The 57,671-nt window shown below is 65.3% G+C and carries 49 protein-coding genes (1 of these 49 running past the window's edge); 18 read left to right on the forward strand and 31 right to left on the reverse strand.

What is annotated here, in order from left to right:
* From ABWP89_RS10720 to ABWP89_RS10735, 4 genes are all read right to left on the reverse strand, one after another.
* A partial coding sequence (locus ABWP89_RS10720; protein ID WP_353229187.1) for a PCRF domain-containing protein occupies positions 1-608 on the reverse strand: 608 nt, incomplete at its 3' end.
* Positions 609-723: 115 nt separating this feature from the next.
* The gene (locus ABWP89_RS10725; RefSeq protein ID WP_353229189.1) at positions 724-1,275 is read right to left on the reverse strand and encodes a peroxiredoxin; all 552 of its coding nucleotides are present in this window, start codon (positions 1,273-1,275) and stop codon (positions 724-726) included.
* A gap of 79 nt (positions 1,276-1,354) precedes the next feature.
* Positions 1,355-3,904 carry a penicillin-binding protein 1A gene (locus ABWP89_RS10730; RefSeq protein WP_353229190.1) on the reverse strand — a complete coding sequence of 850 codons (2,550 nt, stop codon included), beginning with the start codon at positions 3,902-3,904 and terminating at the stop codon, positions 1,355-1,357.
* A gap of 48 nt (positions 3,905-3,952) precedes the next feature.
* Complete coding sequence (locus ABWP89_RS10735; RefSeq protein ID WP_353229191.1) at positions 3,953-4,909, reverse strand: N-acetylmuramoyl-L-alanine amidase family protein; 957 nt, start codon at positions 4,907-4,909, stop codon at positions 3,953-3,955.
* A 777-nt stretch (positions 4,910-5,686) separates the two neighbouring features.
* Here ABWP89_RS10735 and ABWP89_RS10740 point away from each other — a divergent pair.
* The 5 genes from ABWP89_RS10740 (at position 5,687) to zapE (ending at position 12,101) form a co-directional block, all read left to right on the forward strand.
* Positions 5,687-8,599 carry an Rne/Rng family ribonuclease gene (locus ABWP89_RS10740; RefSeq protein ID WP_353229193.1) on the forward strand — a complete coding sequence of 971 codons (2,913 nt, stop codon included), beginning with the start codon at positions 5,687-5,689 and terminating at the stop codon, positions 8,597-8,599.
* 91 nt (positions 8,600-8,690) lie between these two features.
* Complete coding sequence (locus tag ABWP89_RS10745) at positions 8,691-9,524, forward strand: nitrilase-related carbon-nitrogen hydrolase (protein ID WP_353229194.1); 834 nt, start codon at positions 8,691-8,693, stop codon at positions 9,522-9,524.
* Positions 9,525-9,683: 159 nt separating this feature from the next.
* Complete coding sequence (locus ABWP89_RS10750; RefSeq protein WP_353229196.1) at positions 9,684-10,466, forward strand: succinate dehydrogenase iron-sulfur subunit; 783 nt, start codon at positions 9,684-9,686, stop codon at positions 10,464-10,466.
* Between the two features lie 43 nt (positions 10,467-10,509).
* Positions 10,510-10,956, forward strand: coding sequence for a PaaI family thioesterase (locus ABWP89_RS10755; protein WP_353229197.1), 447 nt, complete (start codon positions 10,510-10,512; stop codon positions 10,954-10,956).
* An 11-nt stretch (positions 10,957-10,967) separates the two neighbouring features.
* A complete protein-coding gene (gene zapE / locus ABWP89_RS10760) occupies positions 10,968-12,101 on the forward strand; it encodes a cell division protein ZapE (protein WP_353229198.1) in 1,134 nt (377 codons plus the stop codon).
* Between the two features lie 392 nt (positions 12,102-12,493).
* Here the strand turns inward: zapE and ABWP89_RS10765 are convergent, their stop codons facing one another.
* The 13 genes from ABWP89_RS10765 to ABWP89_RS10825 form a co-directional block, all read right to left on the reverse strand.
* Complete coding sequence (locus tag ABWP89_RS10765; RefSeq protein ID WP_353229199.1) at positions 12,494-14,737, reverse strand: EAL domain-containing protein; 2,244 nt, start codon at positions 14,735-14,737, stop codon at positions 12,494-12,496.
* A 144-nt stretch (positions 14,738-14,881) separates the two neighbouring features.
* Positions 14,882-16,777 carry an XrtA/PEP-CTERM system amidotransferase gene (locus ABWP89_RS10770; RefSeq protein ID WP_353229200.1) on the reverse strand — a complete coding sequence of 632 codons (1,896 nt, stop codon included), beginning with the start codon at positions 16,775-16,777 and terminating at the stop codon, positions 14,882-14,884.
* Positions 16,778-16,783: 6 nt separating this feature from the next.
* Positions 16,784-18,352: an exosortase A gene (xrtA, locus tag ABWP89_RS10775; RefSeq protein ID WP_353229201.1), complete on the reverse strand. Its 1,569-nt coding sequence runs from the start codon at positions 18,350-18,352 to the stop codon at positions 16,784-16,786.
* Positions 18,342-19,568 carry a TIGR03087 family PEP-CTERM/XrtA system glycosyltransferase gene (locus tag ABWP89_RS10780; RefSeq protein ID WP_353229202.1) on the reverse strand — a complete coding sequence of 409 codons (1,227 nt, stop codon included), beginning with the start codon at positions 19,566-19,568 and terminating at the stop codon, positions 18,342-18,344. Before ABWP89_RS10780 ends, xrtA begins: the two co-directional genes overlap by 11 nt.
* Before the next feature lie 6 nt (positions 19,569-19,574).
* Positions 19,575-20,636 (reverse strand): FemAB family XrtA/PEP-CTERM system-associated protein, encoded by a 1,062-nt coding sequence (locus ABWP89_RS10785; protein WP_502915275.1) that lies wholly within the window; start codon positions 20,634-20,636, stop codon positions 19,575-19,577.
* Positions 20,636-21,532 (reverse strand): XrtA system polysaccharide deacetylase, encoded by an 897-nt coding sequence (locus ABWP89_RS10790; RefSeq protein ID WP_353229203.1) that lies wholly within the window; start codon positions 21,530-21,532, stop codon positions 20,636-20,638. The genes ABWP89_RS10785 and ABWP89_RS10790 overlap by 1 nt, the downstream gene beginning before the upstream one ends.
* Positions 21,533-21,538: 6 nt before the next feature.
* Entirely contained in the window at positions 21,539-22,735 is a 1,197-nt protein-coding gene (locus ABWP89_RS10795) for an AAA family ATPase (RefSeq protein ID WP_353229204.1), read from the reverse strand.
* Positions 22,736-22,779: 44 nt separating this feature from the next.
* Complete coding sequence (locus ABWP89_RS10800; RefSeq protein ID WP_353229205.1) at positions 22,780-24,570, reverse strand: hypothetical protein; 1,791 nt, start codon at positions 24,568-24,570, stop codon at positions 22,780-22,782.
* A 5-nt stretch (positions 24,571-24,575) separates the two neighbouring features.
* The gene (locus ABWP89_RS10805) at positions 24,576-25,616 is read right to left on the reverse strand and encodes an AAA family ATPase (protein ID WP_353229206.1); all 1,041 of its coding nucleotides are present in this window, start codon (positions 25,614-25,616) and stop codon (positions 24,576-24,578) included.
* Positions 25,617-25,636: 20 nt separating this feature from the next.
* Positions 25,637-27,154, reverse strand: coding sequence for an XrtA system polysaccharide chain length determinant (locus tag ABWP89_RS10810; protein ID WP_353229207.1), 1,518 nt, complete (start codon positions 27,152-27,154; stop codon positions 25,637-25,639).
* A 16-nt stretch (positions 27,155-27,170) separates the two neighbouring features.
* Complete coding sequence (locus ABWP89_RS10815) at positions 27,171-27,764, reverse strand: XrtA/PEP-CTERM system exopolysaccharide export protein (protein WP_502915276.1); 594 nt, start codon at positions 27,762-27,764, stop codon at positions 27,171-27,173.
* A 290-nt stretch (positions 27,765-28,054) separates the two neighbouring features.
* Positions 28,055-29,302, reverse strand: coding sequence for a pyridoxal-dependent decarboxylase, exosortase A system-associated (locus tag ABWP89_RS10820; protein ID WP_353229208.1), 1,248 nt, complete (start codon positions 29,300-29,302; stop codon positions 28,055-28,057).
* Positions 29,299-30,867, reverse strand: a complete 1,569-nt coding sequence (locus ABWP89_RS10825; protein WP_353229209.1) for an acyl-CoA ligase (AMP-forming), exosortase A system-associated — start codon at positions 30,865-30,867, stop codon at positions 29,299-29,301. The genes ABWP89_RS10820 and ABWP89_RS10825 overlap by 4 nt, the downstream gene beginning before the upstream one ends.
* A 49-nt stretch (positions 30,868-30,916) precedes the next feature.
* Between ABWP89_RS10825 and ABWP89_RS10830 the strand changes: the two genes are divergently transcribed.
* The 4 genes from ABWP89_RS10830 to ABWP89_RS10845 are packed head-to-tail and all read left to right on the forward strand — an operon-like array spanning position 30,917 to position 33,625.
* A complete protein-coding gene (locus ABWP89_RS10830) occupies positions 30,917-31,882 on the forward strand; it encodes a GNAT family N-acetyltransferase (RefSeq protein WP_353229210.1) in 966 nt (321 codons plus the stop codon).
* Positions 31,882-32,142 carry an acyl carrier protein gene (locus ABWP89_RS10835; protein ID WP_353229211.1) on the forward strand — a complete coding sequence of 87 codons (261 nt, stop codon included), beginning with the start codon at positions 31,882-31,884 and terminating at the stop codon, positions 32,140-32,142. The genes ABWP89_RS10830 and ABWP89_RS10835 overlap by 1 nt, the downstream gene beginning before the upstream one ends.
* A complete protein-coding gene (locus tag ABWP89_RS10840) occupies positions 32,139-32,822 on the forward strand; it encodes an alpha/beta hydrolase family protein (protein ID WP_353229212.1) in 684 nt (227 codons plus the stop codon). The genes ABWP89_RS10835 and ABWP89_RS10840 overlap by 4 nt, the downstream gene beginning before the upstream one ends.
* Positions 32,819-33,625: a hydrolase 1, exosortase A system-associated gene (locus tag ABWP89_RS10845; protein WP_353229213.1), complete on the forward strand. Its 807-nt coding sequence runs from the start codon at positions 32,819-32,821 to the stop codon at positions 33,623-33,625. Before ABWP89_RS10840 ends, ABWP89_RS10845 begins: the two co-directional genes overlap by 4 nt.
* A gap of 12 nt (positions 33,626-33,637) precedes the next feature.
* Here ABWP89_RS10845 and trxB read toward each other — a convergent pair whose 3' ends face one another.
* The 3 genes from trxB to ABWP89_RS10860 form a co-directional block, all read right to left on the reverse strand.
* Positions 33,638-34,588 (reverse strand): thioredoxin-disulfide reductase, encoded by a 951-nt coding sequence (gene trxB / locus ABWP89_RS10850; protein WP_353229214.1) that lies wholly within the window; start codon positions 34,586-34,588, stop codon positions 33,638-33,640.
* A 181-nt stretch (positions 34,589-34,769) separates the two neighbouring features.
* Complete coding sequence (locus ABWP89_RS10855) at positions 34,770-35,546, reverse strand: tyrosine-protein phosphatase (RefSeq protein ID WP_353229215.1); 777 nt, start codon at positions 35,544-35,546, stop codon at positions 34,770-34,772.
* Positions 35,547-35,553: 7 nt separating this feature from the next.
* Positions 35,554-36,762, reverse strand: coding sequence for a M20 metallopeptidase family protein (locus tag ABWP89_RS10860; RefSeq protein WP_353229217.1), 1,209 nt, complete (start codon positions 36,760-36,762; stop codon positions 35,554-35,556).
* A 101-nt stretch (positions 36,763-36,863) separates the two neighbouring features.
* Here ABWP89_RS10860 and ABWP89_RS10865 point away from each other — a divergent pair, with 101 nt between their 5' ends.
* From ABWP89_RS10865 to ettA, 3 genes are all read left to right on the forward strand, one after another.
* Positions 36,864-38,111 carry an acetyl-CoA C-acetyltransferase gene (locus ABWP89_RS10865; protein ID WP_353229218.1) on the forward strand — a complete coding sequence of 416 codons (1,248 nt, stop codon included), beginning with the start codon at positions 36,864-36,866 and terminating at the stop codon, positions 38,109-38,111.
* 145 nt (positions 38,112-38,256) lie between these two features.
* Positions 38,257-39,078 carry a dienelactone hydrolase family protein gene (locus tag ABWP89_RS10870; RefSeq protein ID WP_353229220.1) on the forward strand — a complete coding sequence of 274 codons (822 nt, stop codon included), beginning with the start codon at positions 38,257-38,259 and terminating at the stop codon, positions 39,076-39,078.
* 45 nt (positions 39,079-39,123) lie between these two features.
* A complete protein-coding gene (gene ettA, locus ABWP89_RS10875; protein ID WP_353229221.1) occupies positions 39,124-40,803 on the forward strand; it encodes an energy-dependent translational throttle protein EttA in 1,680 nt (559 codons plus the stop codon).
* Between the two features lie 115 nt (positions 40,804-40,918).
* Here the strand turns inward: ettA and ABWP89_RS10880 are convergent, their stop codons facing one another.
* Positions 40,919-41,539, reverse strand: coding sequence for a pyridoxamine 5'-phosphate oxidase family protein (locus ABWP89_RS10880; protein ID WP_353229223.1), 621 nt, complete (start codon positions 41,537-41,539; stop codon positions 40,919-40,921).
* 215 nt (positions 41,540-41,754) lie between these two features.
* Between ABWP89_RS10880 and ABWP89_RS10885 the strand changes: the two genes are divergently transcribed.
* The 3 genes from ABWP89_RS10885 (at position 41,755) to ABWP89_RS10895 (ending at position 45,695) form a co-directional block, all read left to right on the forward strand.
* Entirely contained in the window at positions 41,755-42,867 is a 1,113-nt protein-coding gene (locus ABWP89_RS10885; protein WP_353229225.1) for an RcnB family protein, read from the forward strand.
* Positions 42,868-42,978: 111 nt separating this feature from the next.
* Positions 42,979-43,656 (forward strand): prolyl hydroxylase family protein, encoded by a 678-nt coding sequence (locus ABWP89_RS10890; protein ID WP_353229226.1) that lies wholly within the window; start codon positions 42,979-42,981, stop codon positions 43,654-43,656.
* Positions 43,647-45,695: a DUF885 domain-containing protein gene (locus ABWP89_RS10895; RefSeq protein ID WP_353229227.1), complete on the forward strand. Its 2,049-nt coding sequence runs from the start codon at positions 43,647-43,649 to the stop codon at positions 45,693-45,695. The genes ABWP89_RS10890 and ABWP89_RS10895 overlap by 10 nt, the downstream gene beginning before the upstream one ends.
* Here ABWP89_RS10895 and ABWP89_RS10900 read toward each other — a convergent pair.
* From ABWP89_RS10900 to ABWP89_RS10910, 3 genes are all read right to left on the reverse strand, one after another.
* Positions 45,641-47,299 (reverse strand): lysine--tRNA ligase, encoded by a 1,659-nt coding sequence (locus ABWP89_RS10900; RefSeq protein ID WP_353229228.1) that lies wholly within the window; start codon positions 47,297-47,299, stop codon positions 45,641-45,643. The genes ABWP89_RS10895 and ABWP89_RS10900 overlap by 55 nt on opposite strands.
* Positions 47,300-47,339: 40 nt before the next feature.
* A complete protein-coding gene (locus tag ABWP89_RS10905; protein ID WP_502915274.1) occupies positions 47,340-47,921 on the reverse strand; it encodes a phosphoribosyltransferase in 582 nt (193 codons plus the stop codon).
* A gap of 91 nt (positions 47,922-48,012) precedes the next feature.
* Positions 48,013-48,912 (reverse strand): flagellin N-terminal helical domain-containing protein, encoded by a 900-nt coding sequence (locus ABWP89_RS10910; protein WP_353229229.1) that lies wholly within the window; start codon positions 48,910-48,912, stop codon positions 48,013-48,015.
* A 202-nt stretch (positions 48,913-49,114) separates the two neighbouring features.
* On the opposite strand from ABWP89_RS10910, the gene ABWP89_RS10915 reads away from it, so the two are divergent.
* The gene (locus ABWP89_RS10915; protein ID WP_353229230.1) at positions 49,115-51,901 is read left to right on the forward strand and encodes an ATP-dependent DNA helicase; all 2,787 of its coding nucleotides are present in this window, start codon (positions 49,115-49,117) and stop codon (positions 51,899-51,901) included.
* Entirely contained in the window at positions 51,898-52,443 is a 546-nt protein-coding gene (locus ABWP89_RS10920) for a SixA phosphatase family protein (RefSeq protein ID WP_353229231.1), read from the forward strand. Before ABWP89_RS10915 ends, ABWP89_RS10920 begins: the two co-directional genes overlap by 4 nt.
* Here the strand turns inward: ABWP89_RS10920 and ABWP89_RS10925 are convergent.
* The 5 genes from ABWP89_RS10925 to rpmF all read right to left on the reverse strand — a co-directional run bounded on the left by ABWP89_RS10925 (position 52,440) and on the right by rpmF (position 56,016).
* Complete coding sequence (locus tag ABWP89_RS10925) at positions 52,440-52,904, reverse strand: MerR family transcriptional regulator (protein WP_353229232.1); 465 nt, start codon at positions 52,902-52,904, stop codon at positions 52,440-52,442. The genes ABWP89_RS10920 and ABWP89_RS10925 overlap by 4 nt on opposite strands.
* Positions 52,905-52,986: 82 nt before the next feature.
* Positions 52,987-53,286, reverse strand: a complete 300-nt coding sequence (locus tag ABWP89_RS10930) for an integration host factor subunit alpha (protein ID WP_353229234.1) — start codon at positions 53,284-53,286, stop codon at positions 52,987-52,989.
* Between the two features lie 188 nt (positions 53,287-53,474).
* On the reverse strand, positions 53,475-54,461 hold the full coding sequence (locus ABWP89_RS10935) for a beta-ketoacyl-ACP synthase III (protein ID WP_353229235.1): 987 nt from the start codon (positions 54,459-54,461) through the stop codon (positions 53,475-53,477).
* Complete coding sequence (gene plsX / locus ABWP89_RS10940) at positions 54,458-55,621, reverse strand: phosphate acyltransferase PlsX (RefSeq protein ID WP_353229236.1); 1,164 nt, start codon at positions 55,619-55,621, stop codon at positions 54,458-54,460. Before plsX ends, ABWP89_RS10935 begins: the two co-directional genes overlap by 4 nt.
* A 215-nt stretch (positions 55,622-55,836) precedes the next feature.
* Positions 55,837-56,016, reverse strand: a complete 180-nt coding sequence (gene rpmF / locus ABWP89_RS10945) for a 50S ribosomal protein L32 (RefSeq protein ID WP_353229237.1) — start codon at positions 56,014-56,016, stop codon at positions 55,837-55,839.
* 258 nt (positions 56,017-56,274) lie between these two features.
* On the opposite strand from rpmF, the gene ABWP89_RS10950 reads away from it, so the two are divergent.
* Positions 56,275-56,670 (forward strand): MAPEG family protein, encoded by a 396-nt coding sequence (locus ABWP89_RS10950; protein WP_353229239.1) that lies wholly within the window; start codon positions 56,275-56,277, stop codon positions 56,668-56,670.
* Between the two features lie 35 nt (positions 56,671-56,705).
* On the opposite strand, the gene ABWP89_RS10955 is transcribed toward ABWP89_RS10950, so the two are convergent.
* Both ABWP89_RS10955 and ABWP89_RS10960 read right to left on the reverse strand, forming a co-directional pair.
* Positions 56,706-57,380 (reverse strand): MBL fold metallo-hydrolase, encoded by a 675-nt coding sequence (locus ABWP89_RS10955; protein ID WP_353229240.1) that lies wholly within the window; start codon positions 57,378-57,380, stop codon positions 56,706-56,708.
* 74 nt (positions 57,381-57,454) lie between these two features.
* Positions 57,455-57,671: the 3' end of a S24 family peptidase gene (locus tag ABWP89_RS10960; protein WP_353229242.1), read on the reverse strand. Its footprint extends 509 nt past the window's final position; only the last 217 of its 726 coding nucleotides appear in the window; the start codon falls outside the window, past its right edge; it ends in the stop codon at positions 57,455-57,457.

Genomic DNA, 57,671 nt, shown 5'->3' on the forward strand with positions numbered 1-57,671 from the left:
CTGATCCGCACCAGCCGGTGCACGCCGCTTTCGGTCTTGGCATAGCCATAGGCGTTTTCGCCCTTGATCAGCAGCGTACAGCTTTTGATCCCGGCGGCTTCGCCAGCGTGGTAATCGACCATTTCCACCTTGTACCCGTGGCGTTCGCCCCAGCGTGTGTACATCCGCTGCAGCATTTCCGCCCAGTCCTGGCTTTCGGTTCCGCCGGCGCCGGCGTGCACTTCGACAAAGGCGTTGTTGGCATCGGCTTCGCCCGCCAGCAGCGCCTGCACTTTGTCGGCATCAGCGCGCGCGGCCAGCCGGGCCAGCGTTTCCAGCCCCTCGGCGACAATCGCGTCGTCGCCTTCTTCTTCACCCAGTTCGATGAATTCGATCGCGTCGGCCATTTCCTGGCCGATCTGGTTGACCGTGCCGATCGAAGCCTCCAGCCGGCGGCGTTCGCGCATGACCGCCTCGGCCGCCTTGGGATCGTCCCACAGCTTCGGGTCCTCGACCCGGGCGTTAAGCTCGTCCAGCCGGCGCAGCGCGCGATCCCAGTCCAGAAATTTACGGACCAGTGCCAGTGCACGCTGAATGCGGTCGATATGGGCCTGCCCTTCGGCACGCATGATTTCATCCACTCCATCGTGCCAGCGGCGCCCATGCGCCGCCGGACCACCATAAACAATAAGCTGCGCCGCTTAACGAAGCGGCGCAGCTTGTAAAGCCGCTTGTATGTGAAGCTTAGTGTTCTTTGGCCAGCTTTTGCACCAGCGCCAGCGTCTGTTCGACGTGGCTGTGCCAGTCCATGTCGGTATGGGCATAGACGATCTTGCCATCCGGCATGATGACATAGCTGGTGCGGTCAGACAGCCCGGTGTCGGCGCCGTTGTCGATCAGCGGCACGTCATAGGCCTTGATGACCGCGGGGGAGGCCGAAGCGACGGTGAACTTGTCGCGGCAATCGAGCGTCGAAAATTTCTGCAGCGCATCAATGGTGTCGTTCGACATGCCGACCACGGTCGCCCCGGCCTTGGCAAAATCGCCGCTCGCCTCGGCAAAGGCGTGCGCCTCCAGCGTGCAACCCGACGTGAACGCCTTGGGATAGAAATACAGCACCAGCGGGCCCTTTGCCAGCAGCGCCTTTAGCGCCACCGGCAGCGGCTTTCCGGCCAGCGCGCCCTGCGTGGTGAAATCGGGGGCGGTCGTGCCCACCGTCAGCGCGGCATGCGCGGCAAGCGGGGCCAGGACGAGCGAAAGCGCGGCAGCGGCCGCAGCAAGGCGATGGGTGTTCATGCAGTGACGATACCACAGTCCAGCCGGCTCTCAAGCCCCGATCCGGGCTTGCCCGCATGGACAGGAAATCGCGACTGGATCAATAAACCCCGCCCTGTACATCCCCAGTGTCCTCACCATCACCGCCCGCGGCAGCCGCAGCGCCATAGCGCGCCGCATAGGCCTGGCGGATGGCTTCGAGCACCGCTTCGCGCGTGGAAACCTGCAAATCGCGGCTGGTGCGGCGCGGTTCGCTGTCGGGTTTGAACGCCTCCCAGATGATCGCCGCCTTGGGATCGCGATCATCGGGTGTACCTTCGAACACGTGTTTGCCCGATACGCGGTCGATTTTGGCCAGCCGCACGCCTTCGGGCACCACGAACGGCGTGGTGTGCCAGCGGTCGCGCGTGGCAAGCACGAATTGTTTGAACACCGGCGCGGCGATTCGCCCGCCCTGGGCATAGCCGCCCAGGCTGCGCGGCTGATCATAGCCCAGATAGATGCCGGCGATGATCTGGCGGCTGCCGCCGACAAACCACACGTTGGTCGGCCCGGTGGTGGTACCGGTCTTGCCGAACAGCGGCAATTTCAGATCAGCCAGGCTGGCCGCGGTGCCGCGCACCACCACCCCTTCGAGCATGTGCACGACCTGGTACGCGGTGCGCGCATCCAGCGCCTGACGCCCGGTCGGTTTGAACCGGGGCATCGGCTTGCCATCCCATTGCGCCATGTTGCAGGTATCGCACCCGCGTTTGTCGGCGCGCCAGATCACCTTGCCATTGCGGTCCTGCACAAAATCGATCAGCGTCTGGTCATGCAGCCGGCCATGATCGGCCAGCGCGCCATAGGCATTGACCATGCGCGACACCGTGGTGTCGCCCGCGCCCAGCGCCATCGACAGATAGGCAGGATAATCGCCGATCCCGGCACCCTTGATGGTGCGCACGACTTTGTCCATGCCGATGTCGTTGGCGATGCGCACGGTCATCAGGTTGCGCGACTGTTCCAGCCCCCAACGCATGGTGTGGCTGCCGCCGCCGCCTTCATCGCCGAAATTCTTGAAGCATTTCTGCCCCAGCGCCGCGCCCTGATAGACGCAGAACGTGCCATCCAGCACGATCGACGCCGGGGTCATGCCGTTGTCGAGCGCGGTGGCATAGACAAACGGCTTGATCGCCGAACCGGGCTGGCGATTGGCCTGGGTGGCGCGGTTGAACGACCCCAGGCGCGAATCAAACCCGCCCTGCATCGCCAGCACGCGGCCGCTTTCGGGGTCCTGGACCACCATCCCGCCCGATACTTCGGGCACGATGCGCAGCGCCCAATCGCCGCCATTCGGCGCCACCGCCACCACATCACCCGGCCGCACGGCATCGGCCAGCCCCGCGACTTGGCCGGTGCTGCCATCGGCAAAGCCGATCTGCCCGGCGGACCCGGCGCGATCGAGGATCACCCCCACGCGCCAGTCGAGGTATTTGATGGCAATGTTGCTGCCGATCAGTTCACCCTGCCAATGCGCGGGGTCAACCGTGGCGATCGGGCCATGCCAGCCCCGGCCCGAGGCATAGCGCAGCAGCCCGGCGCGCAGGGAATCCTGCGCTGCGGTCTGCAACTTTGCGTCGAGCGAGGTGCGCACCCACAGCCCGCCGGCATAGACACTGTTGGGGCCGGTTTCCGCGTTTTCGCCAAACTGGCCGATCAGCTGCCGGCGCACTTCTTCCAGAAAATAGCCGGCATCGCTGGTGTAATTGTCGGAATGGCGCTGCACCAGGCCCAGCGGCTGGGCCTTTGCCGCGTCGGCATCACCGCGGCTGGCGTAACCGTTCTTGACCATCTGATCGAGCACCCAGTTGCGCCGGATCATCGCCTTGCCCGCCGATTTGGTGCGCCCGTAATCCTCTGGCGCCTTGGGCAGAATGGCCAGAAACGCCGCCTCATGCAGTTTCAGATCGCCCACATCCTTGTCAAAATAGGCGCGCGATGCCGCCTGCACGCCAAAGCTTTGCCGGCCGAGCGCGATTTCGTTCAGATAGAGCTCAAGTATCTGCTGTTTGGTCAGCAGCGATTCGATGCGCAGCGCCAGGATCATTTCCTTGATCTTGCGCCCAAACGAATATTCGTTGCCGATCAACAGGTTCTTTGCCACCTGCTGGGTGATGGTCGATCCGCCGCGCGACCGTGCGCCAGTGCCCAGCTTGGTCACGTAATCAACCGCCGCGCCGGCCAGCCCGGTCACATCGACACCGTGGTGCGAAAAGAACGATTTGTCCTCTGCCGACAGAAACGCGCCGATCAGCGTTGGCGGGAAATCGACAAAGCGCAATTGCACGCGCCGTTCGCGCGCATAGGAGGAGACGATTTCACCATCATTGCCGCGCACCATGGTGGGCAAGGGCGGCTGATAGGTCAGCAATTTGTCGGCGCTGGGCAGGGTGCGCACAAACGCGACCCACACCACCGCATAGGCCAGGCCCAGCCCCAGCACGCCCAACGCCAGCCAGCGGGCCCAGCGCCGCGCGACAATCGCGCGCCAGATGCGCCGCACCCGCCCGGCCGAATCGCGGCGCAGGCGATAGGTTACGGCATCGGGATCACCGGCGGGGGGCGTGGCCTGGGGTGGCAGGTCGTCGGGCGGGGTCGCGTTGGGCATTGTCGGGCGGGCTTTAAAGCACGACGCCGGTTTTGCCAAAGCACGTTTTCAAAGCGCAGCGACCCCGGCACCGTTGGGGCTGGCGTTCTGGCTGGCCAGGAATATCTCGATCGCGCGCGCCACCGCGTGGCCAAATTCGTTGCGCCACGGGCGTGACCGCATGTCGCGCACATCCTGCGGGTTGCTGATATAGCCGGCCTCCAACAACACCGATGGCACATCGAGCGATTCGAGCACGATAAATGCCGCCTGCTGCAACGGGCGATCGCGAAACCGCAGGTGCCCTTCGCCTTCACGCCGGATCAACCCGGCAAAGGCCAGCGAACTGGCGCGCATGCGCTGTTGCGACAGATCGACCAGAAACTGCGAAACGGTATCGCCCTGCCCGTCGAGCGCCACGCCATTGACCGTATCGACGCGGTTTTCCCGCGCGGCCACGGCATCGGCCATTGCGCCCGATCCTTTGTCTGACAGCGTGTAGACCGTGGCACCGGCGGCATCGGGCACATCGGCGGCATCGGCATGGATCGACAGGAACAGATCGGCATGCAAACGGCGCGCAATCCCCGCGCGTTCCTGCAATACCAGAAACCGGTCATCGGCGCGGGTCAGCGCGACGCGCACCCGCCCCTGTTCCAGCAACGCATCGCGCAGCGCCAGCGCCATCGCCAGGGTCAGCGCCTTTTCATGATCGCCGCCCGCACCACTGGCGCCGGGATCATGGCCGCCGTGCCCGGCGTCAATCACCACCAGCGGGCGGCTGGCGTCGGCCGGGCCCTCGATCGGCGGCAGATCGATCGGCCGTTTGCCATCGGGCAGGATCAGCCGCACCACATAGGCTGGCACGCCGCCGCGGCCGGCGCCCGGACGCTGCAACCACGCGACCACCGCCGCAACGACCAGCGCGACCACCAGGACCAGCGCCACCGCCGTGACGCCGGCGCGCACACGCGGCGTGCCGGACCGGCGCGGCAAGGCCAATTTCACCACGCGATACTGCGCCACTTACCGGTATCCTGCGCCATATGCCCTGACCAATGCCGGTTGTCGGCCTTTTGCACCGTGTGCGTGCACCCTTTGCGGCAAGGCTGGCGCGGTTGCAATGTCTTGCGCACAGGCGGTGACTCCATCGCACCGGTTGGCCAACCGCGCGCGCGATTGCGTTATCGGTGGGCTGTTTGCAAAAAAGGCGGAACGGGCAAACCATCGTGACGATTGTTTTAATTGCCGGTTTGCAATTGCAATGCTAGCACGGGTGATACCGGGGAATATTTGTTACGGTCCCCGCCATGCCTTGCCGCAGGATGCGCCCGCCGACACCGTTCGTCGGGATCGCCCGTGCCAACGTCTGGCAAGTGAGGACCGTCGGCAGGACAAACCGGTTGAGAACGCGCGAAACGAGACGGCATGATCCACAGATTCATGGCGCTTTGATTGCGCCAGAGGTTGATGCCGAAATGACGAACCGATTTTCCAACCTGACGAGGAACCCCATGCGGGTCCTTCGCGGTTGCGGCTCAAACGGCCCTGTCCCGTCAGCCCTGTGTGGCTGTTCAGGGCAGAAACGCGCTGTCGCGCAAACCGTCATTCTGGCAGACGCACACAATCCGCCGCCGGCGGGTGACCATTTCGGGCCACGGCCCGGCGGTCGCACCGGCAAATCCGCATTCGTGAACCGCCCCGTCCGCACACAGTCGTGCCGGAGCGGACCTCACGCCATCGCAATGAACCGCGCCCAGTTCCCGGGATACGTCCCGCGGCCGCGCGGCTGGAGAATACTCAATGACAACGCGCATGCTTATCGATGCGCGCCACCAGGAAGAAACCCGGGTGGCGGTGCTCAAAGGCAACCGGATTGAAGAATTCGATTTCGAATCTGCCGATCACAAACAGATCAAGGGTAACATTTACCTTGCCAAGGTAACCCGGGTCGAACCTTCGCTACAGGCGGCATTCGTCGATTTTGGCGGCAATCGTCATGGATTTTTGGCGTTCAGCGAAATCCATCCCGATTACTATCAGATCCCCAAGGAAGACCGCGAAGCGCTGCTGGCCGAAGAGGCCCGTCATGCGGAAGAAGAGGCTGCGCTGCGCGCCGCCGACGATGACGAAGATTACGGTGATGACGGCGATTACGACAACGGCGGCCATTTCGACGATGGCGTGATCGAGGTCGACAGCGCCGGCAAGGACCAGGTTTCCACGATCGAAGGCGGGGTGATCGACAACGATTTCGACCACGACGCCGATGGTGGCAACGGTGATTATGCCGACCGCGATGACCGCGACGGCGATGCCGGCGACAACGGTGAAAACGATAACGGCGAAAACGGTGACGGCGAAAACGGTGGCAACCGTGGCCGTGGCCGCCGCCGCCAGAGCCGCGGGCAGGCCAAGGAGGCCGACGATCTGCGCGCGCGCCGCATGGCGCTGCGCCGCCGTTACAAGATCCAGGACGTCATCCAGCGCCGCCAGGTGCTGCTGGTGCAAGTGGTCAAGGAAGAACGCGGCAACAAGGGCGCGGCGCTGACCACCTATCTCAGCCTGGCCGGCCGCTATTGCGTGCTGATGCCCAATTCCAGCCACGGTGGCGGCATCAGCCGCAAGATCAATTCGGCCAGCGATCGCAAGCGGCTGAAATCGATCATCGCCGAACTGGCGCTGCCCAAGACCATGGGCTGCATCGTGCGCACCGCAGGGCTGCAGCGCACAAAGACCGAGATCAAGCGCGATTTCGATTATCTGGCGCGGCTGTGGGACGAAATCCGCGAAAACACGATGCGGGCGACCGCGCCGGCGCTGATCCATTCGGACAGCGATCTGGTCAAACGTGCGATCCGCGACATCTATAACCGCGACATCGAAGAAGTGCTGGTCGAGGGCGAAGGCGGCTATCGCGCGGCCAAGGATTTCATGAAGCTGCTGATGCCCAGCCACGCGAAGCGGGTGCGGCAATATGCCGATCCGGTGCCGCTGTTCCAGCGGTTTGGCGCCGAAGACCAGCTGACCGCGATGTACGACCCGGTGGTACAGCTGCGCAGCGGCGGATACCTGGTGATCAACCCGACCGAGGCGCTGGTGTCGATCGACATCAACTCCGGCCGGTCGACCAAGGAGCACGGCATCGAGGCGACCGCCGTATCCACCAATCTTGAGGCCGCGCGCGAAATCGCGCGCCAGTTGCGCCTGCGCGACATGGCCGGGCTGGTGGTCATCGACTTTATCGACATGGAATACGGATCGAACGTCCGCAAAGTCGAAAAGGCGATGAAGGACGCGCTGCAGGACGATCGCGCGCGCATCCAGGTCGGGCGCATTTCGGGCTTTGGCCTGATGGAAATGAGCCGGCAGCGGCTGCGTACCGGTGTGCTGGAGGCGACCACCCGCGGCTGTCCGCATTGCGATGGTTCGGGGCTGGTGCGCACCGCATCATCGGCCGGGCTGTCCGCCCTGCGCATGATCGAGGATGAGGCGGCCAAGGGCAAGGGCAACATCATCACGCTCTATGCCAGCCAGGAAGCGGCGATCTATGTGCTGAACGCCAAACGCGCGGATCTGGCCGAAATCGAAATGCGCTATGGCGTGTCGGTCGAGGTCATTCCCGAAGGCGAAAACGAAGGCGCGAAAATGCGCGTCGCTTCACGCGGGCCCCGTCCCGAATTCACCCCGCGCTTTGAACCGATCCCCGAACCGATTGAAGACGACCTGATCGACGAAGAGGACGAGGTCGAAACCGAGGACGAGGACGACAGCGACCGCGACCGTTCCGAATCACGCGAAGCGGGTGATGGCGGCGATGGTGCCAGCCGCCGCAAGCGCCGCCGTCGCCGCCGTGGCCGCAACCGCGATCGCAGCGAAGGCGGCGACAACGACGGCGAAACCGGTGAACGGAGCGGCGACGATCAGGGCGCCGATGACGCCGGCGACGACGACAGCGACGACGACGAAACCGGTGAAGCCGATGGTGCGGCTGATGGTACCGCGAAGGCCGGCAACGACGACGCCGGTGGCGAAGGCCGGCGCAAGCGTCGCCGTCGCAACCGCCGCCGCCGCAACCGCGATGGTTCACCGATGCAGGATGATCAGTCCGCATCGGAAACCGACGGCGATGCGGGCAGTGATGACGGTGACGAGGCGGACGTGGACGCGGGCGAACCGGCCGCAGAGGCCACGCCGGCCGCTGCGCCACCGGTTGCCGATGCTGCCCCGGCCAAGCCGCGGCGTGGCCGCCGGGCCCGGCCATCCGCCGATACCGACGCAGCAGCGCAAGCCCCTGCAGTGGTTGATGCCGGTGATAACGCTGCGGCCGTGCCTGCCGAAGCGGCTGTTGAACTGGCTGACGAAGCTGTGCCTGCCAAGCCCAAGCGCAGCCGCCGCAAAAAGGCCGATGCAGACGCGGAGACCATCGTGGCTGAACCGGCCCCGGTGATCGAACACGCCGCTGAGGATGCCGCCACGGCAGAAACCGGCGATGACACGCCGGCCAAGCCCAAGCGCAGCCGTCGCAAAAAGGCCGACGCCGAAACGACCCCGGTCGCCAGCGTGGCAAAAGCGATCGAAGCCGACGCGGTTTCGGCAGAGCCGGCCGTGCCGGCCGATGATGCCGACAGTGCGGTCGCGGCCGCCGCTGCAACCGACGATGCGCCGGCAGGCAAGCCGCGCAGCGGCTGGTGGCAACGCACGTTTGGCGCATGATCGTGGTGCGCCCTCCCGTTCACCCCGCTGGTGAACGGGAGGGCGCACCCCCGATCCTGCCCTTGCCCGAGCGGGAGCGACCCTGATGGTGATGACCACACCTGACACTTTGGCGCCGGAAGCGTCTGGACCGCGGCACCCCTTGCGGCTGGCGCTGTGGCAACAGCCTGGTCTGTGCGGACAGCCCGATGCGATGCTGGACCGTTTGGCAGCACTGCTGGCCAGTGGCACGCTGGCAGAGGTTGATCTGCTGCTGCTGCCCGAATTGTGGACCAGCGGCTATCTTGACGCCGACGCGGTGACCGCGGCCAGCGAACCCGCCGATGGCCCATGGCAACAGCGGATTGCCGCGCTGGCGCGTGACCATGGCATTGCGATCGCCCATGGCTATCCCGAACTGGCCCAGGGCAAACGGTACAACACCGCGCGGCTGATCGATGCACAGGGCGAAACGCTGTGGTCCTATCGCAAGGTCAACTTGTGGGCGGATTACGAACGCGCGTTGTTCGCCCCCGGTGACAGCCCCAGCGCGATTGCCACGCTGCACGGCTGGCGGATCGGCGCGTCGATCTGTTATGACACCGAATATCCCGAAACCGTGCGCGACCTGGCCTTGCGCGGCGCTGATCTGGTGCTGGCGCCAGCCGCGGTGGGCGCCGAATTTGCCCTGGTGGCAGAGGCAGTAATCCGCGTGCGCGCACTGGAAAACGGCCTCTGGCTGGCCTTTGCCAACCGATCCGGGTCCGAACACGGCTATCCTTTTGATGGGCAGTCGGCGATCGTCGGCCCCGATGGTGTGGTGCGCGCGCGCGCCACCACCGATGAGGCATTGTTGCTGGTCACGCTTGACCACGCCGCCACGCAGGCCGCGCGCGCGACCGGGCCCTATCTGTCCGACATGCGCTGGGCGCCACCGCGTCTGTAATCGACAAGCGGGCGCACGATCAGGCACTTGCCCCATGCGCCCGTTGCGCTAAGGACGATTCGTTCGCGCGCATCGTTGGGCAAACACTGGTGCGCGGCAAATGCCCGCACTGCGGTATTTGCCCGGGCCAGCGCGCCGCATCGCACAAAGGGTTTGGACATGGCGACATTCAGTCTTCCGAAAAATTCCGTGATCTCTGGCAAGGCGCGCCATCACGCCGCGCCGACTCATGGAAAAGTGCGGAAGTTCAAGGTGTATCGCTACGATCCCGACAGCGGCGAAAACCCCCGCTATGACAGTTTCGACATCGATCTGGACCAGTGCGGCCCGATGGTGCTGGACGCGCTGATCAAGATGAAATCCGACCAGGACCCGTCGCTGACATTCCGCCGGTCGTGCCGCGAAGGCATCTGCGGATCGTGCGCGATGAACATCAACGGCCGCAACGGCCTGGCATGCACCACCGCGATCGAGGATCTTCCGGGCGAAATCCGCATCACCCCGCTGCCGCATATGCAGGTGATCAAGGACCTGGTGCCTGACTTCACGCACTTTTATGCGCAATACGCGTCGATCCGCCCGTGGTTGCAAACCGTGTCGCCGACGCCATCGGGCAAGGAGCGGCTGCAAAGCCCCGAACAGCGTGAAAAGCTGGACGGGCTGTACGAATGCATCCTGTGCGCGTGCTGTTCGACCTCGTGCCCCAGCTACTGGTGGAATTCGGACAAGTTCCTCGGCCCGGCGATCCTGTTGCAGGCCTATCGCTGGCTGGCCGACAGCCGCGATGAAATGACCGGCGAACGGCTGGACGAACTGGAAGACCCGTTCCGGCTGTACCGCTGCCACACGATCATGAATTGCGCCAATGTCTGCCCCAAGGGTCTGTCACCGGCGCGCGCGATTGCCGAAATCAAGAAAATGCAGGCCGAACGCGTCATCTGATTGGCGCACTGATCGTTCGGTGGACGCCCCCTCGCCCGGATTCATGTATGAACCAGCGCCGGATCATCCGGGCTGGCACCGGTGGGAATTGAACGACCCGTCGCGGTTCAACAGTGCGGTGATGGGCCGTATGCTGGTCCGCGAAGAGGCGCGCGCCGGGGCCATGCCGATGATGCGGCTGCGCATGTTTCCCGAACGGCGGCACAGCAATCTGCTGGATGCCGTGCACGGCGGGGTGACGCTCGCGCTGATCGACATTTCGCTGTTTTCGGCGCTGCGGCTGATCCTGGGGGCGGATGCCGGGGGATCGGTCACGCTCGATCTGTCGACGCAGTTCATCGGCGCGGGGAAAGTCGATCAGCCGCTCGACGCCGTGACCGAAGTGTTGCGTGAAACGCGCCGGCTGGTGTTCCTGCGCGGCACAATCGAACAGGGTGACCACCTGGTCGCGGCGTTCAACGGCACCGTGCGCAAGCCGTCGGCGCGTTGACGGCACCGGTGATGCGCGTTTCCGATCGCTATGCGCAACTGGTGGCCAGTGGTGAGCTTAAGCCCGATCCCGAACAGGCCACTGCCGCCGCGCGGCTTGACCGCTTGCAGGCAGAGCTGGAACAGCCGGCACCCGCAGCGGGGCTGGTCGGGCGGCTGTTCGGGGCGCGCAAGGCCGTCCCCACCCCACGCGGGGTCTACCTGTGGGGCAGCGTCGGGCGCGGCAAATCCATGCTGATGGATCTGTTCCACGACAACCTGGCGATTGCGGCCAAGCGCCGCGTACACTTTCACGAATTCATGCTGGAGGTGCACGCGCGGCTGCGTGACGAACGCAAAAAGGAGATCGGCGACCCGATCGCGCCGGTCGCTGCCGCCATCGCAGCCGAAGTGCGCGTGCTGGCGTTTGATGAAATGGTCGTCAACAACAGCGCCGACGCCATGATCATGAGCCGGCTGTTTGCCGCGCTGATCGAACGGCATCAGGTGGTGGTGGTGACCACCAGCAACCGGCCGCCCGCAGACTTGTACAAGAACGGCCTGAACCGCGAACATTTTCTGGGCTTTATCGCGCTGATCGAAAACCGGCTGGATGTCCTGCCACTCAACGGACCAACCGATTACCGCATGGATCGCATGCAGGGTGTCGGCACCTGGCACATGCCGGTGGGCGACGCAGCCACCGCCGCGGTGCGCGAAGCGTTCTTCCGGCTGACCGACTTTTCCCCCGAAGACAGCGCCAATGTCCCTTCGGCAGAGCTCGACCTGGGCGGCGGACGGCTGCTGCATGTGCCCAAAAGCCTGAAGGGTGTGGGCGTGTTCAGTTTCAAACGACTGTGCGCAGAGGCGCGTGGCGCGGCCGATTATCTGGCGATTGCGCGCAAATATCACACGGTGATCGTGGTCGCGATCCCCCGGCTCGGGCCTGAACGGCGCAACGAAACGATGCGCTTCATCACGCTGATCGACGCGCTGTACGAACACAAGGTTAAGCTGATCGTGACCGCCGCCGCCGCGCCGGCAGAGCTGTACGACCGCAGCGCCGGCGGCGATGAGGAAGGCCGGTTTGCGTTTGACCGCACGGTCAGCCGGTTGATGGAAATGCAGTCAACCGACTATCTTGCACTGGGACATGGCGAAGACTGAACAGTGCCACGCCAGACCGGCGCAGGTCTGTGCCGGTTGCGTAATTTCGGCGGACCACCCGGCGACGAAGGGCAAAGGCCCGCCATCACCATGTGAAAGTGTTAACAGCCTGCTTCCCAAGCGCCGGACAATTGTCATCAGGCGGTGATTCACCCGGCAAGCGAATCACCGTGTTAACCTTGCCATGCCCGGCGCAGACAAAAAAAAGCCCGCGCTGGGCACGGGCTTTTTTGTGAGACGTTGTGTCGAGGATGGGAAACCGTTGAATTTCAACTGTTTGTCCTAGTTCCTCGCAGAAGGTAGGCTCAACCCCAGATCCATTTACCCAAGTGCATAAAACCCTCCATTGCCGATGAAGGGGATTTACCATTAACGGGGCTGGTTAACAACTCCTAAATTGCTCCAGACTGGCGCTGTCGGCGGGCGGTGTATTCGCGTTCGAACACCACGAACGGCTGTGGCCGGCCCAGATAGAACCCCTGGGCATAATCGCAGCCCATCTGGCGCAACAGGGCGAGCGTGGCGGCGTCTTCGATGCCTTCGGCCACCACCGTCTGCCCCAGCGCATGTGCCAGCCCGATCGTGCTGGCCACGATCGCGCGATCGCGCGGGCTGGTCACGATGCGCGACACAAAACAGCGATCCAGCTTCAGTTCGTCACTGGGCAGATCGGCGAGATAGGCCAGACTGGCCTCTCCCGTGCCAAAATCATCGATCGACAGGCGGAACCCGATCTGGCGCAGCCGTGTCAGATTGTGGACCGCCGCCGGGCGATTGCCGACCGCGCTGGTTTCGGTCACTTCCACCGTGATCAGCGTGGGATCAACCCCGCGCCGCGCGACGATCGCTGCGAAATTGCCGACCAGGTCGGGTTTGTCGACCATTTGTGCCGAAAGGTTCACGCTCATCTGGAACCGTTCACCCTTGGCATTGATCGCCAGCGCGGCGGTGATCGCCTGGTCGAGCACCCAATAGGTCAGCGCATCGATTCGCCCGGCACGTTCGGCCTGCAGGATGAACGCATTGGGCGCGATCGCGCCCCTGGTCGGATGGTTCCAGCGGATCAGCGCCTCTGCCCCGCAGATCCGGTTGGTGGCGATGTCCCACTGCGCCTGATAGGCCAGCCAGATGTCGCCATCGCGCAGGCCTTCATCGATGCGTGAATGCAGCGACAGCTCCCACGGTGCCTCGGCCAGGCGATGCGCCTCAAACAGTTCGATCGCGCGGCCATTGGCCAGCGCCTCGTTCGAACTGGCCAGCGCGGAATTGACGCGGGTGGCGGTTTTGACCCCCTCGTTGCGATCCAGCCCGAAGTGAATATTGATATCAAAGGTGTGCGTGCCCACCATCACGGGTGAGGCAAACAGCGCGCGCAAGCCTTCCAGGTGGCTCAACTGCATGTCGAGCGGGCGGGCTTCCTCGGTCCAGGCAAAGTGGCCGCCATCGGCATGGTACAACTCGGTCGCCTCACACGCCACGGCGATCCGCCGGGCGATCTGCCGCGCGCATTCGTCATGCAGGTCCTGTGGCAGCGTCGCCAGCATTTCATCGTAGCGGGCGATTGCGGCCACCACTACATCGCGCCCGGGCGGCAATTCGCTGTTGGACAGCGCCAGCATGTTGGGCAGGCCCGATGCGCTGGTGTGTTGAATTTTGCGGACGCGCTTTTGCCACAGACGGATCGCCGCAAAGGCCACCATCGCGCAAATGGCCGCATCCGGATAACAGACAATTCCCACCGTGCGCAGCACAGCCGGCACCACCAGCACCAGCACCACCAGCGCGCTATAGGCCAGCCGGCGACGCGGCTGGCGGCGCGCAAGCGCCAGCACGAGCGCAACCAGTGCCAGCAAGGGCAGCTGCATGGTCGTGAATGGCCAGGGCTTGCGCATGCTGACCGCGCCGGCAATATCCAGGACCACCGGGCTGACCGGGCCCTGTCCAAAATAATTGGGGTTCGTGCCCTGGCCCGACCCGGCAATAACCACCTGTTTCCCCGCCAGCGCAGACGCCGGCACCTGACCATCCAGCAGGTGTCGCGCCGAAAACGTGGTGACCGATGAGGGGTCGATGGCAAAATCGGGGTAGATCGTCTGCTCTGGCCGTGCCGGCAGATGCGCAAGCTCGGTGGCCAGAACCGGGCGTACAGTGCCGTCGATGGCAATCGCCGAAGGGCCGGATTCGACGTAATGGAACATGTTGACGGTCCATGCCGACAACACGACAGGATGCGCGCCAATCACGGCCGGATCGGGGAAATCAAACGCCGCGCGATCGAACTGGTCAAACTTTCGCGCGCGGCTGACAAAGGCGGTATCGGGGGAAAGCCGGGCGATCGCGGCGCGCAATGCTGCAACCTGGTCTTTGGTCACCCCGCGTTGCAATTTAGTATCGATGAACAGGCGCGCGGGCTTTGCCCCCCGCACCAGATCAAACAGCTGGGTCTGGCCCGCCGTGCCCATGTCGGCAATGTCGTCGGAGTTGACCACGACAATCGATGCCGGCGCGGATTCATGAAACAGTTTGTAGCAGACGTTCCAATAGCCCTGCCCGACCGGATCGCTTAGCCCGAGCGCGGGAATGACCGCCCCGATGAGAAGCGCAAGCCACAGCGGTGATCGCAGGAGTCTACGCATTGTTCCCTGGTGCTATCTGAACCCTTGTCCGGATTAGCCCGGAATGGTTGACATAACCTTACCCGGGGCGCGCCAAATCAACCCGGCAATCGAATGCCGAAGCCCGAACCTTATCAAAAGATTGCAGATTTTGTCGTGGAACAGTCATGTTTCGGTCAGGCGCGCCAGGCTTTTTTCCAGCATCAGCAATTGCCACAGGGTGCGGCTGGTATCGGCCCGGCCAGACAGGTGATCATCGGCCAGCGCGGCAATGCGGTCGGGCGCAAACCACCCGCTGTCGGCCAGCAATCCGCGCTGGCCAATGCCGCGCGTCGCATCGGCCAGCGGCCCGCGCAACCATGCCGCAATCGGCGTGACAAAGCCCATTTTCGGCCGGAACAGCACATCATCGGGCAATTGCCCCCGCATCGCCTGTTTCATCAGCCATTTGCCGGTGGTGCCGCGCACGCGCACATCCTCTGGCAGGCGCGCAGCAAATTCGATCAGCCGGTGATCGAGCAGCGGTTCGCGCGCCTCAAGACTGACCGCCATGCTGGTGCGATCGACCTTGGTCAGGATATCGCCGGGCAGATACCATTTCAGATCGGCATATTGCGCCCGATCCAGCCCGCTGCGTGCGGGCGCCGCGCGCATCAGCGCCACCAGCGGCGTCTCTGCCCGGTAATCACCGCGCAACCGTTTGAATTCAGAAGTGTACAGTGCATCCCGAGCCTCTGCCCGGGTAACCGACAGCGTGCGCGCATAAGCCTCTTCGCTGTCGAGCGCGAGGCTTTGCAGCGTCGATTTCGCACGCAGCGGCCGGGGTGCCCAGCCCAGCGCCGGATAGGCCGTGCCCAGTGCGCCAAACAGCCCGCGCCGCAGCCCCTGCGGCAGCAGGGCGCGTGCACGGTCTTCATTGTGGTGAAATGCCAGCCGCCGGTATCCCGCCAGCGCCTCGTCCGCGCCATCGCCCGACAGCGCAACGGTGACATGTTCGCGCGCCAGCTGGCACACCCGCCAGGTCGCCAGCGCAGAGGCATCGGCGAACGGTTCATCAAACATCGCCACCAGCGTGTCGATCGCGGCGAAATCATCGACCCCCACCGTGCGCCGGTAATGTTCGGTGTGAAACTGCGCCGCAATCCGGTCGGCATAGGCGGTTTCATCCAGTGCCGCGACATCGAACCCGATTGAACAGGTCTTGACCGGATCGCTGCTGGCCCCGGCCATCATCGCCACCACGGTCGAACTGTCCACCCCACCCGACAGGAACGCGCCCAGCGGCACATCGGCCGCCATGCGTGAGGTGACCGCCTGTTGCAGATGGTGGTGCAGTTCATCGGCCAGCGCGGCATCGCTGCCCGCGCTGCGATCGGCAAAGCTGACATCCCACCATTGTACCGGTCCTGCGGGTGCATGCCCATGGCGCAACAGGCGGTAATGCCCGGCCGGCAGTTTATCCACCCCGCGCAAAATCGATCGCGTGTCGGGCACATAGCCCCAGGCCATGAAATCCTCGACCGCCAGCGGATCGATCGTGCGCCCCACCCCCGGATGCGCCAGCAGCTGTTTCAGTTCCGACCCGAACACCAGGCTGCCATCGCCCAGCGTGGCGGTGAACAGCGGCTTTACCCCCAGCCGGTCGCGCGCCAGCAGCAGCGTGCGCGCGCGCAGGTCATACAACGCAAAGGCAAACATGCCGTGCAACCGCGGCAGGCATTCCACCCCCCAGCGCTGCCACGCGGCAATGATCACCTCGCTGTCGCCATCGGTGTGGAACTGCGCACCGGTGGCCTGCAATTCGTGGCGAAGTTCGCGGAAATTATAGATTTCGCCGTTGAACACCAGCATGACCGACCCGTCGGTGGAGGCCATCGGCTGCAGCGACCCGGCCAGATCGATGATCGACAGCCGCAGATGGCCCAGCGCAATGCCGGGCACAGTCCACACCCCGCGCCCATCGGGCCCACGGTGCGGCGCCGCCGCCAGCATGGCCGCCACCAGCGCGCCATCGGCCGGGGTGGCGGCATCGACATGAAAGATTCCGGCGATCCCGCACATCGCCGGTCAGGCCCGGCCAGAGGAAAGGTGGTCGATCCAGCGATCGACCGGGCCCGCCGCCTTTACAAACGCCGCCAGTGCCGCCGCCGGATCACCATTCAGCCGGTCTGATGCCGACAGGATCAGCACGCTTGTCAGCTGTCGACGCAACAACAGATGATCGGCCATGACCTGCAGCCGCAGCGCCAGATTGCTGCCGCTCAGCAATGCGCCATGGCGGTACCAGGTCTGGCACAGCCGGTGTTCGGTGCGCTGGTCGGTGCCGGGGGCCTGGATCACCTCGGCCCGGGCATGACCGAGGGCCACTCCGGTGCGCTCCCACGCCCAGCGCGACCCCATCGGCACTGCGCCCTGCCCAAACCCGCCAGCCTGGTGCCCTTCGCGCTGGCTGGCATAGAGCGCATAGGAGACATCGACCACATGGCCGCCAGCATCGCGGAACCGCATGTGGAATTGCTGGTCCGATCCGCCGTGCAGCGGTGACCATGCCACGCCGTCATCGGTCGCAACGGGTTCCCAGCCCGCAATCGCGGGCAGATGGATACCGCCGGGCAGCTTTGCCTCCAGCGATCCGGCCAGCGCGGCCCAGCCGGTGAACAGCAGCGCCAGCGCCGCCAGCACGCCCAGCGCAGGTATGGCGCCCAGCCGCCGCGCCGCCAGCCGCGACAGCAGCGGGCTGGCGACCAGCGCATCGGCATCGATCATCGCGGCATCGACCGGGCGATCGAACCACCGCCAGCCCACCGCCATGCACGCCGCCATCACCAGCGCAAAAAACACCCAGCCATAGAACACATGGTCAAACCCGCTGGCAAAGCGGATGCCGTACCAGCCCGCGATCCAGATCGTGCCGAACGCGCGCAGACCGTTGGCCACGATCGGCACCAGTACCGACAGCGCGATAAACCCGGCGCGACGGCTGGCACGCAAAAAACACACATTGGCCACCAGCGTGCCATAGGCCAGCATCGCGATCAGGAACTTGACCCCCGAACAGGCCTCTGCCACTTCGAAATAGCCCGCCGGGGTGGTGATGAACACGCCTTCGATATGCGCCGGCACTTGCGCCAGCCCCAGCAACACCATCGTGATCCGCGCGGTCAGCGTTTGCAGAAACGGGATGAGTTCATCGCCGATCGGCACCAGAAACAACATATAACCCAGCGGAAACAGCAGTGCCGCCACCACGCGCGGCCCCATCACCACCGCGAACGCCGCCTGCGCCATGACCACCACCGCCAATTGCCGCGCCAGCGCCAGACCGGCAAATTGCCCCAGCAGCCACAATAGCCCCGCCCCGGCAAACAGCACCAGCGGCGGCCACCACAGCGACGGCACCAGCCGCGCCAGTTCGTGCCGCCGCTGCGACACCAGCCAGGCCAGCACCAGCGGGATCAGCAGGATGTGGTTATAGGTCGAACTGTTCCACCACTGCCCGACCATGGCGCGCCAATCGGCAAAAAACAGCACGATCAGGCCCAGCCACACCGCCGCCAGCCGCGCCAGCGGAGCGACCCAGGTCGCGGGCACGGTGATCGGCATCAGGCCACGTGCGGCGGGAAGGTCAGTCGCCAACGCCCCACCCCATCATCGCGGGCAGTGGCGCCAGCACGGTATCCCAGCCCGCCTTTTCGATCACCAGCGCGCGCGCCGCTGCGCCCATCGCGGTGGCACCGGCGGCATCATCCAGCAGTGCGATCGCGCGTGCGGCCAGCGCGCCCGCGCCCTGTTCCACCGCGAAGTGTACACCATCTTCGCCGACAACGCCGGTCGCTGCGGCCGGGGTCAACAGCACCGGGCGCGCCATCGCCATCGCCTCCAGCACTTTGTTCTGCACCCCGCGCGCGATCAGCAGTGGCGCCACCACCAGATCGGCCGCTGCCAGCCACGGGCGGACATCATCGACCTGCCCCGTCACGCGCGTGCCATTCACGCCATCAAGCGCGCGCGCGCCTGCGGCCGGTTCGCGGCCGACGATGGCGAACTGTGCCTGCGCATGGCGCGCACGGATCAGCGGCATCACATCGTGCGCAAACATCGTTACCGCTGCGATGTTGGGGGCATAATCCATCTGCCCGGTAAACACGATGTACGGGCCCGGACCGGCCAGCGACGGTTCAGGCGTGACCGCGTCGGGGGAAAAATATCCGGCATCGATGCCGTTGCCCAGCACCGCCAGGTTTACCCCGGCAGGATCGGCCAGTTGGCTGGCAAACAGATCGCGTTCCTGCGCGGTGATCAGCAGCGACAGATCGGCGCGGTGCGCGGCGCGGCTTTCAAAGGCCGACAGCAGCCGCGCCTCTCGCGCGTGGACCGCGCGTACCCGTGCGGTGCGCGCGGCAGCAGCATAGGCGGCGAACTTGGCCGAATCGACATCGACAAAATCCATCACCACGCGGCCGCGAAAATCGGCGGGCACAAATTGCGCCATCTGCCCCGAAAACACAAAGATCGTGCCGATCGGCCGTTCCGCCAAAGTCTGCCGCACCCACCGCGCCAGCCGCGCCGATGAAAATGCGGTCTGGCTGACCGGGCGCCCGGTCAACAGCGCGGATAGCCCAGCCCAGCCCAGCGACGGCGGCCGCAGCGCATAGCAGTGGCTGGCGGTCAGCGCGGTGATCGGATCGACCTGCGCCAGTTCGCGCGTGTTTTCGATCAGGCAACCGCAATGCACCGGCGCCCGTGCCGCCAGTGCGCGCAACAGGTGCCACGACCGGATGCGGTCCCCCCGGTCGGGCGGATAGGGAATACGGTGGGCAAGGAACAGCACCTCTGGCGCAGGCTGGGTCATGGCCGGTCAGGCCAGCCCGTTGGCAATGATCGGGCCCAGCCGGTTGGCGATTGCCAGCGGCAACCGCTGCCACAGCGCGATGCGCGCGCGGTATTTCGGGCTGAGCGGATTGACATCGCGCGGTGCCATGCCGTCGGCAGTCCAGTGCGCATAGGCCAGCGGTTGCGGCGCAAAGCCCCAGTTGCGCTTGAAATGATACGCCCCGCTGTCGCATTTTGACCGGCCAAAATCGAAGCGGTCGCAACCGCGTTCGCGCGCGTGGCACATCAGCCGGTAATACATCACGTCGTTGGCGCGCAGTGCGCGTGCGGCGAACACCCCGCCGCCCCAATAGGGCATGACCGCGCCGCGATGGTACAGGTTGAGCACAGCGGCGACCGGTTGCCCCTCTGCCAGCACGGTCAGGATATCGGCATCATCGCCAAACGCATCGAGCACCGCATCGAACAGTGCGCGCGGAAACACCGGCGTACCCAGATTGCGCACCGATTGGGCATAGACCGCGTAATGCATGGCGCGGTCCGCGCGACTGGTGCCAACCTGCACGGTCATCGCGTTGGCCAGCCCCTTGCGCACTTCGGCGCGCTGTTTGCGCGGGATTGCCGCCAATTGCGCCTCATCATCACCGGCCAGCGGGGCGATGAACCCGGCATGGCTGTCGGTGCGGGTGTGCCAGCCTGGCGCGACCGGCAATGGCCCCCCACGCAATTCCACCGTGCCGCAGGACAGCCGTGCGGCCCATTGCGTGGCGGCGCCCGCCAAGGCTTCGACCTGGGCGGCATCGCCGATGATCCCGCCGTCGACGGCAAACCCGGTGGAGACCAGCGCACGGCCAAACAGCGGCGAATGCACCGCGTGCAGCGGCAGCATGGCAGCGATCGCGCCGGCATGTTCGGCCAGCAGCACATGCGTGTCATGACCGCTGGCCATTTCGACGGCTCGCAGCCATTCCGGCCGGTGAAACGCGCGCGCATCGGGCGCCGCCGCCACGAACTGCGCGATGCGACCGGCATCGGCGGCGGTGGCGTGGCGCACGATGGTGCCCGCAGCAGAGGGTACCGAATGCATCATGATCCGATCCGCGCGGCTTCGCTGGCAGCGTGTGAGGCCATTTGCCGCGCCTCCGACGCGGCGAGTGCGTCCATCCGTCCCCACGCAAAATCGCGCAGCAGCAATTGCAATTTGCCCGCCATCGCCCCCAACCGGCTGTAATGGCGCAACCGCGAACGCCATGGCGCATGGGCAACGCGTGGCTGATCGGGATCAATCTCCCACGGATGAAAATAGGTCAGCGCCGGGGCGGCATCGCGCGCATTGACCCGGCGCAGCGCCCAGCGCGACAGCGGATAGGGAAACAGCCGGAAAAACCCGCCGCCCCCCGCCGCCATGCGGCGACCGCCCAGTTCGACCGTGGTCACCGGAATTTCCAGGAGATCGGCGCCGGCCACCGGGCGCCAGGCAAAGCGCGGGGCTTCGCGCCAGCCATAATGGTCGTGCACCAGCGGCGCCACGCTTGATGAATAGCGATAGCCCTGTTTGGCCAGCACTTCGTGCGCCCACGGCGTGCGCGCATCGATCGAAAAGCTGGGCGCGCGATAGCCGGTGACCGCCATGCCGGTCACATCCTGCAGCGTGCCGCGTGCGCGTTCCAGATCGGCGGCAAAGCCGGCGCGGTCAAAGGTAAACACCCGCGCATGGTCCCAACCGTGGCTGGCGATTTCATGGCCCTGTGCCGCGATCCGCCGCATCATCGCCGGGCACCGCTGCGCCACCCACCCCAGCGTGAAAAACGTGCCTTTGACCTGCGCATCGTCAAATAGGCGCAGGATCGCATCGCAATTGCGTTCCACCCGCAGATCGAGGCTGTCCCAGTCGGCGCGATCGATGACCGATTCAAACGCACCAACCTGAAACCAGTCCTCAACATCGACCGACAGGCCGTTGATGACAGGGGAATTTGGCATGACGGATCAGGCCGCGCGAACCTGGGCGTTTTCGGCCTCCAGCCATTCGATCAGCATGGTCAGCACGTGGCGGATCGCTTCGTTCTGATCGCCGGTGCGCACCTCCAGCGTTTCGATGCGGCGGGTCAGATCGACAATTGCCGCCAGCAGCGGTTCCAGATCCGGCTCTGGCGCCGGGGTCAGCGCGGCCGGCGCGCGCAGTTCGGCCAGTTCCATCACCGCCTGTTGCAATTCGGCGATCTGTTCATCGCGGATGGTCAATTCGTGCGCCAGATCCTGCAGGATCGCGGCGTGATCGGGCGGGGAGCCCGGGGTCGGTTCCGTCGCTGCGGCGGGTGCCGGCGCGGGTGATGCGACAGGCTTTGCCATCACGTCTTCGTCGCGGTCACCGGCCAGATCGGCGATCACCTCGGTCAGCATGTCGTTGTCGAGCAGCGCCGCCTGTTCAACCGCGCCCAGCAGCAGCAAACGGTTGACCAGCTGGTTGATGCGGCGCGGCACGCAGCCGGATTGCGCCGCCACCCGCGCATAGACGCCCGGGCCGAATGCCGGGTTGCCCATCCAGCCGACGTGCGACAGCCGGTGTTCGATATAAGGCCCGACCTCGTCGGTTTCCATCGCATCCAGGTGGTGCGTGGCGATCACCCGCTGGCGCAACTGTTCCAGCCCCGGCTGGTGCATCAGGTCGCGAAATTCGGGTTGCCCCAGCAACAGCACCTGCACCAGCGGATGCGCGCCAAGCTGAAAATTCGACAGCATGCGCAGTTCTTCCAGCGCGGCGACCGACAGGTTCTGCGCCTCGTCCACGATCAGCAGACAGCGCCGCCCGGCGCGCGCCTCGTCATGAAAAAACCGTTCAAGCGCGCCGAGTGCGGCGGCCTTGTCGTAGCTTTTGGCATCCTGTCCGAACGATTGCCCAAATGCCTGAAGCGCCAGCCGCACCAGTTCGTCCGCGTCCAGCCGGCTGGTCACGATCTGGCCGACGGTCAGCCGCTGGCGATCGATCGATGCCACCAGATGCGCCGCCAGCGTCGATTTGCCCGCGCCGACTTCGCCGGTGATGACGATAAAGCCTTCACCCTGCGCCAGGCCATAGCCCAGATAGGACAGCGCCTTGCGGTGGGTCAGGCTTTCAAAATAGAACGCGGGATCGGGCGCGAGCTGAAACGGACGGCCGCTGAATCCATAGAATTGATCGTACATTGGCGTCGTTTCCTCAACCGGATCGGCAAGTGATGCCCGCTTACTCAGCGGAAATTGTAGCGCAAGCCAAGCTGGCCATTCATTTCAAGCAAATCGGGCGAAACCGTGGGATTGACCCCCAGCACTTCAACCGATGCCGTCCCGGTCAACCGGTCGGTCAGGTGGTGGACCAGTGAACCGGTCGCCCCCCAGTTTGCCGTATCGCCCAGCGACGTGGTGTTGTTGCGATAGACCGAAGCGAAGCCGTTGACAAAGAACCGCGTCTGCCGGTCGATCGGGCCCGACAGCCCGGCATTGACATACCACGTCTGATCGAGCGCGCCATTCCGGCTGGCCAGGATCGTGCCCTGCGCGCCGATGAACCGCCGTGAGAAGTATCCGCCGCCGATGTTGGCGGACAGACGCCCCACCGTCATGCCATAGGTCGCATTGCCCCCGTGCGCGCGAAATGCCAGCGCATTGGCCGAACCCAGCGCGCCGGTCAGGCACCCGCCGCCGGTGCTGCCGATGAAACAGCCGCCGACATTGCCGTTGAACGGATCGCGGGTGACCGAAAAGTCGTTCGGAAGCGCCTGGATGGTGGACATCAGCCCCGATCCGAACCCGTAAATCCCGTCGAACACCGATACCGTCAGGTTCGAACGGCTGTTGGGCGCGTGATAGAAATTGCCGTAATAGGTCGTGCTGTCATAGCGTTTGCCGACAAACACCGCACCCATCGTGCGCCGGCTGGGCCGCCACACCACGCCGACATCCCAGGTCAGCCCGCTGGTCTGATAGGCAATGCGGCGCGGCTGGGTGCGGTCGATGACATATTGGCCATTGGGGGACACCACCGGATTGCCGTCGCTGCCGATCTGCGCATTGCGGTGCGCGACCTGCACCTTTTCCCAGCCCACATCGCCCACCAGCGCGGCGTTGTGCGAAATCGGCTGGGTCACCTGCAGGCCCAGCCGTTCATCGGTCAGCCGCTGATCAAGGTTGGAGGTATCTTCGCGAAGGTATCCGCCGGTCAGCGCCACCCCGAACGGCAGCACTTCGCGCGGTTTTACGCCGATGGATGCGGTCGCCTGGTTGGTCAGCGAATGGCCGAACACATCGACCGGCGTGGCACTGCCGGCCGGAACATAGGACCGGATCTGGTCAATGGCGTTGTAGCCCAGCGCGTAATTGGCCTTGATCCCCAGCACCCCGGCATGGGTGGACAGCGAAGGCCCGCCATAGAGCGACCAGATCTGATAGATCGATCCGGTGCGATCGACCGGATTGGGCAATGTCGCCCCGCCCGCTGCGATCGAGGTGTGTGTGGCCAGGCCGCCGAAATCAAAGGTCAGCGTGCGCGGGATCAGATCGGTGGTGGTGCGGGCGATACCGGTGATCGTATCGGTACTGCGCGCGGAATGGCTTTCCGAAAAATGGTGTTCATAGCGGATCGTCGCCACACCGGTGGTGCGGTGGCTGTTGATCGTCATGTCGGCACCGGCGGCCAGCGTGGTATAGGTCACCGCGGGTCGGTGCGGTTCGATCTGGTCATAGACGCTCTGATCGATTTCAATGTAGGGCGTGATTTTCGTGCGTTTGCGCGGTTTGCGCTCCCCACCCTGGCCACCGCCGCCGTTTGCGCCATAGCCCCCGCGCCCGCGCGGGGCGCCGGTGTCGCTGCCATCGGGCGCTGTGGCGGCATCATCATTGGCATCGGCGTTGCCATAGCTCAGCGGCCCGGCGCCGCTGGTCATCGCCTGCGCGGCGAACGCGGTGCCCGCTGCCCATGGCGCCACGCCTGTGGCCACGATCAGCGCAATCGCGCTGGCGGTACTGAATACAACCCCCTTCATCGCGATTACTCCTTGTATCCGTAATAGGTGCCAAAACGGCGCCCGCTGGGTGAAAAATTCGCCGCGTTCAGCAGCAGCCTGATATCGTCACAGCCTGACAGCAGCCCGACCGCATCGCGCAACGCGGCCTCGCTGGTGACGCCGGCGCGCACCACCACCACGGTCTGCCCGACGTGGAGCGCCAGCGCGCTGGCGGGCGAGGCCGCCAGCACTGGCGAACTGTCGAAAATCACGATCCGCCCGCGCGTGCTCGATGTCAGCCGGTCCAGCACTTGCGCGGTGCGCGCCGATGCCAGCAATTCGGTATCCGACCCCGATGCATTGCCCGCCGGCAGCACAAACAGCCCGGCAATGTCGGTGCCCAGGATGCAGTCTTCGACCGCCACGCGCGGATCGACCAGCGCATCCAGCAACCCTGGGCCGCCGGGCAGGCCCAGCGTCGACAGCACCGATGGTTTGGCAAAGTCGGCATCGACCAGCAGCACTTCGGTATCCTTTTCCGCCGCCATCGACAGCGCCAGGTTGACCGAACAGAACGTCTTGCCTTCACCCGGCAGGGCAGAGGACACCAGGATGCGTTCGCCATGCACCGGCCCTGCCCCGGCCCGCGTCAGCGCGGCGGTCTGCAACAGCTGGCGTTTGATGATGCGGAATTCTTCGAGCAGCGCGGTCACCGGGCCTTCGGGTTCGATCAGGCCCTGGTTGCGCAGATGCTGACGGTCGATGGCGTGAAAGGTGCCGCGAAATTTCTGCCCGGCCGGCAGGGAATCAAACCGTGCTGCCAGGGGCGTCGATTCTGTGGCGGCCGCCGGCAGCGCAAACAGCGCCGGCGGCGTTGTCGGCGCTTCCGGCAGGGTGGGCATGGCGGGTGTTTCGGGCCCAGGTGCCGCAGCCGGCACAGCCAGCGGCGGGGGCGCAACAATCCCGCGCCAGGCATCGGCGCCGCCGGCGCGCTCGATCAGCGATGCGCGCTTCACTTTGCGCGGCGCGTCGCCACTGGCCGATCCTTCCGGAACGGCGGGCGGGGGTGGGGTGTGATCGGTCATCGCCATGTCGCTCCGTCCGCTCACGCCACCAGCCGGCGTTTCATGAATTCCAGCGCCAGCAGCGCCAGCAGCACCAGCACCAGCCCGGCCAGGCCACCGGCAAACCATTTCAGCTGCCGCCGCTGTTCGGTCACCCCCGCCTGCGTAAGCGCCAGCGTGACCGCGCCCAGCACCGGCAGGCCGATCGCGCGTTCCAGATCGGCCGTCGTCGCAAAACTGCCGCGCAGATGCCCCAGCGCAAACGCCACGCCACAGCCGATGCCAATCCCGGCCAGCAGCACACCCGCCAGCAACAACGGCCGGTTGGGCGCGGCGGGGCCGTGCGGGGTGGTTGGCGGGTCGATCACCTCAAACTTGATGGCGTTGTGTTCGCTTTCGACCTGGCCACGCAGGCGCAGCGCTTCGCGATCGCGCAACAGTTTGTCGTATTGTTCCTTCAACACTTCGTAATCGCGGTTGATGCGGGCGGATTCGGCGGCCACCGCCGGCTCGCTATATTGCTGCGTGGTCAGCTGGCCGATGTCCTGTTCCAGGCTGGCCTTGCGCGATTGCAGCGCGGCCACGCTCGCCTCGCGTTCGGCCTTGATCGACATCAGCGATGAATAGGCCGGGTTGGGCGTGCCGCCATGGCTGCCTTCGCCGGCGGCAGCGCGCGACAATTGCGCGATTTGCGCCTTTTGCGCGATCACATCGGGATGGCTGTCGGTCAGGCCGCGCGCTCGCATCGCGCCCAGGTCGGCCTGCGCCTGCGCCAGCGCACCCTTTGCCCCGCCACTGGCGCCGGGCAGCGTTACCGTCGGCGGCGTGCCCGCCAGTTGCCCGTTGAGCGATGCCAGCGCGCTTTGCGCCGCCATCAGATCAGAAGCGATGCCGCGCAATTCGGCGCGGGTGCCTTCGATCCGCGCGGCAGCGGTGCCGGTGCCGGGCAGCATCCCGGCATTCTTTGATTCAAATTGCTGGCGTTTCTGTTCGGCCGCTTCCAGATCCTTTTGCCGGTCGGCCAGCTGCTGGTCCATGAATGCCAGCGTGTCGCTCATTTCGCCGCGCCCGCCCGACAGGTTCACCTCGCGAAAGATGTCGATCATCTTTTGCGCGACGTCCTGCGCCAGATGCGCATTTTCGGTATCGGAATAGCTGCTGGTGCCCGATGTGGCGGCGATTTCGAACAGGTTTTCCTGGCTGTTGGTCACCTTCACCGCATTGGCGAGCGCGGCGACAGCGGTTTCCATCTGCTTTTCGTTGGTGACCTTTTCGCCCAGCCGGGTCGCGCGCACCACCTTTTCCAGATTGACCGCGCTGGTCAGCGTTTCGCGCACGCGGTTGATATCGCGGTGGCGGTCGGCGCCCAGCCCGATCTGATCGGACAGCACGTCATCGATGCGCACAAAGATGCGCGCATGTGATTCATATTTGTTGGGGATCGCCCCCACGGCCAGCCATCCGGCCAGGCAGACCACCCACGCCACCCCCAGCGCGATCCAGCGCCTGGTCCAGATGCCGTACAGGGCAGCCCTGATCTGATCGACAAGTCCGCTCATCCGCCGTGGCCGCCGTTCAAAACGCGCTTTCGGGGATGATGATCACATCGCCCGGCATCAGCATGACATTGGCGCGGGTATCCCCCTTGCGCAGCAGATCGTTGATTCGCAGGGCATATTCGCGTTGCTTTCCGGTCTGTTTGTCAAACCGCACCAGCCGCGCACGGTTGCCCGCGGCAAATTCCGACAGCCCGCCGACCGCGATCATCGCATCCAGCAGCGTCATGTTGGCGCGGTAGGATATCGATGCCGGTTTTTCGGTCGCGCCAACCACGCGCACCTGCTGGCTGTAGGTGCCGGAAAACTTGTTGACGATCACCGATACGATCGGTTCCTGGATATATTGCGACAATTGCAGCTTGATGTCTTCGGACAGCATCGATGGCGTTTTGCCCACGGCCGGCATATCGGTGATCAGCGGCGTGGTGATCCGCCCGTCGGGGCGCACCTGCACTTGCGCGCCCAATTCAGGATTGCGCCAGACAAAGATGGTCAGTTCATCCAGCGGCCCGATGATGTAATCTTCACCCGGGCCTTCCTGCAGCGACACGAACGACGCCGATGGCAATTGCGCGCCACCGCCGGCGGCACAGCCCGACAGCCCGGCCATTGCCACCCCTGCTACGGTCAGCCCGGCAAACGCCAGCGCGCTACGCCGGTTGAGCGGGCGGCCCAGGGGTGCGGGCGGGGTCTGGTTTGGCATTGCACCATCCTTCAAGCATGCGTCTGCACATCCCACCCAAGGTTTTCGGCCCCGGACGGGTGTCCCGCATGTCCCCCAGGGGGACGCGCGGTACGTGTTTTCACCAGCAGGCTATGACCAAAAAGGGTGAAGATACCGTTAGTGGTGTACACCGGTGGGATGTCAGCCCCGTAACGGGACACTGCCTGACCAAAGGCTTAACCAGTCCCCACCAGCAGTTCTTTGGCCGGACCATGGCCCAGAAAGGCAGCCGGGCTGGCGCTGGCGCCATAGGCCCCGGCGCAGAACAACGCGACCAGATCGCCGCAATCGGCGTGCGGCAGCGCCAGCGCATCGCCCAGCCGATCAAGCGGCGTGCACAGGCACCCCACCACGTGCGCGACATCATCGGCGGGCGCATCAAACCGCGTGGCAATTGCGCAAGGATAATTGCGGCGGATCACGCTGCCAAAATTGCCGCTGGCGGCCAGCTGGTGATGCAGCCCGCCATCGACCACCAGAAAGGTTTCGCCCCGGCTGTGCTTGCGATCGATCACCGGCGCCAGATAGACGCCCGCCTCTGCCACCAGCCAGCGCCCCAGTTCCAGCACAAAGCGCGTGTCGCGCAGCACTGCCGCCCGCCGATCGAGCGCCTGCGCCAGCCCCCGGCCGACCGTGGCCACATCCAGCGCGCGCTGACCATGGTAATAGGGCACGCCAAAACCGCCACCCAGATTGACCATCGGCACCGCCACCCCCGCCGCATCGGCCGCCTGCGCCACCAGATCCAGCGTCGCCGCCTGTGCGGCCACGATCGCATTGGCATCCAGCGACTGGCTGCCGGCATAAACATGAAAGCCCTGCCAATCGGCCCCGCCCGCGACCAGCGTTTGCGCCAGCGCAGGCACCTGATCGGCATCCACACCAAACGCACGTGCCCCCCCGCCCATGCGCATGCCGGCACCGGCCAGTTCAAAATCGGGATTGACGCGGATGGCCACGCGCGGCGCGATCCCCACGCGCGCGCCGGCAGACAGCACGCGTGCCGCTTCCCCCGCAGATTCAATGTGCAAGGTGACCCCGGCTGCAATCGCGGCGGCAAGATCAGCATCGCGTTTGCCCGGCCCGGCAAAGCCGATGCGCGCGCCCGCCACGCCCTGCGCCGCCAGCAGGGCCAGTTCCCCGCCAGAGGCAATGTCAAACCCGTCAACCGTACCCGCCATAAACGCCAGCAAGGGCGCAAACGGATTGGCCTTTACCGCATAGTGCAGCGCAATCCCCGCCGGCATCGCCGCGCGCAGCGCCGCAATCCGCGCGGCAATCAGCCCCGCGTCATAGACAAACAGCGGCGCGCCACCCGCCTGCACCACGCAATCGGTCGCGCGCACACCGCCGATCGCCAGCTGGCCATCGATCGTGCCAAAGCCGGGCGGGATCGGGCCCATCGGTTTGGGGGTTGCGGTCATGACCCCGGGCTATGCACCAAAGCCGATAATTCTGCGTAAATCCCTGTGCGATCCAATTTGCCATTGGCGTTGACCGGCAGTGCAGCGCGCCAGTGCACCACGCGCGGCAGCATGAAATTGGGCAGGTCGCGCGACAGCGCGGCGATCAATGCGGCGCTGTCGGCGTAGGCGCTGTCAGCAGCGGCTGGCGGGCTGGCGACCAGATGGACCGCCTGCCCCAGATTGGCGTCCGGCAGCCCCAGCGCGACGCAATCACCAACCAGCCCGGTCGCGATCGCGGCCTCCTCAATCTCCTGCGGGCTGATACGGTTGCCGGCGCATTTGATCATCGCATCGCGCCGCCCCATGAAATGCAGCAGGCCCAGCGCGTCGCGCCGCACCCGGTCACCCGACCACACCGCGATGCCGCCCAGCGCCGACCACAGGGGCGCGGCGCGAAACCGTTCGGCGGTGTGGGCCGGATCGCGCCAATAGCCCTGCGCCACCAGCGGCCCGGCGTGGACCAGCTCGCCCTCTTCCTCCACACCGGCGGCCGCACCATCGTCGCGCACCACCATAACCTCGGCAAACGGCACCGCACTACCGATCGCGGTCGGGTGTGCATCAATCAGTGCGGGATCGAGAAAGGTGGAGCGGAACGCCTCGGTCAATCCATACATCGCCACCAGATCGGCCTGGGGCACCAGCGCGCGCAACCGCCGCACCAGACCCTCATCCAGCGCGCCGCCGCTGTTGGTCAGCCGGCGCAGGGGCGCGATCGCGGCGGCTGGCCATTCCACCGCCGTCAGTTGCCGCCACAAAGGCGGCACCCCGGCCAGCGTGGTCACACCATGGCGTTCCACCGCGCGCACGACATCGCGCGGCAACAAATAGTCGTGCGGCACCACGCTGGCCCCGGCAGCCCAGGCCGACAGCAGCTGATTCTGCCCATAATCAAACGCCAGCGGCAGCACGGCCAGCACGCGATCGTCAGCGCGCAGCCGCAGATAGTGCGCCACACTGACCGCGCCCAGCCACAGATTGGCATGGCTGAGCATCACGCCCTTTGGCCGCCCGCTCGATCCGCTGGTATATAGCAGCGCCACCGTGGCATCGACCGGCGCGGACGATGGCGGCAGCGGGTCCAGATCATCGAGCGCGGCCAGATCGGTATCAAAGAAACAATCGGCCGCGCCAAAATCGCCCGCCTGCAAACTGGTCAGCCGGGCAGCATTGGCGATCAACAGCCCTGCCCCGCTATCGGCCAGGATATGCGCGACTTGCGCGCGTTTCAGCAGCGGATTGACCGGCACATGCACCAGCCCGGCGCGCGCAGTGGCCAGCGGCAGCAGGCAGGCCAGTTCACCCTTTGGCAACCAGCTCGCCACCCGGCCGCCGGGCACCAACCGTGTTGCCAACCATGCCGCAAGCTGGCCTATACGCCGATTTAACCCGGCATAGTCCATGATCCGGTCGCCCAGCACCAGCGCGGCTGCGTCATCGGCCCCGCACAGGGCCAGATGATCAAGCGGGTGGGGCCGGGCATTGGGCACCGGACCAGGCAAGGGAACAGCAGTCTCAGTCACGATGAAAGTCTATCATGCAACCCTTACCGAAGCGCAAGCAGACGCAGGCGTGGCCGCGCTGTTTGCGCCCGGCGCGGGCGTGACGCCGTTTGACCGGCTGGACTGGTTGCGCCTGCTGGCCGAGGAATGCCTGCCATCCACGCGCTGTTTCGTCGCGGTGGCGCGCGATGGCGATGCGATCGCCGCGCTGCCCTTATGCGAAACGCCCACCGGGCTTGGCGCGCTGGCCAATTGGTACAGCTTTATCGCCCGTCCCCGGTTTGCCCACGGTGGCGAGCGCCTGCTGGCCGCGCTGGTCCGCAGCCTGTCAACGCAGGGCGCATTGCAGTTTGGCCCACTGCCTGAACGCGAGGCTGCGCTGATGCTCGGTGCGGTGCGGTCCGCCGGCTGGATTGGCGCGCTGACGCTCGATCATGTCAATCATGTGCTGCACGCCGGGCGCGATTTCGCAACCTGGTGGGCCAGCCGCCCGGGCCAGTTGCGCGAAACCGTGCGGCGCAAGGGGCGCAAAGTGGCGATCCGCATTGCCTGCGATTTCGACGCCGCCGACTGGGCAACGTATGAGATGATCTACGCCAAAAGCTGGAAACCGGCCGAAGGATCACCCGCATTTCTGCGCCGTTTTGCCGAAATGGAGGGCGCAGCGGGACGATTGCGACTGGGCATCGCCTCAATCGACGGTGAGCCTGTAGCGGCGCAATTTTGGACAATCGAGGACGGCCTCGCCTTCATCCACAAGCTGGCACACGATCCCGCTGCAGCGGCGCATTCACCGGGCACTGTGTTGACGCACGCGCTGTTTGCCATGGCTTTCAACGAAGACAAGGTGGACTTTATCGACTTTGGCACTGGCGATGATCCCTATAAGCGCGACTGGATGGAATTGTCGGACGTGCGCCTAAGGTTGGAGGCCTATCACCCACGGGCCCTGCGACACTGGCCGAAATTGAGCAAACTTATGGCAAAGACGGCACTGCGGCTTGTCCGGGCCGGCGTGGATGATAAGGCAAGGTGATGAACAACGACACCGATGCGGGTTTGCGCACCGTGCTGGGCCATGTGCTGGGCCTGAGCGCGGTCCGACTGGCGGCGCTGACCGAACAGTCCCCGCTGCTAGGCACACTGCCCGAACTCGATTCAATGGCCATCGCCACGCTGTTTGCTGGCATCGAGGACCATTTCGGCGTGATGTTCGACGATGCCGAACTGACCGGCGAAACGCTGGAAAGCTATGGCACCTTGCTGGCGCTGGTGCGCAGCAAAGGCACCGCGTGATCACCACCTGGCCCGCGCCCGGCAGCCACGCTGGCGCGCCGGAATTTGCCGCCGCGATCGATCGCGGCCGGCGCGCGCGGCTGCTGATCGTGCCGCCGCTATTTGACGAAATGAACCGCACGCGCCGGCTGCTGGTGCGCACCATGCGCGGCATCGATGCGCAGGGCATCGACAGTTTCATGCCCGACCTGCCCGGCACCAACGAAAGCGGCCAGCCGTTCGCCAGCCAAAGCCTGCATGGCTGGCGCCAGGCCATGGCCGTTGCGGCAAAGCATTTTGGCGCGACCTGCGTGCTGGCGGTGCGTGGCGGGGCGCTGGTGTTTCCCAATGTGCTGCCCGGCTGGGTGCTGGAACCGGCGGCGGGTGCCAGTGTGCTGCGCCAGTTGTTGCGTGCGCGGGTGATCGCCGCGCGAGAGGCGGGCCTGCGCGAAGACAGCGCGCTGCTGCTGGAATTTGGCCGCAACGAAGGCCTGATGCTGGCCGGCTATGACGTCGGCGCGGCGCTGATTGCCGGGCTGGAAAGCGCGCGTCCGCTGGATGAAGGACAGCGCGAAATCCGCGTGGCCGATCTGGGCGGAGCGGCGCCCTGGTTGCGCGCCGAGCCGGGCGATGATCCGGCCCAGGCCGCGCGGCTGACCGCGATCCTGGCCGGTGGAATTGCCGGGTGGATCGCTGCGTGACTCGCCGGGCGGTGGCCTTTCGCTGTGGCGCGGACACGCTGTGGGGCATGCGCGATTGCGCGCATGTGCATGGCCACACCGGGCTGCTGATCGTGTCGGGCGGCAATGAAATCCGTGCCGGGGCGTTCGCCGGGCAGGCGCAGATCGCCGCGCGGCTGGCGCAGACCGCCGGGGTGCCGGTGTTCCGGTTCGACCGGCGCGGGATTGGCGACAGCGAAGGCGACAATGCCGGATGGCGCGGGTCGCGCGACGATCTGGCCGCTGCGCTGGCGGCGTTTCGGCGCGAACAGCCGTCCATGCACCGTGTGGTCGGCTATGGCGTGTGCGATGCGGCCAGCGCGCTGATGCTGCATAGCGCCGACCTGGGGTTGGATGCGGTGGTGCTGGTCAATCCGTGGACGATGGACGAACATGTTGATAACGGCGCGATCAACCACGCGCCCGCCGCGTTGCGCCAGCGCTATTGGGCCAAACTGGCCAGCCCGCACCAATGGTGGCGGTTGTTGAGCGGACAGGTCAATCTGGCGCGGCTGTGGCACGGGCTGGGCCGCGCGGTGCGGCGGCAGGGGGCGCCTTCGCTGCTCGCCGACCAGCTGCGCGACAGCCTGGGGCAGTTTCACGGGCCAGTCACGCTGCTGGTGGCAGCGGGCGATCGCATCGGGCAACAGTTTTTGGCACAGTGGCCGCACGATGATCCGCGCCTGGTCATCCACCCCGGCGGTAGCCACAGTTTTACCGATCACCCCGACACCGCCGACTGGCTGATCGAACGGCTGACCGAGGCGACCGCTTCACGGCATTGATGCGGTTTCCCGTTACTGGCTGGCGGCGAAATCGCGCTGGGCCAGGAACCGTTCGGCATCGAGCGCGGCCATGCACCCCGTGCCCGCCGCCGTCACCGCCTGGCGATAGGTGTGGTCCATCACGTCGCCACAGGCAAATACGCCGGGAATCGCGGTTTTCGGCGTGCCGGTTTCCACCACGATATATCCCGCCGCGTCCAGTTCCAGCGTGTCGCGGAACAGTTCTGTCGCGGGGGCATGGCCGATCGCCACAAATGCGCCATCGGTGGTGACCATGCTGGCCTCACCGTTTTCGGTATCCACCAGCGCCACCCCGGTCAGCCCGGTTTCGCCGATGAAATGGCTGACCGCCTTGTTCCACAGCACGCTGATCTTGGGATGGGCAAACAGCCGGTCCTGCAGGATCTTTTCGGCGCGCAAGCTATCGCGGCGGTGGATCAGCACCACCTCGGTCGCGTGGTTGGTCAGGTACAGCGCCTCTTCGACCGCGGTGTTGCCGCCGCCGATCACCACCACCTTTTTGCCGCGATAGAAAAACCCGTCGCAGGTTGCGCAGGCCGACACGCCCTTGCCGCCCAGCTCTGCCTCACCCGGCACGCCCAGCCAGCGCGCCTGTGCGCCGGTGGCGATCACCACGCTGTCGCCTTCGTAAATGTCGCCGCTGTCACCGATCGCGCGGAACGGATGGCGATCCAGCTGCACCTCGGTAATCGTGTCCCACAGCATGCGCGTGCCGACATGTTCGGCCTGCGCCTGCATTTCCTGCATCAGCCAGGGGCCCTGGATCACGTCGCGAAAGCCGGGATAGTTTTCCACATCGGTGGTGATGGTCAGCTGCCCGCCGGGTTGCAGGCCCTGCACCACGATCGGCTGCATCCCCGCACGCGCGCCATAAATCGCGGCGGTCAGCCCGGCCGGGCCGGAACCAATGATCAACATGCGGGTCTTGTGCGTGGTCGACATAATATACTCCGTTTACCGGCTCGCGCTCCCGCGCGAGGCAAACCACCCGCCCCGCCTCCCCACCCGACCACCACAGCATGATGGTATCATTGGTGGTCGGGTGGGGAGGCGGGGCGGGTGGTTTGCGTTCACGCCAGTGAACCGGAATTGTACCGGCGAGATAAGCACGCGCGGGCGGGAGTCAATCGACCAGCCGGGATTCCATCGCTGCTATCTGTGACGGGCCAAGCCCGAGTATGCTTTCGGCATAGGCCGCAACGCTGCCATGGCGCTCCTGAATCGCCGCAAACGCGGCGTCCAGCCACTCCGCCTCTACCCCCATGATCACCCGCATCGCGCCATCGTTCAGGCCGCGGCCGGCCATGTTGGCGCTGAGCGCGGCGATCCGCGCCTCTACATTGCCGGCGGTGTTGGTCAGCAGAAAATCGGCAATCACGTCATCGTGGTGGACGCCCAGCACATGGTGGATCAGCGCCGCGCCCACACCGGTGCGGTCCTTGCCCGCCAGGCAATGCAACAGGCTGGCACCATCGCGCGTGGCCAGCGCCGCGCCATACAGGCGCCAGGTGCCGACCAGCACATCGCGCCAGGCCATGCCCTGATACAGTCGCAGCATCGCCACATGCGCATCGGCGGCGGTGCGGATCGCGCCAAAACCTTCCTCGTGCGCGGCGCGGCCTTTCAGACTGGCGGTTTCGCCGGGGTGGAACAGCACCTCACCCGCAAATTCGTCATGGCGCAGGCAGGGATAGGCGGCGCGTTCGCTGTCGCCGCGCAGGTCGATTACCGTGGCAATGTTCAGATCACGCACCCGCGCCAGATCGGCAGGCGTAGCCCCGGCGTGCTGGCCCGACCGCCACAACCGCCCGCGCGCCAGCCGCCCGGCGCGCGCAGGATACCCGCCATAATCGCGAAAATTGTGGATGCCTTCAAAATCCAGAACCCGGTCGTCGTTCATGCCTGTCCTATGCAAAACCCTGCGCCAGAAACTGTTCGGCACAGCCGGCCAGCAGTGCGGTGCCCAATGGCAGCGCCGATTCATCCACCACCATGCGCGGCGAATGAATGCCACAGCAATGTTGCAGATCGCTGCCGGCCGCCGCCACCCCCAGAAAAAACATCGCACCGGGCACCTGGTTCAGCACGTAGGCAAAATCTTCGGCACCCATGATCGGGTGCGACAACCGGTGGAACCGCAGGTCGGGGCCAAGCGCGCCGGTCACGCGCTCCCCCAGATCGACCGCGCGCGGATCGCACAGCGTGACCGGAAACCCTTCGACAATCAGCACCGTGGCCGACAGCCCGTGCGCCGCGGCAATCCCCTGCGCCAGCGTGGTCAGGCGGTTGTGCAATGCCGCACGGTTATCGGGCGACAGCGTGCGCAGCGTGCCCTTCAGCACCGCACGATCGGGGATCACGTTGTGGGTGGTGCCGGCGTGGATTTCGGCGACGGTCACCACCACCGGGTCCGCCACCGGAAACCGCCGCGTGACCATCGTCTGGATCGCGGTGACGATTTCACAGGCCACCGGCATCGGATCGAGCGTCTGGTGCGGCATCGACGCGTGGCCGCCCTGCCCGGTCACGATGATTTCAAACCGGTCGGCCGAGGCCAGCAAGGCGCCCGCACGCCCGGCCACCAGCCCGTGCGGGCTGTCGGGCATGATATGCAACGCAAACGCCGCATCGGGCGCCGGATTCAGCAGGCCATCATCGATCATGAACCGCGCGCCGTGAAAACCTTCCTCACCCGGCTGGAACATGAACTGCACTTCGCCCGCGAAGTGCTCGGCCCGCGCGCACAGCACATGCGCCGCACCCGCCAGCATCGCCGCATGGGTATCGTGCCCGCACGAATGCATCGCGCCGGGCACCGTACTGGCGAAAGGCAGCCCGGTTTCCTCATCCATCGGCAGCGCATCGGTATCGCCGCGCAACAGCACGCGGCGCAACGGGGCACTGGTCGGTGCGGTGCCGGTCAGCGTGGCCACCAGCCCGGTGGTCGATGGGCCTTCGCGCCAGGTCAGCGGCAAATGCGCCAGGCTGGCACGCAGTTTGTCGCGGGTTTTCGGGTTGGCCAGCCCCAGTTCGGGTTCGGCATGGATCGCCCGGCGCAACGCAACAATATCATCGGCAAAACCGCGCGACTGTTCCAGAATGGCGGTGTGCAACATGGACGGTCCTTCGTGGTGGCAGGCGCGCCCACACCTTAACGCTTGCACCGCTTTCGCAAAGCCCTTAATCATTCGGTTAAATTGATCAAAGGGAACCTGTCATGGCCGAAGCCTATATCATCGATGCCGTCCGCACCCCGCGCGGGGTGGGCAAACCTGGCAAGGGCGCCTTGTCGCACCTGCACCCGCAACAGCTGGCTGCAACGGTGCTGAAGGCGCTGAAGGATCGCAACCATCTGGACACCAGCACGGTCGACGATGTGATCTGGTCGACATCGTCACAGTACGGCAAGCAGGGCGGCGATCTGGGCCGCATGGCCGCGCTGGCCGCCGGTTATGACATTTCGGCCAGCGGGCTGACGCTGGACCGGTTCTGCGGCGGCGGGATCACTTCGGTCAACCTCGCCACCGCCAGCGTGATGTCGGGCATGGAAGATTGCGTGATCGCCGGCGGCACCGAAATGATGAGCTTTACCGCCGCGCATGGCGCCGAACAGGCCAATGCCGGGATTCGTCCGCTGGGCATGGGGTCGGGCAATATGGCGCTCGATGCCATTCACCCGCAATCGCACCAGGGCGTGTGCGGCGATGCGATTGCCGCGCGCGAAGGCATCACCCGCGCCGATCTCGACGCACTGGCGCTGGTCAGCCAGCAGCGCGCCGCGGTGGCGATTGCCGAAAACCGCTTCGCCAAATCGCTGGTGCCGGTGCTGAACGACGATGGCACGGTCGCGCTGGATCACGAAGAATTCCCGCGCCCCGAAACCACCATCGAAGGACTGTCATCGCTGAAGGCCAGCTTTGACGGCATCGCCGATTTCGACCTGGGCGGCACCACGTTTCGTCAGCAGATCAAGCGCCGCTATCCCGATCTGGACTGGAAGGGCGTGCATCATGCCGGCAATTCATCGGGCGTGGTCGATGGCGCGGCGGCGATCCTGATCACCAGCCCCGCCTATGCCGAAAAACACGGTTTGAAACCGCGCGCGCGCGTGGTTGCCTATGCCAACCAGGGCGATGATCCGACGCTGATGCTGAACGCGCCGGTCCCCGCCGCGCGCAAGGTGCTGGCCAAGGCCGGGTTGACCGTGGACGACATCGACCTGTGGGAAATCAACGAAGCCTTTGCCGTGGTGGCCGAAAAATTCATCCGCGACCTGAAGCTTGACCGCAACAAGGTCAATGTGAACGGCGGCGCGATGGCGCTGGGGCATCCGATCGGCGCAACCGGATCGATCCTGATCGGCACCGTGCTGGACGAACTGGAACGCACCGGCGGCCGTTATGGCCTGGTCACCATGTGTGCCGCCGGCGGCATGGCCCCGGCGATCGTGATCGAGCGGATCTGAAATTTTCCTCCCCGAAACGGGAAGGGGGACCGCCTGCAAGGTGGTGGAGGGGCGGTGCACCGCGCGCCGGCGGTTCTATAACTGCACCACCCCTCCACCACGCTACGCGCGGTCCCCCTCCCCGTTTCGGCGAGGATAAGAGGCAATGACGATGCAGAACGCCGACGCCTTTGCCGGATACACCGCGTTTGAATTCACCGACGGGCCTTACACGCGCAAGGTGTGGCGCAAGGGCAGCGGGCCTGCCGTGATTATCATGCACGAAATGCCCAACCTGCATCCGCTGGTCATGCGCTTTGCCGATCGGGTGGCGGAGGCCGGGATGACGGTGTTTTGCCCCAGCCTGTTTGGCGAAGACGGGCGCAAGCCGGACAAGCTTTATACGCTGGGCCAGGCGGTGTGGACGCTGTGCGTGCGGCGCGAATTCAACGCCTGGGCCAATGGCAAATCGAGCGCGATTGTCGATTGGCTGCGTGCGCTGGCCCGCCATGCCCATGCCGAATGTGGCGGGCGCGGGGTGGGTGCGGTCGGCATGTGCTTTACCGGCGGGTTTGCGCTGGCAATGATGACCGAGCCGGCGGTGGTTGCCCCGGTTTTGTCACAACCCTCGCTGCCGCTGGGCACCTGGGGTGCGGGCCGGATCGATTCGTCCGAAGAGGAAATGGCCTGTGCCAAGGCGCGGTTTGAAACCGAGGATCTGTCGATGCTGGCCTTGCGTTTCAAATCCGACAAACTGGTGCCCGAGGCGCGCTTCGCCATGCTGCGGGCGCGGTTTGGCGATAAGGTGAAAACAATCGAGCTGGACGATGCCGATGCCAACCCGAATGCGCCGATCGCGCCGCATTCGGTGCTGACCTTTCACGTGATCGACCAGCCGGGCAGCCGCACCCGCCAGGTGGAGGCCGAAGTGATCGGGTTTTTCAAGGATCGAACCGCGCCGCTTGGCAAGCCCGGCCCCGCCTTGTAGAGCGCGCGAGAAACATACCCCGCATAAAACCTACGAAGGACGACCATGGCCGCCCAGTACGCCTACGTCATGAAAAGCATGACGAAGACTTTCCCCGGCGCGCAAAAGCCGGTGCTCAGCGATATCAGCCTGCAGTTTTACCAGGGCGCCAAGATCGGCATCGTTGGTCCCAACGGCGCGGGCAAATCGACCCTGATGAAAATCATGGCCGGGATCGACAAGGATTACACTGGCGAAGCCTGGCCCGGTGAAAACATCACCGTCGGCTATCTGGCGCAGGAACCGCAGCTCGATCCGACCAAGACCGTGCTGGAAAACGTCAAGGACGGGGCACGCGAAACCGCCGATCTGGTTGATCGTTTCAACGAAATTTCCAACCTGATGGCCGATCCGCCCGAAGACGTCGATTTTGACGCGCTGATGGACGAAATGGGCGATCTGCAGGGCAAGATCGACGCGGTCGATGGCTGGACACTGGATAACCAGCTGGAAATCGCGATGGAGGCACTGCGCTGCCCGCCGTCCGACTGGTCGGTGGAAAACCTGTCGGGCGGGGAACGCCGCCGCGTCGCGCTGACCCAGCTGCTGATCCAGAAACCGTCGATCCTGCTGCTGGACGAACCGACCAACCACCTGGACGCCGAATCGGTCGACTGGCTGGAAAACCACCTGAAGGAATATGCCGGCGCGGTGCTGATGATCACCCACGACCGCTATTTCCTGGACAATGTGGTCGGCTGGATTCTGGAAATCGACCGCGGCAAATATTTCCCGTACGAAGGCAATTATTCGACCTATCTGGAAAAGAAGTCGAAGCGCATGGACCAGGAAGACCGGGAGGCGTCGGGCCGCCAAAAGGCCATCAACGACGAACTGGAATGGATCCGGCAAGGCCCCAAGGGCCGCCAGACCAAGTCAAAATCCCGTATCAAAAAGTTTGAAGAACTGGTCGCCAGCCAGAACACGCGCAGCCCGGGCAAGGCGCAGATCGTCATCCAGGTGCCCGAACGGCTGGGCGGCAAGGTTATCGAAGTTAAAAACGTTTCAAAGGCCTATGGCGACAAATTGCTGTTTGACGACCTGTCATTCCTGCTGCCGCCCGGCGGCATTGTCGGCGTGATCGGGCCGAACGGCGCGGGCAAATCGACGTTGTTCAAACTGCTGACCGGCAAGGAACAGCCCGACACCGGCGCGATCGACATCGGATCAACCGTGCGGCTGGGCTATGTCGACCAGAGCCGTGACCAGTTGGACCCGGCCAAGAACGTGTGGCAGGAAATTTCCGACGGCGCCGATTACATGAAGGTCAACGGGTTCGACACATCGACCCGCGCCTATGTGGGCGCGTTCAATTTCAAGGGCGCCGACCAGCAAAAGAACGTGGGCAAGCTGTCGGGCGGTGAACGCAACCGCGTGCACATGGCCAAGATGCTGAAAACCGGTGGCAACGTGCTGCTGCTGGACGAACCGACCAACGACCTTGATGTCGAAACGCTGGGCGCGCTGGAAGAAGCGATCGAAAACTTTGCCGGTTGCGCGGTGGTGATCAGCCATGACCGCTTTTTCCTGGACCGGCTGGCCACGCATATCCTGGCATTCGAAGGCAACAGCCATGTCGAATGGTTCGAAGGCAACTTTGCCGCCTATGAAGAAGACAAGCGCCGCCGCCTGGGCGATGCGGCCGACCGGCCGACCGCGCTGGCATACAAAAAACTGACGCGCTGATCGCGTTTGCGGGGAGCCCCTCCCCTGAGGGGAAGGGCTTTTAATTCAGTGCGTTGTGAGGAAAATAAGGGCTTTCGCGAGACGCTTGAACCCTGTCTCAACCAGTTCTAATCCATCAGGGCGCGATCCACTCACCCTGCCAGCCATCCCCCTGCGCATCACGCACAAACCGCGCGCGGCGGCCGCCCTCGTGGCCGAGTTGCAGCCAGTCGATCACTTCGATGCGCATCACGATCACCGCAAAATTGTCGCGCCCGGCCTCACTTTCCGCCAGCGTCGGGCGGCGTGTCTGCAATGCGGCGGGCAGCGTTGATCCGGGCTGTGCCAGCACCGCCCCCGGCGCAGATTCAACCAGATAGACCCGCCGTGCCAGCGGTGACGCTGCCGCCCACGCGGCATTGGCCATCGTGCCATCGCGATCGACCCGCGCCGCGCCGGTCAGGCGCAATTGCACGCGGTCCTGCGGTTCATAGGCGAGCACGGTCAGGCGCGCATCGGCATCGATCTGCGCCACTTTGGGGGACCGCTGATCGGTGTGAAAGCGCAAGACCCCGCCATCGTCATCCACACCGCGCAACACCATGATCCGCGCATCACCATCGCCGGTCACCACCACCGGTGCGTGCATGGCGGCATGGCGGTCGCGTGCGGCGTGATCCAGCCGCCTGCGCGCATCATTCAGCACCGCCAGCAGGTGGGCCGGGGCGGCGTCGGGGCGCAGATGGTTGTCGTCCATGGTTGTCCTGTGGCGGGTGTGCAGTGCTGCATAGCGGACCGGCGAATCCCGATTCTGAACACAGCCTACAGCCCGGTTCAGCATCCGTGCAGCGATCGGGCGTGATAGTCCATGACACAAGCGCGATTCGCGCGATCATGACCGGACGGGGGCCGACGATGGCACCACCAACGATCGTGATTGCACGCCATCGCCAGGGTTTTGGGAGGCAGCACATGGCATCAACAGGCACATCGGCAGCACGCGCACGCGTGACCGCCCTGCTGGGCAGCACAATCGCCGCGGTCACGCTGGTGCTGGGCTGCCTGCCAGCGCCGGCGCTGGCCCAGGAAATGCCGCGCGAACGCCGTGGCGGGGGCGACATGCGCGCAGCCCCCAGCGCCCCGGCACCGTCCCCTGCACGCGCGCCTGCCCCGCAAGGTGGCAGCTGGAACGGTGGTGGTGGCGGACGCAGTTGGGGTGGTGGAACGCCGGGCGCGCAGCCGCAATCGATGCCCCAGCCCAGCATGCCGGCCCGCCCGCAACCCGCCCCGAATGCGCCGTCGTGGCGCAACGGACCGTCGGGCGGCATTGGCAATGGGCAGACCCCCGCACCCGTGATGGGCGATCCCGCACGCGGCAACGGCGCACCCGGCTGGAACGGGCGCGGCGGTGACGGGCGCGGTGGATGGAATGGCAACCGGCCGACTGGCGTCGGCGTAACCCCGACACCCCCCGCCCCTGGCATCGGCGACCCCGCACGTGGCAACGGCGCCGGCGGGTGGAACGGACGTGGGAATGACGGGCGCGGCGGTGAGGGGCGCACGGGCGACAATCGCGGCGGCGACAATCGTGGCGGCGACAATCGCGGCTGGCAGAACGGTTCACGCGGGCCCGGCGGCTGGCAAAGCCAGAACCGCGACAACCGCGGGTGGAACGACCACGACCGCGACCGGCGCGGATGGGACAATCATGACCGCGACAACCGCGGTTGGGGTTATGGCGCATCGCGCGACCACCGCGACTGGGATCGCGGGCGCGGCTGGAACAATGACTGGCGCCGTGACCACCGCTATGATTGGTACAGCTGGCGCGGATATCACCGTAATGTGTTCCAGCTGGGTTTTTACGATGCGCCCTATCGCGGCTATGGCTATGTCAGTTTTGGCATTGGCGCCTTTCTGGCAGGCGCCTATTATGACGAACGCTACTGGATCGACGATCCTGCCTATTACCACTTGCCCCCGGTCTGGGGATCGTATCGCTGGGTGCGCTATTACAACGATTGCCTGCTGATCGATATCGATTCGGGCGAAGTGGTGGACGTGATCCGCAACGTGTTCTGGTAAATCGCGACAACCGTGCCGGCGCATGACCTGCGCCGGCACGGTTGATCGGTGTCAGGTCTTGCCGCCGGGTCTTGCTGTTGCCGCCGCCATGCGCCATGACCCGGTGCTGTCATGGTTTTTTCGTTCAAAGCCGCCGATCGCGATCCCGACCGCGCCCAGCTTGCGCGCATCGGAGAGGTCGTGCGTGCGCGGCTGGATGCCGATCCCGCAGCCTATCGCCTGCCGGTGGAGGGCGTCGAAATCTATGCCGTGGCCGATTTTCTGTCGGCCAGCGATTGTCAGCGGCTGATGGCAGTGATCGACACCGTCGCGCGGCCATCGCCCACCTACAACAACAATATCGACCTGGGTCGCACCAGTTATACCGGTGATGTCGATCCCGCCGATCCGTTCGTGCGGATGTTGCAACGGCGGATCGATGATCTGCTGGGGATCGATCCAGGCCTGGGCGAAACGCTGCAGGGGCAGCGCTATCGCGAAGGCCAGGAATTCAAGCATCATTTTGACTATTTTGTAAAAAAACACGAATATTGGGATGATGAACGGCGGCGCGGCGGGCAACGCAGCTGGACCGCGATGGGCTATCTCAACGCGGTGGACCAGGGCGGCGCCACCGATTTTCCCAAGATCAGCCTGTCGATCCCGCCCCAGGCCGGGGTCCTGCTGGCGTGGAACAACATGGCCCCCGATGGCCGGCCCAATCCGCGCACGCTGCATGCCGGGGCGCCGGTGACAAGCGGGGTGAAATATGTGCTGACCCGCTGGTATCGGGCGCGTCCGTGGTCGTGACGCCGGGCGGGGCCGCGCGGATCGGGTGGCCGCCGCTGCTGCAGACCGGCGTGACCTGGGTGGTTGTGGCTGTGCTGGGCGGCGCGCTGTCGGCCTGCGCCAGCGCAGCACTGCCGCCGTCCGCCAGCACCCAACGCGATGTGCCGGTACTGGCAAAGCTTGACACCCCGCCAGCCGCAGCACGCCAGCCGACCATGCCACGGACATCGCCCGCGCCGCCGGCCGGCGCGGGCGCAACCGCCGGCAGCGCAGCAAAGCCAGCGCCCCACCCCGACACCGCCGCCGCGATGACAGACCGGCTGGACCGGCTGTTTGTCGAAGACAGCCGCGCGCAACAGGCGCTCGATCCGCTGGGCGCGCTGGCGCGCGGCGATGCGGTGCCGCACGATCTGCTGGTATTGCTGTTCACGCCCGAACTGACCGCGCGACAGCGCACCGTGATCGACCATTCGCTGGCACAGCTGGCCGGCGTCGATCGCGCCGCGCTCGATCCTGCGCACCGCCTGTCCTATGACGTGTTTGACCAGACGCTGATCGACAATCGGGCGATGCTGGCGCCCTGGGCCCAGGCATTGCTGGGGGTGCAACCGTTCAACCATTTCATGGGTTTTCCGGTCGAATTTCCCGAAATGGCGGCCACCAGCGAAGGCGGATCACTGCATACGCTGGCCGATGTAGAGGCGCGGCTGGATCTGGAACGCACGCTGCCCGTGGTGTTCGACAATGCGGCTGACCGCTTTCGCGAAGGCATGGCCAGCGGCGTGGTCGAACCGCGGCTGACGGTGATGGCGATGATCGCCGAAATCGATGCCATCCTGGCGCGCCCGCCGGCGCAATCGCTGTTCATCGCCCCGGCGCGGCATATCCCGCGCGATGTATCACCCGCCACGCGGGCGCGGCTGGCGCGGGCGTTTCTGGCGGCGACCACAACCCACGTCTATCCCGCCTATCGCAAATTGCGCGATTTTCTGGCCGGGACTTATCTGCCCGCGGCGCGCGATTCGGTCGGGCTGTCGGCCATTCCCGGTGGCACGATGTTGTACCGCCTGCTGGTGCGCAACCAGACCACGCTGTCGCTCGATCCCGATGCCGTGCACCAGACCGGCCTGACCGAAGTCGAACGCATCCAGCGCGACATGCGCGGGGTGGAACGCGAGCTGGGCTATACGCTGCCGTTGCGCGAATTTTTTGATGTGGTGCGCAGCGATGCGCGGTTTCATCCGCGCAGCGCGGCCGAACTGGACAGCGGATTTCGTGCGGTGGGCGATAAAGTGGCGCGGCTGGCCCCGCGTTATTTCCGGCAATTGCCGCACACCGCGCTGCTGATCCAGCCCTATCCCGATTACCGCGCCCGGTTCGAGGCGGGCGGCAGTTACAGCGAAGGCATGCCCGACGGCACCCGGCCGGGGGTGTTCTGGTACAACACGTATGACTGGCAGCACCGGTTCATGACCGGGGTCACCACACTGTACCTGCACGAAGGCGCACCCGGACACCATTTCCAGATCAGCCTGGCGCAGGAAAACGATGCCTTGCCCGATTTTCAGCGGTTTGGCGGCAATGCCGCCTATGTCGAAGGCTGGGCGCTCTATGCTGAAACGCTGGGGTACGACATGGGGCTGTACCGCGATCCGGCGCAGCACTGGGGCACGCTGGATGATGAAATGCTGCGCGCGATGCGGCTGGTGGTCGATACCGGGCTGCACACGCGCGGCTGGACCCGCGACCAGGCGATTGCCTATATGCTCGACAATTCGGGCATTGGCCGGATCGATGCCGCGGCCGAAGTCGATCGCTATATCGCCAATCCGGGGCAGGCATTGGCCTACAAAATCGGCGCGATGACCATCCAGCGGCTGCGCGACCAGGCGCGCACGGCGCTGGGCGCGCGGTTTGATATCCGCGCCTTTCACGATCAGGTGCTGAACAGCGGCGCGCTGCCGCTGTCGGTGCTGGATTCAAAAATTCGCGACTGGATTGCGAGTCAGGCCGATGCCAATGCCTCGGCGATCAACGCACGGGTGTTGGCGAGGCCGTAGAGCGCGATAAAGCTGCCCATGCGCGGGCCCTGCGCCGACCCCAGCAGCGTTTCATACAGCGCCTTGAACCAGTCGCGCAGCGATTCAAACCCGAACGCTTCATCCTTGCCGACGGTATAGACCACGGTCTGAAAGTCCTCAGCCCCGGCGTCGGCGGGCATTTGCGCCAGTGCGGCGTCGAGCGCGGCCAGCGCGGCCGCTTCGCCAGCGGTGGGCGCGCGGCGTTGCAGCGTCGGTGCGATGAAATCCCGGTTGTACGCCAGCGCGCAGGTCACCAGCGTATCGACCGCCGGATGATCGGCCGGATCGGCGGCGTCGACATAATTGCCAAGGTACGACCACACTTGTTCGCGGCTGGCGCCCGCACCCAGCACGCCCACCAGATTGAGCAGCAGCGCATAAGTCACCGGCAGGCTGTCGCCGGCGCCGGGTGACGCACTATTGGTGCGCAACAGGTGCCAGACCGGGTTGCCCAGTTGCTGTTCGACCGGCTGCGCGCCCAGCTTTTCGCGGAACTGCCAATATTCGTCGACGGCGCGCGGAATGATGCCCACGTGCAGCGATTTGGCGCTCTTGGGTTCGCGGAACAGGTAGAATCCCAGCGATTCCGCCGTGCCGTAATCCAGCCACTGTTCGATCGTCAGGCCGTTGCCCTTGGACTTCGAAATCTTTTCACCCTTTTCATCCAGGAACAGCTCGTAAATCAGCCCTTCCGGACGGCGCCCGCCGAGCACCGCGGCAATCTTGCCCGATTGCGTGCCGCTGTCGGTCAGATCCTTGCCATACATTTCGTAATCGACACCCAGCGCGACCCAACGCATCGCCCAGTCGACTTTCCATTGCAGCTTTGACCGCCCGCCCAGGATCGACTGTTCCACCACAGTGCCATCCGCGTCGGTAAAGCGGATCATCCCGGCATCGGCATCGATGATCGCGATCGGCACTTGCAGCACCGCGCCGGTGGTGGGCGAGATCGGCAGCACCGGCGAATATGTCTGCCGGCGTTCTTCGCGCAAAGTGGGCAGCATGATGCCCATGATCGCGTCGTAATGCCGCAGGACGTTGATCAGCGCGTCGTCAAACCCGCCCGCGTTGTAACGGTCCGACGCCGACACGAATTCGTAATCGAACCCGAACTGGTCAAGAAAATCGCGCAGCCGCGCGTTGTTGTGGTGGGCAAAGCTGGCATGGGTGCCAAACGGATCAGGAATGCGCGACAGCGGCCGGCCGATGTTGGCGGCCAGCATATCCTTGTCCGGCACATTGTCGGGCACTTTGCGCAGGCCGTCCATATCATCCGAAAACGCCACCAGCCGGGTCGGCGGCGGGGTGCCATCGGGCTGTATGGCCAGCACTTCATAGGCACGGCGCACCAGCGTGGTGCGCAACACTTCGGTAAAGGTGCCGATGTGCGGCAGCCCCGACGGGCCATAGCCGGTTTCAAACAGCACCGGCACCAGATTGCCCGCCGCATCGCGCTTGCCATTGGGATAGCGCCGCACCAGCTTGCGCGCTTCTTCAAACGGCCAGGTCTTGTTTACCCGGGCGGCGTCTTGCAGGGGCGGCTGGGGCAGATCGGCGGGGGCGGTGGTGGTGTCGGTCATAGCCCCCGCCCTTTCGCGATTACGCCCGGTTTGGCAAGCGTCAATCCCGCAGGATCAGCGCCGCCTGCGGCTTGTGCGCGCGGATTTCATCCTCGGTCAGGCCACAGATTTCGTGGGGGAATACCAGCCATTCATCGGTCTGGTGGACGTAATAATCGGGGCGCAGCGTGGTTTTGTTGCGCGCCGGTTTCCAATAGACGGTCGCGATGCGGATGTCGCGCGGGGTGTTGTGGCGGCAACGTTCGCGCAATTCGCGCAGCAGCGCTTCGACCGAACGGCCGCTGTCAAACACATCATCGACCACCACCAGCCGATCATCGGGTGACAGCGTGTCGATCAGATAGCCCAGCGAATAGACCCGCACTTCGCTGTTCTGCTGGTCGATCCCGTCATAGGATTTGGTGCGCACGGCGATATGATCGGTTTCGATCCCGCGGTATTCCAGCAATTCCTGCACCGCGATCCCCACCGGCGCGCCACCGCGCCAGATGCCGACGATATGCGTGGGCACAAATCCCGATGCGATGATCAGATTGCCCAGCCGGAACGAATCTTCCAGCAGGCGGTCGGCGGTCAGCCAGGTCTTGGCAATGGCAGTGTCGATGTTTCCCATCATGAGCATTTAGGCAACGATGGCGCCTGCGTAAACACCACAAACGGGGCCGCGCAGGTTGCGCGGCCCCGCCCGGGGGGGAGACATCATGACGACTCGCTTAACCCTTCAGCAGCGACAGCACGCTTTGCTGGCTCTGGTTGGCCTGGGCGATCATCGCGGTCGATGCCTGCGACAGGATCTGCGCCTTGGCCAGATGGGTGGTTTCAGTCGAATAATCGGTATCCCTGATCCGGCTGCGCGCCGATGCCAGGTTGGTGATATTGGTGTTCAGGTTGCTGACCACCGATGTCAGGCGGTTTTGCGCCGCACCCAGCGCGGCCTGGGTCGCGTTGACCTGGGTCACCATCGCATCGATATTGGTGATGGTGGTGGCCGATACCGCCTGGCTTGATACATCCAGCGCCTGCACCACGCCCGTGGCGTTGCTGTACGCGGTCAGGCCGGTGCCGCCATTGCTGCCGAACAGCTGCGAACCGTTGAACGCCGGGCTGTCGATCACCACGTTTTCGCCGTTGTTGGCGCCGGTCTGGATGGTGGTGGTAATATCCTGCGACCCGTTGGCCGCCGGGGCGCCCGACGTGATCGCAAAGACATTCACGCCGTTGAAGGTGGTTTTGGCCAGGATGCCCGAAATCTGCTGGGTCAGGTTCGAAACTTCGGCCTGCATCGATGTGCGGTCCGACGCCTGATAGGTGCCCGATGATGACTGCACTGCCAGCTGGCGGATGCGTTGCAGCATGTTGGTCACTTCGGTCAGTGCGCCGCCAGCCGTCTGGGCCAGCGAAATGCCGTCGTTGGCATTGCTGACCGCCTGGGTCATGCCATCAATCTGCGATGTCATGGTGTTGCTGATGGCGAGGCCGGCGGCATCATCGGCGGCGCTGTTGATACGCAGCCCGGTTGACAGCCGCTGCATCGCCTGCGCGGTCATCTTGCCTGCGGCATTCGAAGCATCGGCCGCTTGTGTCGCGGCGATGTTGGTGTTGATCGCGGTCATGGTCCCATTCTCCACTATGGGTCGGCCCCCCTTGCGAATCCTGCGCCAGGCGCAAGCATCAAAGGGGTTCCTGCAGCGGTAGGACGGCAGGCGTCTGTCATAGTTAAGGGCGTGGTGAGAAATGTGCGTTCGCCCCACCCATCCCCCATCGTTCAACCCCCTGCCCGTTTACTTTTGGCGCCGGCCGCCCCAGACCGGCGCGATGGAATCACCCCTTCCCGCTGTGCAGCCGCTGCCCCTGCCGGCGCTGCATGCCAGCCACGGCGGATGCTGGATCGACGTGGGCGACGATTCCCGCCGCGCAAGCCAGATCAGCGCGCGTCAGATCAGCAAGGGCGACGCGATCGTCGCCGCGGCCGATACCCCGCTGATCGTGCTGGGCGCGCCGCTGGTGGCCAGCCGGCTGGGCTATCCCGATCTGTCGGGGCTGGATCTGCTGGAATTGTTTGCGTTTGTGCACCCGGCGCGGTTTGTGGTGCCAACGCCGCACGGGCTGGCGCGCGCGCTCGCTTTGCCCGAACCGGACGGCGATGCCGCGGTCCCGGCGTTCCTGCGGCTGGCCGCCGCCGTGCTGATCGACCACACCGCAGCGGCGGACTGGCATGCGCGTGAAGGCGCGTGGACCGCGCTGGAATTGCTGGCGCGCCAGCGCTGGCCGTGGGCAACGTTGCTGACCAGGACCATACGCCGCCCGGAACGCGCCGAACGCTGGCTGTTTGCGCGCCTGCCCGAATGGGAAGAGGCGCCGCCCCGGCCGCAGCCCGCGCAAGTGGTGCTGGATGATGATGCCATCGCCACGCGGCTGGCCACGATTGCCGGCGCCGGGGCCGAAGACCGCCCGGCGCAGCGCGCCTTTGCGCGTGAGGCGGGCCAGATGTTTGCCCCGCGCGGCACCGTGCGCGTGCCCACCGTGGTGCTGGCACAGGCGGGCACCGGCACCGGCAAAACGCTGGGCTATCTGGCGCCAGCCGCCTTGTGGAGCGCACAATCGGGCGGCACGGTCTGGGTTTCGACTTATACCAAGGCGCTGCAACGCCAGTTGCGCCGCGAAAGCCGCCGCGCCTTTGCCGACCGCGCCACCGGCGAACGCCCGGCCGTGGTGGTGCGCAAGGGCCGCGAAAACTATCTGTGCCTGCTCAATCTTGAAGACGCGCTGCAGGGCGGATTTCAGGGCCGCGCGGCGGTGCTGGCGCAACTGGTGGCGCGCTGGGCGGCATACAGCCAGGATGGCGACATGATCGGCGGCGATCTGCCAGGGTGGCTGGGCACTTTGTTTCGCCGCCGTGGCATCACCGCGCTGACCGACCAGCGTGGCGAGTGCATTTATGCCGCGTGTCCGCATTACCGCAAATGTTTCATCGAACGCGCCACGCGCGCCTCTGCCCAGGCCGATCTGGTGATCGCCAACCACGCGCTGGTGATGATCAACGCCGCGCGGGGCCGGGAAAATGGCGGCCAGCCGACGCGGATCGTGTTTGACGAAGGGCATCACGTGTTCGATGCCGCCGACGCCACCTTTGCCGCCGCGCTGACCGGGGCCGAAACGATCGAATTGCGCCGCTGGGTGATCGGGCCAGAGGGCAAATCGCGCGGCCGCCGCCGGGGCCTGGCGGCGCGGCTGGCTGATCTGGCCAGCTATGACGAAGAGGGCGCGCGCGCGATCACCCGCGCCCGCGACGCGGCAGAGGCACTGCCCGGCGACGGCTGGCTGGCGCGAATCGCCGAAGGGGCCCCGGTGGGCCCGCTCGAAGAATTGCTGGCCGCGACCCGCGCGCTGGTCCACGCCCGCGATGAAAGCGGCGGCCAGGAAGCCGGCTATGGGCTGGAGACCGAGGCGGCCGGGCTGGACGGCGGGTTCATCACCGTGGCCGCCGCCGCACAAGACGCGCTGGAGGCGCTGCGCCAGCCGCTGGCGCGTATCGGCACGCGGATTGAGGCGCTGCTGGCCGATCCGCCCGACTGGCTGGACAGCACCGCGCGCGCGCGGATCGAGGGCGCGCGCGGGTCGATCCAGTGGCGCTGTGACCTGTTGACGGGGTGGATTGCACTGCTGGCGCGGCTGGGTGGGCCGGCCGATCCCGATTTTGTCGATTGGCTGGCGGTCGAACGGTCTGAAGGGCGCGAATGGGATCTGGGGCTGCACCGCCGCTATCTCGACCCGATGAAGCCGTTTGCCGCCGCCGTGCTGGCGCCGGCGCATGGCGTGCTGATGACCAGCGCCACCCTGTGCGACCGACAAGGCCCGGACCCGGACTGGGAATCCGCAATTCAGCGCAGCGGCGCGCGCCACCTGGGCATCAATCCCCGGCTGTTCGCGGTCGACAGCCCGTTTGATTACGCCAACCAGGCGCAAGTGTTGATCGTGACCGATGTTCCGCGGGGCGACATGTCGGCGCTGGCGGCCGCCTATGCCCGGCTGATCGAGGCGGCCGGCGGCGGCGCGCTGGGGCTGTTTACCGCGATCCGGCGGATGCGCGCTGTCCATGGCCGGATTGTCGACCGGCTCGCGCGCGCAGGGCTGCCGCTGTATGCACAGCATGTCGATCCGATCGATACCGGCACGCTGGTCGATATTTTTCGCGATGATCCGCGCGCATCGCTGATCGGTACCGATGCGTTGCGCGACGGGGTCGATGTGCCGGGCATTTCGCTGCGGCTGGTGGTGATGGAACAAGTTCCCTGGCCCAAACCGTCGATCCTGCACCGCGCGCGGCGGCTGGCGGGCGGCGGGCAGGCCCACGATGATGCGATCATCCGCGCACGGCTGGCGCAGGCATTTGGCCGGCTGATTCGGTCTGATACCGATCGCGGCGCGTTCGTGGTGCTGTCGGCAGCATTTCCATCGCGGCTGATCGCGGCGTTTCCGGCTGGAACCCCGGTGCGCCGGGTCACGCTCGATGTGGCTTTACAAAGCATCGCGGGCAGTGTTTCTGAACCCGTTGGCGCCCCTGCACCGACCGCCCCGCTGATCCCTGGACCCCTCGCGTGAAGACGCTCGCCCTGTTTCGCCATGCCAAATCCGACTGGTCCGACGCGCATGCGCGTGATTTTGACCGGCCGTTGAACGCGCGCGGCATTCGCGGCGCGGCGGCGATGGGCCGGTACGTGCACGATCAGGGCTGGCGATTCGACCGTGTCATCGCATCCCCCGCGGTGCGCGTGGCGGAAACGATCGAAATCGCCAGCGAACCGTGGGGCCGCACGTTTCCGGTGGAATGGGACCGGCGCATCTATCTCGCCAGTTCAGAAATGCTGATCGACCTGTTGAAAGAACTACCAGGCGATCCCGCCGCGCTGTTGATGGTCGGCCACAATCCCGGGCTGGAAGACCTGATTTTCGATCTGGTGCCCGACAACGGCACCAGTCCGTTGCGCGCGATTGTCGAGGCCAAGTTTCCCACCGCCACCTTCGCCGTGCTGGAATGCGCGATCGACCATTGGGCCGATATCGCGCCTGGCTGTGCGCGGCTGACCACGCTGGTGCGTCCGCGCGATCTTGATCCCGCGCTGGGCCCGGAATTTCCTGATTAATCGAGCGCGGCGGCCAGCCGGGCGCGAATCGATTCGAGGTGGCGGCGCAACACCTGTACCGCAGTGACGATGTCCTGTTCGGGGCCTTGTCCGGGGGCCGCAGGGTCATCGGCGATGGTCTGCGTGGGCAATGCCAGGCATGCACCGGATGCCGCAACACGCCGCGCCGCAGGCATCGTAAGCGCCGCAGGCATCGCCAGCGCCGCGCGCGCACCACGGATGGTATAGCCATCGCGGTGGACCAGCCTGTCGATGGTGATCAGCAGCGCGATATCTTCGGGCCGGTAATAACGCCGGCCACCGGCCCGGGTAAGCGGGCGCAAGGTGGGAAACTGGTCTTCCCAATAGCGCAGGACATGCTGGCGCAGGCCCAGCGCACGTGCCACTTCACCGATCGTGCGTAAGGCACCGGCATCTTTGCCATCCTGAAAAACCGCAGCAATTTCAGAATGATCGGTCACTTTGCCACGACCTGCCCGGGCGCCCGACGGCCGGATCACGGCGCGCGTACGGGCTGGGGCCGGGCCGTTCATGCAGGAAGGATCATTCGGTTGCGCAAATGCGGTCTTTCAACATCTGGCTGGCGCGAAAGGTCAGCACGCGGCGTGGTGTAATCGGCACCTCAATCCCGGTTTTGGGATTGCGGCCAATCCGTTCCGCCTTATCACGCAGCAGGAATGTGCCAAACCCTGAAATCTTGACGTTTTCACCATCGGCCAGGGCATCACAGACGCGGTTGAGAATCGCTTCAACCATATCCAGCGATTCGGCGCGTGAAAGCCCAACGCGACGATTGATGCTTTCCGCGAGATCAGCCCGCGTCAAAGTGCCAACAGAACGCATCCGTTATTCCCCCAATTGCAACAAAGTCCCACTACCCTGTTGTCAAGATAACCGGTTTTCGGTCCAACGCAATGCGTTACGGGGCCTTTTCATGCATTTCGGCGTGTCCCGATCCGGGTCTGGCGATTGCCACAAACGTGCACGCCAACGGTTGCTTTTGCACGACGGCCAGCGCCGCCATCCAGGCATTACATGCGGATCAGCGCAGCGCCCCAGGTGAACCCGCCGCCCATCGCTTCGAACATGACCAGATCTCCGGGCTTGATGCGCCCGTCGCGGACCGCTTCATCAAACGCCAGCGGCACCGATGCGGCGCTGGTGTTGGCGTGATGATCGACCGTCATCACCACTTTGTCGGGCGACAGCGACAGTTTGCGCGCGGTCGCATCCAGGATGCGTGCGTTGGCCTGGTGCGGCACCACCCAGTCGATATCGGCAGAGGTCATGCCCGCCGTCGCCAGCACTTCTTCCAGCACGCCGGCCAGGTTGACCACCGCGTGGCGAAACACTTCGCGCCCGCGCATGCGCACTTTGCCCACCGTCTGCGTGGTGGAAGGCCCGCCATCGACGAACAGCATGTCGTTATAAGCGCCATCGGCGTGGAGCCGGCTGGCGATCAGGCCCGGTGCGGCGTGGTCATCGGGATCGACCAAGACCGCCTCCAGCACCACGGCGCCCGCGCCATCGCCGAACAGCACACACGTGGTGCGATCGTCCCAATCCAGAATGCGGCTGAAGGTTTCCGCACCGATCACCAGCGCACGCCGCACGTTGCCCCCGCGCAGCAGTGCATCGGCCGTGGTCAGCGCATAGAGAAAGCCCGAACAGACCGCCGCAACGTCAAACGCCATGCCGCCGCGACAGCCCAGGTTGTTCTGCACGATCGTGGCAGAGGCAGGAAAGGTCTGATCGGGGGTGGCGGTGGCCAGAATGATGCAATCGATCGTTGACGCATCGAAACCCGCCGCATCCAGCGCCCGGCGCGCCGCCAGGGTCGCAAGCGAACTGGTGGTTTCGCCATCCCCGGCGATGTGGCGGGCGCGGATGCCGGTACGTTCGACAATCCATTCGTCGGTGGTATCGACCATCGACGCCATTTCGGCATTGGTGACGATCCGTTCGGGCAAGGCCGAGCCGCTGCCGCGAATGACCGATCGCAGAACCGTGCCGGTCATGCGTCAGGCTCTGCATAAGGGCTGTTGGCCGGGCTGGCGGCAGAGCCGGTAATGGCGCTGGTGTCGGCCTCACGCTTTGCCGCGGCGGCCACATCCTGCGCGTGGCGCTGGCTGGCACGAACCGGGCTGTTGATCTTTTCCGCCCCGACATCGGCCAGATCGGCCGCAATACGCGTGGTCAGGTTTTCCTCCAGCAGGCGCGCGGTGATTTCGATGGCGTGGGCAACACCCAGCGCAGAAGCCCCGCCGTGGCTTTTAACCACGATACCGTTAAGCCCGACAAACAGCGCGCCGTTGTGGTTGTTGGGATCAAGATGGTGGCGCAGCAATTCGGTGGCCGGGCGCGAAATCAGAAAGCCGAATTTTGACCGTAGCGAGCTGGAAAAGCTGCGCCGCAGCAGATCGGCCACGAACCGCGCCGCGCCCTCCATCGCCTTCAGCGCGATATTGCCGGAAAATCCGTCGGTTACCACCACATCGATGTCACCGCGGTTAAGCTTGTCCGCCTCGGTAAAGCCATCGAAAGTCAGCGCCAGCGCGCCATCGACATCCTTCAGCACCGCTGCCGCATCGCGCAAGTCGTCAGTGCCCTTGCTTTCCTCGCTACCGATGTTCAACAGCCGCACGCGCGGGCTGGCCAGCCCGTTGACGATACGCGCATAGGCCGCGCCCATGATCGCAAATTGTACCAGATTGCGCGCATCGCAGGCGGTGTTGGCGCCCAGATCGAGCATGACCAGATCGTGATCGCCCAGCGTCGGCACCAGCGCGGCAAGCGCGGGCCGATCGATCCCCGGCAGGGTGCGCAGCGACAGCTTGGCCATCGCCATCAGCGCGCCGGTGTTGCCCGCGCTGACCGCGGCACCGGCCTCACCGGTTTTGACCGCGTCGATCGCCAGACCCATTGATGTCGTGCGCGCACGGCGCAACGCCTGGGTCGGGCGTTCATCGCCAGACACCACATCGGGGGCGTGGCGGATCAGGGTGCGTTCGCTCAAACCCGGATAGCCAGCGATCGCCGCAGCAACCAGCGGTTCATCCCCGGCCATCAGAAAACTGAGCTGCGGATTGCGCGCCAGCGCGAGCGCGGCGCCTTCGACCATCACGCGCAAGCCTTCATCGCCGCCCATCGCGTCCAGTGCGATACGCGGCAGGCTCATGATGCGATGGTCCCCCCCGGTTGTGCAATCGTGTCGTACCCGGCCACGGCGGGCCTGATCGATCCGTGCTTGGTTGACCCACGCGCGTTGGCCTGGATTGCGTACCGGCGCAATGGCGCCGGTTGGCAGGCAGGCAACGCGTATGGTTCCATGATAATGCAGCCCGGGAAACGTACCATTACCGGATCATCACGCAATCCGGTGGTATGGCACGATCAGTTTCCCACCGCGATCACTTCACGGCCATTGTAATGGCCGCAGGCGTTGCACAGCATGTGCGGGCGCTTCAGTTCGCCGCAGTTGGTGCATTCATGGAATGCCTCGACGCTGAGCGCATCATGGCTGCGGCGCATGCCACGGCGGGACGGCGATGTTTTTCGTTTTGGGACGGCCATTTCGGCACCTGTTCCTGATATATTGAGAAGTCTGCGATCACTGGCGCGATAGGCAAATCCGTCGGTCCAGACAACCCCGCTTGTTCCCGTTGCAGCACAGGATGTGCATGCACAGGGCGACAGGCAGATGAAGCGGGCGACGGGGTGCCATTCGCGGGCGAAGGGGGGCCTATACGCATTTCAGGATGATTTGCAAGCCGCACTCAGCTAGCGCTGCAACCGCGCGGCAACAAACGGCCGCAAATCGGGGGAGCAGCAATGACACTATACCTGCCAATCAGCCTGGCCGCGGCCGCAGCCGCCGCGCTGGTAAACATCTGGCTATCGGTCCGCATCGGCGCGGTGCGCCAGGCCAAGAAAATTTCCATCGGCGATGGCGGTGACGAAGCCCTGATCCGGCGCATGCGCGCACAGGCCAATTTCATTGAAAACGCGCCGATCGTGCTGGTGCTGATCGCGCTGGTCGAAGCAGCACGCCCGGGCAACCCGGTGCTGGCCGGCGTGGCGGTGGCGTTCATTCTGGGCCGGATTGCGCATGGCCTGGGCATGGATGGCGGCGCATTCGGGACCGGGCGGATGGTCGGCACGCTGACCACCATGCTGACCCTGCTGGGCGTGGGCATCTGGGCCGCAATCATCGCGTTTACCAGATAAACTCTTCGGCGCGCCCGCAACGGCGGGCGCGCCGGTCATGACAGCATATAGTCGCTGACATAGGAATTGGTCTGGCGTTCCTGGCCAAACGTGCTGACCGGGCCATGCCCGGGCACAAAGGTCACATCATTGCCCAGCGGCCACAGTTTCTGGGTGATCGAATCGATCAGATCCTGATGGTTGCCACGCGGAAAATCGGTGCGGCCAATCGATCCCTGAAACAGCACGTCACCAACGATGGCAAACCGCGACGGCGCGTGGAAAAACACCACGTGCCCCGGCGTGTGCCCCGGGCAATGCACCACATCCAGCACGCAATCGCCGATCGTGACGGTATCGCCATCGTGCAGCCAGCGGTCGGGTTCGAACACTTCGCCGGCGATGCCGTATTTGCGGCCATCGTCACCCAGCCGGTCGATCCAGAAGCGGTCCGCCTCCTCCGGGCCTTCGATCGGCACGCCCAATTCGCGCGCAAACGCGGCGGTGCCGCCGCAATGATCGATGTGGCCGTGCGTCACCAACAGCTTTTCAATAGTGACCCCGGTCTTGGCGATCGCCTGGCGCAGCAACGGCAGATCCCCCCCGGCATCGATAAACGCGCCGCGCATGGTGGCGGTGCACCACACCAGCGTGCAGTTCTGCTGCAACGGTGTCACGGGCAGGATCGCCACTTTCAGCGGCGGGACAGGCGGTTTTGCAGGTTCGGTCATAGGCCCCAAGATGATGGCCCGCACGCCCGAACGCAAGGGTTGATCGGCCCGGGCCAGCGCGCCTGTGCAGGCAATCAGATTTTGCCGCCCTTCCACACCACCCGGCCGATGATCTCCACATCCGGCAGAGCGCGGACCGTGCTGGCATAGGCCGGGTTGTCGCTGATCACCCGGATCATCCCGGCCGCGCCCCGTTCCAGCCGTTTGACCAGCAGCACATCATCGATCCGCACCACATGGATACCATCGCGCCAACCGCCCGACGACCGCACGGCCGAACGATCAACCAGA

Source organism: Novosphingobium sp. (assembly GCF_040398825.1).
Lineage (GTDB): Bacteria > Pseudomonadota > Alphaproteobacteria > Sphingomonadales > Sphingomonadaceae > Novosphingobium.

Bases quoted from the DNA above. Each gene is read 5' to 3' on its own strand.
- ABWP89_RS10780 (WP_353229202.1), bottom strand. From the start codon at position 19,568: ATGACCCAGCCTGCGCCAGAGGTGCTGTTCCTTGCCCACCGTATTCCC.
- ABWP89_RS10870 (WP_353229220.1), top strand. From the start codon at position 38,257: ATGACGATGCAGAACGCCGACGCCTTTGCCGGATACACCGCGTTTGAA.
- ABWP89_RS10790 (WP_353229203.1), bottom strand. From the start codon at position 21,532: ATGCCAAATTCCCCTGTCATCAACGGCCTGTCGGTCGATGTTGAGGAC.
- ABWP89_RS10795 (WP_353229204.1), bottom strand. From the start codon at position 22,735: ATGTACGATCAATTCTATGGATTCAGCGGCCGTCCGTTTCAGCTCGCG.
- ABWP89_RS10860 (WP_353229217.1), bottom strand. From the start codon at position 36,762: ATGTTGCACACCGCCATTCTGGAACAGTCGCGCGGTTTTGCCGATGAT.
- rpmF (WP_353229237.1), bottom strand. From the start codon at position 56,016: ATGGCCGTCCCAAAACGAAAAACATCGCCGTCCCGCCGTGGCATGCGC.
- ABWP89_RS10900 (WP_353229228.1), bottom strand. From the start codon at position 47,299: ATGACCGACACCACCACCGCCCCCGCCGATCTGCCCCAGCCGCCCCTG.
- ABWP89_RS10740 (WP_353229193.1), top strand. From the start codon at position 5,687: ATGACAACGCGCATGCTTATCGATGCGCGCCACCAGGAAGAAACCCGG.
- ABWP89_RS10890 (WP_353229226.1), top strand. From the start codon at position 42,979: ATGGTTTTTTCGTTCAAAGCCGCCGATCGCGATCCCGACCGCGCCCAG.
- trxB (WP_353229214.1), bottom strand. From the start codon at position 34,588: ATGTCGACCACGCACAAGACCCGCATGTTGATCATTGGTTCCGGCCCG.
- ABWP89_RS10835 (WP_353229211.1), top strand. From the start codon at position 31,882: ATGAACAACGACACCGATGCGGGTTTGCGCACCGTGCTGGGCCATGTG.
- ABWP89_RS10810 (WP_353229207.1), bottom strand. From the start codon at position 27,154: ATGAGCGGACTTGTCGATCAGATCAGGGCTGCCCTGTACGGCATCTGG.
- ABWP89_RS10800 (WP_353229205.1), bottom strand. From the start codon at position 24,570: ATGAAGGGGGTTGTATTCAGTACCGCCAGCGCGATTGCGCTGATCGTG.
- ABWP89_RS10745 (WP_353229194.1), top strand. From the start codon at position 8,691: ATGACCACACCTGACACTTTGGCGCCGGAAGCGTCTGGACCGCGGCAC.
- ABWP89_RS10880 (WP_353229223.1), bottom strand. From the start codon at position 41,539: ATGGACGACAACCATCTGCGCCCCGACGCCGCCCCGGCCCACCTGCTG.
- ABWP89_RS10910 (WP_353229229.1), bottom strand. From the start codon at position 48,912: ATGACCGCGATCAACACCAACATCGCCGCGACACAAGCGGCCGATGCT.
- ABWP89_RS10770 (WP_353229200.1), bottom strand. From the start codon at position 16,777: ATGTGCGGGATCGCCGGAATCTTTCATGTCGATGCCGCCACCCCGGCC.
- ABWP89_RS10820 (WP_353229208.1), bottom strand. From the start codon at position 29,302: ATGACCGCAACCCCCAAACCGATGGGCCCGATCCCGCCCGGCTTTGGC.
- ABWP89_RS10930 (WP_353229234.1), bottom strand. From the start codon at position 53,286: ATGCGTTCTGTTGGCACTTTGACGCGGGCTGATCTCGCGGAAAGCATC.
- ABWP89_RS10765 (WP_353229199.1), bottom strand. From the start codon at position 14,737: ATGCGTAGACTCCTGCGATCACCGCTGTGGCTTGCGCTTCTCATCGGG.
- zapE (WP_353229198.1), top strand. From the start codon at position 10,968: ATGCGCGTTTCCGATCGCTATGCGCAACTGGTGGCCAGTGGTGAGCTT.
- ABWP89_RS10785 (WP_502915275.1), bottom strand. From the start codon at position 20,636: ATGCATTCGGTACCCTCTGCTGCGGGCACCATCGTGCGCCACGCCACC.
- ABWP89_RS10725 (WP_353229189.1), bottom strand. From the start codon at position 1,275: ATGAACACCCATCGCCTTGCTGCGGCCGCTGCCGCGCTTTCGCTCGTC.
- ettA (WP_353229221.1), top strand. From the start codon at position 39,124: ATGGCCGCCCAGTACGCCTACGTCATGAAAAGCATGACGAAGACTTTC.
- ABWP89_RS10855 (WP_353229215.1), bottom strand. From the start codon at position 35,546: ATGAACGACGACCGGGTTCTGGATTTTGAAGGCATCCACAATTTTCGC.
- ABWP89_RS10750 (WP_353229196.1), top strand. From the start codon at position 9,684: ATGGCGACATTCAGTCTTCCGAAAAATTCCGTGATCTCTGGCAAGGCG.
- ABWP89_RS10865 (WP_353229218.1), top strand. From the start codon at position 36,864: ATGGCCGAAGCCTATATCATCGATGCCGTCCGCACCCCGCGCGGGGTG.
- ABWP89_RS10950 (WP_353229239.1), top strand. From the start codon at position 56,275: ATGACACTATACCTGCCAATCAGCCTGGCCGCGGCCGCAGCCGCCGCG.
- ABWP89_RS10885 (WP_353229225.1), top strand. From the start codon at position 41,755: ATGGCATCAACAGGCACATCGGCAGCACGCGCACGCGTGACCGCCCTG.
- ABWP89_RS10815 (WP_502915276.1), bottom strand. From the start codon at position 27,764: ATGGCCGGGCTGTCGGGCTGTGCCGCCGGCGGTGGCGCGCAATTGCCA.
- ABWP89_RS10915 (WP_353229230.1), top strand. From the start codon at position 49,115: ATGGAATCACCCCTTCCCGCTGTGCAGCCGCTGCCCCTGCCGGCGCTG.
- ABWP89_RS10935 (WP_353229235.1), bottom strand. From the start codon at position 54,461: ATGACCGGCACGGTTCTGCGATCGGTCATTCGCGGCAGCGGCTCGGCC.
- ABWP89_RS10755 (WP_353229197.1), top strand. From the start codon at position 10,510: ATGTATGAACCAGCGCCGGATCATCCGGGCTGGCACCGGTGGGAATTG.
- ABWP89_RS10730 (WP_353229190.1), bottom strand. From the start codon at position 3,904: ATGCCCAACGCGACCCCGCCCGACGACCTGCCACCCCAGGCCACGCCC.
- plsX (WP_353229236.1), bottom strand. From the start codon at position 55,621: ATGAGCCTGCCGCGTATCGCACTGGACGCGATGGGCGGCGATGAAGGC.
- ABWP89_RS10805 (WP_353229206.1), bottom strand. From the start codon at position 25,616: ATGACCGATCACACCCCACCCCCGCCCGCCGTTCCGGAAGGATCGGCC.
- ABWP89_RS10905 (WP_502915274.1), bottom strand. From the start codon at position 47,921: ATGCTCATGATGGGAAACATCGACACTGCCATTGCCAAGACCTGGCTG.
- ABWP89_RS10955 (WP_353229240.1), bottom strand. From the start codon at position 57,380: ATGACCGAACCTGCAAAACCGCCTGTCCCGCCGCTGAAAGTGGCGATC.